The organism is Pseudoalteromonas sp. PB2-1, from assembly GCF_045040605.1.
Lineage (GTDB): Bacteria > Pseudomonadota > Gammaproteobacteria > Enterobacterales > Alteromonadaceae > Pseudoalteromonas > Pseudoalteromonas arabiensis.
On record NZ_CP090667.1, the window covers coordinates 222672 to 280342 of the forward strand.

General features: G+C 41.4%; 56 protein-coding genes, 1 pseudogene and 1 riboswitch (2 of these 58 cut by a window edge). Of the genes and pseudogenes, 34 read left to right on the forward strand and 23 right to left on the reverse strand.

All coding sequences use genetic code 11. The annotated features are described in order from the left end of the window. A protein-coding gene (acnA, locus tag L0Z67_RS01095; protein ID WP_405128369.1) for an aconitate hydratase AcnA crosses the window boundary here: on the reverse strand, positions 1-1061 show its beginning. 1690 nt of this gene lie to the left of the window's left edge; only the first 1061 of its 2751 coding nucleotides appear in the window; it begins with the start codon at positions 1059-1061; its stop codon lies beyond the left edge, outside the window. A 434-nt stretch (positions 1062-1495) separates the two neighbouring features. Further along, positions 1496-1870 carry an RNA-binding S4 domain-containing protein gene (locus tag L0Z67_RS01100; protein WP_062568215.1) on the reverse strand — a complete coding sequence of 125 codons (375 nt, stop codon included), beginning with the start codon at positions 1868-1870 and terminating at the stop codon, positions 1496-1498. Between the two features lie 235 nt (positions 1871-2105). Here L0Z67_RS01100 and L0Z67_RS01105 point away from each other — a divergent pair, with 235 nt between their 5' ends. Beyond that, positions 2106-2393, forward strand: coding sequence for a hypothetical protein (locus L0Z67_RS01105; protein ID WP_193988145.1), 288 nt, complete (start codon positions 2106-2108; stop codon positions 2391-2393). A 56-nt stretch (positions 2394-2449) separates the two neighbouring features. Further along, entirely contained in the window at positions 2450-3112 is a 663-nt protein-coding gene (locus L0Z67_RS01110; protein ID WP_062568217.1) for a hypothetical protein, read from the forward strand. Here the strand turns inward: L0Z67_RS01110 and L0Z67_RS01115 are convergent. The 5 genes from L0Z67_RS01115 to glnA all read right to left on the reverse strand — a co-directional run bounded on the left by L0Z67_RS01115 (position 3109) and on the right by glnA (position 8215). After that, positions 3109-3567 (reverse strand): cyclic nucleotide-binding domain-containing protein, encoded by a 459-nt coding sequence (locus L0Z67_RS01115; protein WP_062568218.1) that lies wholly within the window; start codon positions 3565-3567, stop codon positions 3109-3111. The genes L0Z67_RS01110 and L0Z67_RS01115 overlap by 4 nt on opposite strands. 27 nt (positions 3568-3594) lie before the next feature. Then, positions 3595-4980, reverse strand: coding sequence for a nitrogen regulation protein NR(I) (gene ntrC, locus L0Z67_RS01120; protein ID WP_062568219.1), 1386 nt, complete (start codon positions 4978-4980; stop codon positions 3595-3597). An 18-nt stretch (positions 4981-4998) separates the two neighbouring features. Further along, complete coding sequence (gene glnL, locus L0Z67_RS01125) at positions 4999-6069, reverse strand: nitrogen regulation protein NR(II) (protein ID WP_405128370.1); 1071 nt, start codon at positions 6067-6069, stop codon at positions 4999-5001. A gap of 80 nt (positions 6070-6149) precedes the next feature. Continuing rightward, positions 6150-6674, reverse strand: coding sequence for a DUF4124 domain-containing protein (locus tag L0Z67_RS01130; RefSeq protein WP_228074387.1), 525 nt, complete (start codon positions 6672-6674; stop codon positions 6150-6152). A 134-nt stretch (positions 6675-6808) separates the two neighbouring features. Then, complete coding sequence (gene glnA / locus L0Z67_RS01135; RefSeq protein WP_062568222.1) at positions 6809-8215, reverse strand: glutamate--ammonia ligase; 1407 nt, start codon at positions 8213-8215, stop codon at positions 6809-6811. Between the two features lie 508 nt (positions 8216-8723). On the opposite strand from glnA, the gene typA reads away from it, so the two are divergent. Together typA and L0Z67_RS01145 are read left to right on the forward strand one after the other, a co-directional pair. Further along, on the forward strand, positions 8724-10547 hold the full coding sequence (typA, locus tag L0Z67_RS01140; RefSeq protein WP_062568223.1) for a translational GTPase TypA: 1824 nt from the start codon (positions 8724-8726) through the stop codon (positions 10545-10547). Positions 10548-10691: 144 nt separating this feature from the next. Then, on the forward strand, positions 10692-10991 hold the full coding sequence (locus tag L0Z67_RS01145) for a hypothetical protein (RefSeq protein WP_062568224.1): 300 nt from the start codon (positions 10692-10694) through the stop codon (positions 10989-10991). 38 nt (positions 10992-11029) lie between these two features. Here the strand turns inward: L0Z67_RS01145 and L0Z67_RS01150 are convergent, their stop codons facing one another. Together L0Z67_RS01150 and L0Z67_RS01155 are read right to left on the reverse strand one after the other, a co-directional pair. Next, positions 11030-12121 (reverse strand): MBL fold metallo-hydrolase, encoded by a 1092-nt coding sequence (locus L0Z67_RS01150; protein ID WP_405128371.1) that lies wholly within the window; start codon positions 12119-12121, stop codon positions 11030-11032. A gap of 131 nt (positions 12122-12252) precedes the next feature. Next, a complete protein-coding gene (locus L0Z67_RS01155) occupies positions 12253-12909 on the reverse strand; it encodes a DUF2959 domain-containing protein (protein ID WP_062568226.1) in 657 nt (218 codons plus the stop codon). 86 nt (positions 12910-12995) lie between these two features. On the opposite strand from L0Z67_RS01155, the gene L0Z67_RS01160 reads away from it, so the two are divergent. The 3 genes from L0Z67_RS01160 to dtd are packed head-to-tail and all read left to right on the forward strand — an operon-like array spanning position 12996 to position 15272. Next, the gene (locus tag L0Z67_RS01160; protein ID WP_062568227.1) at positions 12996-13868 is read left to right on the forward strand and encodes a virulence factor BrkB family protein; all 873 of its coding nucleotides are present in this window, start codon (positions 12996-12998) and stop codon (positions 13866-13868) included. 25 nt (positions 13869-13893) lie between these two features. Beyond that, complete coding sequence (locus tag L0Z67_RS01165; protein WP_193988151.1) at positions 13894-14847, forward strand: alpha/beta fold hydrolase; 954 nt, start codon at positions 13894-13896, stop codon at positions 14845-14847. Beyond that, entirely contained in the window at positions 14835-15272 is a 438-nt protein-coding gene (dtd, locus tag L0Z67_RS01170) for a D-aminoacyl-tRNA deacylase (protein ID WP_062568229.1), read from the forward strand. Before L0Z67_RS01165 ends, dtd begins: the two co-directional genes overlap by 13 nt. Here the strand turns inward: dtd and L0Z67_RS01175 are convergent, their stop codons facing one another. Further along, positions 15273-15962: a spermidine synthase gene (locus L0Z67_RS01175; RefSeq protein WP_062568230.1), complete on the reverse strand. Its 690-nt coding sequence runs from the start codon at positions 15960-15962 to the stop codon at positions 15273-15275. Positions 15963-16187: 225 nt separating this feature from the next. Between L0Z67_RS01175 and L0Z67_RS01180 the strand changes: the two genes are divergently transcribed. Both L0Z67_RS01180 and L0Z67_RS01185 read left to right on the forward strand, forming a co-directional pair. Next, complete coding sequence (locus L0Z67_RS01180) at positions 16188-17087, forward strand: YiiD C-terminal domain-containing protein (RefSeq protein ID WP_405128372.1); 900 nt, start codon at positions 16188-16190, stop codon at positions 17085-17087. Between the two features lie 81 nt (positions 17088-17168). Continuing rightward, entirely contained in the window at positions 17169-18278 is a 1110-nt protein-coding gene (locus L0Z67_RS01185; RefSeq protein WP_405128373.1) for a hypothetical protein, read from the forward strand. A 134-nt stretch (positions 18279-18412) separates the two neighbouring features. Here L0Z67_RS01185 and L0Z67_RS01190 read toward each other — a convergent pair whose 3' ends face one another. From L0Z67_RS01190 to dapA, 5 genes are all read right to left on the reverse strand, one after another. Further along, positions 18413-19450 (reverse strand): phospholipase A, encoded by a 1038-nt coding sequence (locus L0Z67_RS01190; RefSeq protein ID WP_193988153.1) that lies wholly within the window; start codon positions 19448-19450, stop codon positions 18413-18415. 176 nt (positions 19451-19626) lie between these two features. Beyond that, positions 19627-20745 carry a succinylglutamate desuccinylase/aspartoacylase family protein gene (locus L0Z67_RS01195; protein WP_405128374.1) on the reverse strand — a complete coding sequence of 373 codons (1119 nt, stop codon included), beginning with the start codon at positions 20743-20745 and terminating at the stop codon, positions 19627-19629. A 5-nt stretch (positions 20746-20750) separates the two neighbouring features. Then, complete coding sequence (locus L0Z67_RS01200) at positions 20751-21956, reverse strand: PLP-dependent decarboxylase (protein ID WP_405128375.1); 1206 nt, start codon at positions 21954-21956, stop codon at positions 20751-20753. Next, positions 21956-22696 carry a 2,3,4,5-tetrahydropyridine-2,6-dicarboxylate N-succinyltransferase gene (locus L0Z67_RS01205; protein ID WP_237128086.1) on the reverse strand — a complete coding sequence of 247 codons (741 nt, stop codon included), beginning with the start codon at positions 22694-22696 and terminating at the stop codon, positions 21956-21958. Before L0Z67_RS01205 ends, L0Z67_RS01200 begins: the two co-directional genes overlap by 1 nt. Positions 22697-22710: 14 nt before the next feature. Next, positions 22711-23595: a 4-hydroxy-tetrahydrodipicolinate synthase gene (gene dapA, locus L0Z67_RS01210; RefSeq protein ID WP_062568237.1), complete on the reverse strand. Its 885-nt coding sequence runs from the start codon at positions 23593-23595 to the stop codon at positions 22711-22713. 137 nt (positions 23596-23732) lie between these two features. Continuing rightward, positions 23733-23929, reverse strand: a riboswitch (Lysine riboswitch). A 182-nt stretch (positions 23930-24111) separates the two neighbouring features. On the opposite strand from dapA, the gene L0Z67_RS01215 reads away from it, so the two are divergent. The 6 genes from L0Z67_RS01215 (at position 24112) to L0Z67_RS01240 (ending at position 32620) form a co-directional block, all read left to right on the forward strand. After that, a complete protein-coding gene (locus L0Z67_RS01215) occupies positions 24112-24807 on the forward strand; it encodes a DNA-3-methyladenine glycosylase I (protein ID WP_237115230.1) in 696 nt (231 codons plus the stop codon). Between the two features lie 8 nt (positions 24808-24815). Further along, entirely contained in the window at positions 24816-26228 is a 1413-nt protein-coding gene (locus tag L0Z67_RS01220; RefSeq protein ID WP_405128376.1) for a protein adenylyltransferase SelO, read from the forward strand. A 382-nt stretch (positions 26229-26610) separates the two neighbouring features. Then, on the forward strand, positions 26611-27660 hold the full coding sequence (locus L0Z67_RS01225; RefSeq protein ID WP_062568263.1) for an OmpA family protein: 1050 nt from the start codon (positions 26611-26613) through the stop codon (positions 27658-27660). 282 nt (positions 27661-27942) lie between these two features. Further along, positions 27943-30540: a bifunctional aconitate hydratase 2/2-methylisocitrate dehydratase gene (gene acnB / locus L0Z67_RS01230; RefSeq protein ID WP_062568240.1), complete on the forward strand. Its 2598-nt coding sequence runs from the start codon at positions 27943-27945 to the stop codon at positions 30538-30540. A gap of 199 nt (positions 30541-30739) precedes the next feature. After that, entirely contained in the window at positions 30740-31372 is a 633-nt protein-coding gene (locus tag L0Z67_RS01235; protein ID WP_405128377.1) for a 2OG-Fe dioxygenase family protein, read from the forward strand. A 9-nt stretch (positions 31373-31381) separates the two neighbouring features. Then, positions 31382-32620, forward strand: a complete 1239-nt coding sequence (locus L0Z67_RS01240; protein WP_405128378.1) for a cysteine desulfurase-like protein — start codon at positions 31382-31384, stop codon at positions 32618-32620. A gap of 54 nt (positions 32621-32674) precedes the next feature. Here L0Z67_RS01240 and L0Z67_RS01245 read toward each other — a convergent pair whose 3' ends face one another. Then, positions 32675-33379 carry a 2OG-Fe(II) oxygenase gene (locus L0Z67_RS01245; RefSeq protein WP_062568242.1) on the reverse strand — a complete coding sequence of 235 codons (705 nt, stop codon included), beginning with the start codon at positions 33377-33379 and terminating at the stop codon, positions 32675-32677. A gap of 36 nt (positions 33380-33415) precedes the next feature. Between L0Z67_RS01245 and L0Z67_RS01250 the strand changes: the two genes are divergently transcribed. The 10 genes from L0Z67_RS01250 to L0Z67_RS01295 all read left to right on the forward strand — a co-directional run bounded on the left by L0Z67_RS01250 (position 33416) and on the right by L0Z67_RS01295 (position 43366). Beyond that, positions 33416-33814 (forward strand): thioesterase family protein, encoded by a 399-nt coding sequence (locus L0Z67_RS01250; protein ID WP_062568243.1) that lies wholly within the window; start codon positions 33416-33418, stop codon positions 33812-33814. A gap of 81 nt (positions 33815-33895) precedes the next feature. Continuing rightward, on the forward strand, positions 33896-34474 hold the full coding sequence (locus L0Z67_RS01255; RefSeq protein ID WP_405128379.1) for an anthranilate synthase component II: 579 nt from the start codon (positions 33896-33898) through the stop codon (positions 34472-34474). A 49-nt stretch (positions 34475-34523) separates the two neighbouring features. Then, entirely contained in the window at positions 34524-35684 is a 1161-nt protein-coding gene (locus L0Z67_RS01260; RefSeq protein ID WP_062568264.1) for an HDOD domain-containing protein, read from the forward strand. A gap of 370 nt (positions 35685-36054) precedes the next feature. Continuing rightward, entirely contained in the window at positions 36055-37260 is a 1206-nt protein-coding gene (locus tag L0Z67_RS01265; protein WP_130151513.1) for an aspartate aminotransferase family protein, read from the forward strand. An 82-nt stretch (positions 37261-37342) separates the two neighbouring features. Beyond that, the gene (gene astA / locus L0Z67_RS01270) at positions 37343-38359 is read left to right on the forward strand and encodes an arginine N-succinyltransferase (protein WP_193988162.1); all 1017 of its coding nucleotides are present in this window, start codon (positions 37343-37345) and stop codon (positions 38357-38359) included. A gap of 18 nt (positions 38360-38377) precedes the next feature. Further along, positions 38378-39847: a succinylglutamate-semialdehyde dehydrogenase gene (gene astD / locus L0Z67_RS01275; protein ID WP_193988163.1), complete on the forward strand. Its 1470-nt coding sequence runs from the start codon at positions 38378-38380 to the stop codon at positions 39845-39847. Between the two features lie 129 nt (positions 39848-39976). Continuing rightward, positions 39977-40324, forward strand: a complete 348-nt coding sequence (locus tag L0Z67_RS01280; RefSeq protein WP_062568248.1) for a DUF3802 family protein — start codon at positions 39977-39979, stop codon at positions 40322-40324. An 87-nt stretch (positions 40325-40411) separates the two neighbouring features. After that, positions 40412-40825, forward strand: coding sequence for an OsmC family protein (locus L0Z67_RS01285; RefSeq protein WP_062568249.1), 414 nt, complete (start codon positions 40412-40414; stop codon positions 40823-40825). 88 nt (positions 40826-40913) lie between these two features. After that, positions 40914-41726 carry an adenosylmethionine decarboxylase gene (gene speD / locus L0Z67_RS01290; protein WP_054552422.1) on the forward strand — a complete coding sequence of 271 codons (813 nt, stop codon included), beginning with the start codon at positions 40914-40916 and terminating at the stop codon, positions 41724-41726. A 131-nt stretch (positions 41727-41857) separates the two neighbouring features. Next, entirely contained in the window at positions 41858-43366 is a 1509-nt protein-coding gene (locus L0Z67_RS01295; protein WP_405128380.1) for an NAD(P)H-hydrate dehydratase, read from the forward strand. An 18-nt stretch (positions 43367-43384) separates the two neighbouring features. Here L0Z67_RS01295 and L0Z67_RS01300 read toward each other — a convergent pair whose 3' ends face one another. Next, the gene (locus tag L0Z67_RS01300) at positions 43385-43834 is read right to left on the reverse strand and encodes a response regulator (protein ID WP_062568251.1); all 450 of its coding nucleotides are present in this window, start codon (positions 43832-43834) and stop codon (positions 43385-43387) included. A 201-nt stretch (positions 43835-44035) separates the two neighbouring features. Between L0Z67_RS01300 and L0Z67_RS01305 the strand changes: the two genes are divergently transcribed. Further along, a complete protein-coding gene (locus L0Z67_RS01305; protein ID WP_193988164.1) occupies positions 44036-44764 on the forward strand; it encodes a LexA family transcriptional regulator in 729 nt (242 codons plus the stop codon). Positions 44765-44774: 10 nt separating this feature from the next. On the opposite strand, the gene L0Z67_RS01310 is transcribed toward L0Z67_RS01305, so the two are convergent. The 3 genes from L0Z67_RS01310 to L0Z67_RS01320 form a co-directional block, all read right to left on the reverse strand. Further along, the gene (locus L0Z67_RS01310; protein ID WP_405128381.1) at positions 44775-47117 is read right to left on the reverse strand and encodes an ATP-binding protein; all 2343 of its coding nucleotides are present in this window, start codon (positions 47115-47117) and stop codon (positions 44775-44777) included. Then, complete coding sequence (locus L0Z67_RS01315) at positions 47114-47746, reverse strand: biliverdin-producing heme oxygenase (RefSeq protein ID WP_405128382.1); 633 nt, start codon at positions 47744-47746, stop codon at positions 47114-47116. The genes L0Z67_RS01310 and L0Z67_RS01315 overlap by 4 nt, the downstream gene beginning before the upstream one ends. Before the next feature lie 269 nt (positions 47747-48015). Next, positions 48016-48240 carry a hypothetical protein gene (locus L0Z67_RS01320; RefSeq protein ID WP_405128383.1) on the reverse strand — a complete coding sequence of 75 codons (225 nt, stop codon included), beginning with the start codon at positions 48238-48240 and terminating at the stop codon, positions 48016-48018. Between the two features lie 523 nt (positions 48241-48763). Between L0Z67_RS01320 and L0Z67_RS01325 the strand changes: the two genes are divergently transcribed. After that, on the forward strand, positions 48764-49039 hold the full coding sequence (locus L0Z67_RS01325) for a YHYH domain-containing protein (protein WP_405128384.1): 276 nt from the start codon (positions 48764-48766) through the stop codon (positions 49037-49039). Between the two features lie 148 nt (positions 49040-49187). On the opposite strand, the gene groL is transcribed toward L0Z67_RS01325, so the two are convergent. From groL to L0Z67_RS01340, 3 genes are all read right to left on the reverse strand, one after another. Next, on the reverse strand, positions 49188-50834 hold the full coding sequence (gene groL / locus L0Z67_RS01330; protein ID WP_341803684.1) for a chaperonin GroEL: 1647 nt from the start codon (positions 50832-50834) through the stop codon (positions 49188-49190). A gap of 51 nt (positions 50835-50885) precedes the next feature. Next, on the reverse strand, positions 50886-51173 hold the full coding sequence (locus tag L0Z67_RS01335) for a co-chaperone GroES (protein ID WP_062568255.1): 288 nt from the start codon (positions 51171-51173) through the stop codon (positions 50886-50888). A 141-nt stretch (positions 51174-51314) separates the two neighbouring features. Continuing rightward, positions 51315-51791, reverse strand: coding sequence for an FxsA family protein (locus L0Z67_RS01340; protein ID WP_062568256.1), 477 nt, complete (start codon positions 51789-51791; stop codon positions 51315-51317). A 159-nt stretch (positions 51792-51950) separates the two neighbouring features. Between L0Z67_RS01340 and cutA the strand changes: the two genes are divergently transcribed. From cutA to L0Z67_RS01375, 7 genes and pseudogenes are all read left to right on the forward strand, one after another. After that, a complete protein-coding gene (gene cutA, locus L0Z67_RS01345) occupies positions 51951-52271 on the forward strand; it encodes a divalent-cation tolerance protein CutA (RefSeq protein WP_405128385.1) in 321 nt (106 codons plus the stop codon). Beyond that, a complete protein-coding gene (locus L0Z67_RS01350) occupies positions 52271-54100 on the forward strand; it encodes a protein-disulfide reductase DsbD (protein WP_405128386.1) in 1830 nt (609 codons plus the stop codon). The genes cutA and L0Z67_RS01350 overlap by 1 nt, the downstream gene beginning before the upstream one ends. A gap of 349 nt (positions 54101-54449) precedes the next feature. Further along, positions 54450-54902 (forward strand): type II 3-dehydroquinate dehydratase, encoded by a 453-nt coding sequence (gene aroQ / locus L0Z67_RS01355; RefSeq protein WP_062568259.1) that lies wholly within the window; start codon positions 54450-54452, stop codon positions 54900-54902. A gap of 31 nt (positions 54903-54933) precedes the next feature. Then, positions 54934-55398 carry an acetyl-CoA carboxylase biotin carboxyl carrier protein gene (gene accB / locus L0Z67_RS01360; protein WP_237128079.1) on the forward strand — a complete coding sequence of 155 codons (465 nt, stop codon included), beginning with the start codon at positions 54934-54936 and terminating at the stop codon, positions 55396-55398. A 23-nt stretch (positions 55399-55421) separates the two neighbouring features. Next, positions 55422-56762 (forward strand): acetyl-CoA carboxylase biotin carboxylase subunit, encoded by a 1341-nt coding sequence (accC, locus tag L0Z67_RS01365; RefSeq protein ID WP_062568261.1) that lies wholly within the window; start codon positions 55422-55424, stop codon positions 56760-56762. Positions 56763-56898: 136 nt separating this feature from the next. Continuing rightward, positions 56899-57368: pseudogene (tsaE, locus tag L0Z67_RS01370) on the forward strand (tRNA (adenosine(37)-N6)-threonylcarbamoyltransferase complex ATPase subunit type 1 TsaE). Between the two features lie 33 nt (positions 57369-57401). Further along, positions 57402-57671: the start of an N-acetylmuramoyl-L-alanine amidase gene (locus L0Z67_RS01375; protein ID WP_062567171.1), read on the forward strand. 1074 nt of this gene lie beyond the right edge of the window; the window shows 270 of its 1344 coding nt (coding positions 1-270); it begins with the start codon at positions 57402-57404; its stop codon lies beyond the right edge, outside the window.

Consider the following 57671-nt stretch of genomic DNA (forward strand, 5'->3'; position numbering starts at 1 on the left):
TAGCGGGCTTCATCACCAGGGTTTCGCCATAAACCTTGATGTTTTGCATAGTCCTCGATGAGTTTAAGTTGTTTGTCATCGCGGTTAGTTAAACGTAGGTAGTTAATGGTTTCATCATCAATTGGGAAAATACCGCAGGTTGCCCCATATTCTGGCGCCATATTAGCGATAGTAGCACGGTCAGCAAGTGGTAAATCAGCAAGTCCATCACCATAAAACTCAACAAATTTACCCACTACGCCGTGTTTACGCAGCATTTCTGTTACGGTTAGCACAAGGTCAGTCGCAGTCGTGCCTTCAGGCAGGCGACCATTAAGCTTAAAGCCGATAACTTGTGGAATGAGTAAGCTGATTGGTTGGCCTAGCATGGCGGCTTCGGCTTCAATACCACCTACGCCCCAACCAAGTACCCCAAGACCATTAATCATGGTTGTGTGTGAATCTGTGCCGACAAGGGTATCTGGGTAAGCCAGTGATTTACCATTTTTTTCATCATTGAACACCACACGGGCTAGGTATTCTAAATTGACTTGGTGAACGATACCCGTTGCTGGTGGCACAACTTTCAAGTTATCAAAAGCAGTTTGTCCCCAGCGTAAGAATTCGTAACGTTCTTTATTGCGTTCGTATTCAAGTTTCGCATTTAAGTCGAATGAGCCATCTTCGCCATAACCATCAACTTGCACTGAATGGTCAATCACAAGTTCAGCGGGTGAAAGAGGATTAATTTTTGCTGGATCGCCGCCGAGTTTCTCCATGGCATCACGCATCGCGGCTAAATCAACAATGGCGGGTACACCTGTGAAGTCTTGCATAACGACACGGGCAGGCGTGAACGCTACTTCTGCTGATGGTTTAGCCTGCGGATCCCAGTTTAATAAAGCTTCAATATCTTGCTTTTTGATATTAACGCCATCTTCATTGCGTAGCAGATTTTCGAGTAAGATTTTTAATGAGAATGGCAAGCGCTTTGCTTTATCGCCTAAGCCTTGTAAAGAGTGAATATGGTATTGTTCACCATTGATTGTAAGCTGTTTTTGGGTATCAAAACTGTTATTCATTATTTGCCCCTGTGGTTTTAACAAGCCGAGCTTGTTTTGTGTTTCCTTTTCGAGATATACACTAGTCTGTTGCAAACTTAATACCAGCTAGTAAATTTATTTTGCTGACGAAAAAGTATGCTACTTAAATAGTGTTGATGCCGACACGATTTATTTCAAGGGCAAGGGGGGATAAATAGTCAGTTAATTAAGGTGACTATTAAAAAAAAGAATGTTTAGCTGAGCCATTCTTCATGTTGACTTTTATGGCTAACAAAAAGCAGTACCAAGCCAATGATAATGACACAAAATGGTATTGCCAGTAATAAGATGCTAGCGAGGCTTGCTGCTTAAGCAAGTAGTTTTAGCCAAGTTGGAGGTGTCAAAACCACCTTTTATTACTGTTATAATCCAACTCAATTAAAGGTGATTTATAGCAACTAAGCAACCTTGAACTAACCAAATGAAATAGGGCGACGGCCTGTTTTTTCGTCCACTTTTGGTTTTTTAGTACGCTTGCGTTTTGTTTTTTTCGGTGCTGTTTCGCTCGTTTCTGATTGTGCTTTTTTCGGTGTTTCTGGTGGGCGAGGATTCGGTGTTGCATCTTCGCTTAATGTTAATTGAAACAACTCACCATCAAAAGCGAGCACATCACCACTGTATAATTTTTTCCGTTTTATTGTACAAATTTCATAGTTTACTCCAACATAACCTTCACCTATTAGTGCTTTTGCCTGGCCTCCGGTTTCGACTAAGTCGAGCACTTTTAGCAAATTACATAACTCTATAGGCTCTTCTTCTAGTTCAATTTCTATGAAATCTTCGTTCATGTTGGTCTCTCATAATTTAATCGTAGCCATTATAAAGCCTAGCACTGGATTGAACCAAGATTAAATTTTTAACTTCTTCAAAGGGTTAAAATTGGCTCGCAAAAAAGAATGATATTTTTCAAAAGCAGTAAAAAAATTGCAGTATTTTCTGGTTACACTGCGCGCGTTTTAAATTGGTGTACTAATTGCTATAAGCAATCTCGTTTCATTTTAAATTCGTTCTGGAGAAGTAGTAATGGGCGTAAGATCAGCACTAAGGAAAGAGTTAATGGGGTTACAGGATTCGTCACTATTAGCCGCAGATGATGTGCGAGCTTTGCTAACAAAAGCAATCAAAGCACAGCCTGATAAATCAGAACAAGGCTTTGCATTAATTTCACGTTTTAATGATAACCACAGCCAGCTTGCCTATGGAGAGGAGAGTAAAGAAAAGTTACTTGAGTATCAGGTTCACCGCTTATTTAAAGATATTCTTTACACTCGACGCAGTGTTGATAAATGGCTAAGTTACCATTTAAATTAGTTGATTAATCAGCTTTCCTTTAATAGACTACACTTGTAATCTATTGGGGGAATAGTATGAACAGGATGTATATTTGGTGTGTGTTGCTATTGTTAGTTGGTTGCCAACAGCCAACTGTTTATGTTTATACAGAAAACTTAGACGCACAGCAGCAAGCTCAGCTCGATTTAGCCTTAAGTGCTCAGCGTTTACCTTATAAATACACGCAACTGAGTGTGCCGCGAGAGTTTGGCGACGCGACTTTGATGTTATCCGAAGATAAAATTTTGACTGAACAGACTGAGATCTTAGCTGGTATCATGCAGCGACTGGGTTATCAGCCTGAGATCAAATACACCACCGCCGCAAATCACTTTTACAATCATGGCAATATTGGCTTTTATTTAAGAGCTAAAAATACCACAACTAGTTTTACTATGCCGACTCGTGTACTCACCACCGGATGTGTTGAAGACAAGTATAATGATCTTGCTGTTACATTTAATAATAAGCAGGCACACTTTACCCTTACAAGCGGTAGAAAAGTCTCCCTTGATTGGGATTACTTATATGGCTACCTAGTTATTTACTATAAAAACTATTCGCAAAGTTACAGCCATTTAACGCCAGAAGTGAGTACCCCATTTGGTATGAAACCATCAGATACCTACCGTTACACAGCACGGGTTAATGAACCAAGCTGGTTGAATTGCTCGTTACAAATTGTGTATATGGATTAGCCGCGTGACTCTAGATAATTACTGAGCTTAATGATGCGTTCACTCATACCTTCGATGATACGATCTTTTATTTTCTCACGGATTACATTTGGTAGTCGAGTAAGCGCTTCTGGTGTGATTGCAAGTACGATAGTATCGATCTTAGCTCGCGCACTAGTACTTCGTTCACGGTTATTGATAAACGCGCCTTCACCAATAAATTCACCAGGCTCTATGCTGCCTAGCTCAACTAAATGGCTTTGCTTAAACACGGTAAGAGAGCCACTTAGTACAATATAAAGGCGTTTGTCATTATCAAATTGTTTAAAAACCGCACGGCCTTGTTGTACTAAATATAAGTGACTAAACGATTCTAATAACACCTGTCGTTCACTGAGAGAAAACTCTCTAAAAAACGACAGTCTGTTAATGATTTCCATTTGTTTAATAAGCGGAATATGCTCGATTAACTTCATTGATTCACTGTGTTCATAGTGTGAAATTTAGCTAATATTGCGCTCTTTTAGCTTGCGGGTCAACGTATTACGCCCCCAACCAATTTTGATGGCTGCTTCTTGTTTGTGGCCTGCACAGTTTGCAAGTGCAGTTTTAATTAAGCGAGTTTCTAATTGTGCTTGAATCGCAGGCCAAATATTCTCTTTGCCTTGTTTAAGTTCAAGATTAAGCCATTGCTGAAATGCATCTAGCCAGTCGCCTTCTTGCTCTGTGGGAGCTGCGGCAATAATTTCGGGAGGTAAATCTTGCTCGCTGATAAGCTCACCCGGTGCCATTACAGTTAACCAACGGCAGGTGTTCTCTAGTTGACGAACATTGCCAGGCCAATTGAATAGGCGTAATTGCTCAGTGGCTTTAGGGCTTAAAATTTTGCTTTCGACTTGCAGCTCTTTAGCACTTTTATGTAAAAAATGTTGTGCGAGGCGCTCAATATCTTCGGTGCGTTCTCGTAGGGCGGGTAGGCGCAAACGCACGACGTTTAAACGGTGGAACAGATCGTCACGAAACTTCCCTTGTTTAACCAAGTCTTCGAGATTTTGGTGAGTTGCGGCGATGATTCGCACATCGACCTTTATGCTTTGATGACCACCAACACGGTAAAACTCACCATCGGCTAACACGCGTAATAAGCGAGTTTGCACATCAAGCGGCATATCACCAATTTCGTCTAAAAATAATGTGCCGCCATTTGCCTGTTCAAAGCGACCTTTACGAATGCTGTCAGCACCTGTGAATGCGCCTTTTTCATGGCCAAATAATTCAGATTCGACTAATTCTTTAGGAATGGCAGCCATATTGAGAGCGATAAACTGGTTTTCTTTGCGTGGACTGTGGTTGTGTAGGGCACTGGCGACAAGCTCTTTACCTGTACCTGATTCGCCATTGATTAACACACTCATACTTGAAGCTGATAATTTACCAATCGCACGAAACACCTCTTGCATAGCAGGGGCTTCACCGATGATATGCGCATTGGTTTGCGGTGCTAATTTACGTTTGGTTTTTTTTGTTGAGTTAGCACGACATGCGCTTTCTACCAATGCTACGGCTTCATCTAAATCAAACGGTTTGGCAAGATACTCAAATGCCCCTTTTTGAAACGCATTAACTGCAGAGTCGAGATCTGAGTGGGCAGTCATGATGATCACAGGTAAGCCAGGATTTTGCTCAGCAATTGTTTCTAGCAATGCCATGCCGTCCATACCTGGCATACGCACGTCAGAGACGAGCACTGTGGGCTGGCTAAATTTTAATGCATTAAGTACATCTTGTGCATTTGCATAGCTTTGGGTGTCAAATCCTGCTCTTGCCAGCGCTTTTTCTAATACAAAGCGTATTGAGGCATCATCATCAACTAACCAGACTGTTTTCATGATTACTCCAAAAAACCATTAATCCGTAAAAGGCAAATAGATATTAAATTCTGTATGGCCAGGCCAACTGTCACAGTCTATGTGTCCGTCATGCTGGTCAACCAAGGTTTGCGCTATGGATAAACCAAGCCCTGAACCATTTTCTTTATTGGTGATCATGGGATAGAACAAAGTTTCTTTTAGATTCTTATCTATACCTGGACCATTATCCGAAATTTGGATCAGCAAGGTTTTTTTCGGCGCTTTACCAGGACGTCTATGCTGGTGGTTAATACGGGTTTTTATTCTGATTTCACCACCATCAACGAGAGCCTGTTGGGCATTACGAATAATGTTCAACACCACCTGTTGAATTTTACTTTGATCTATATACACATTAGGTATGCTCGGATCATAGTCTTTTACTAAGATGATATTCGCACTATTATCCAGCATGCTTAGCTTGATTACTGACTCAAGTGCTTGGTGAATATTGCCATAGGATTTGTGGGGCAACTGATTCGGGCCAAGCAAGCGGTCGACTAGCTCTCGCAATCTGTCTGCTTGCTCAATAATAAGCTCTGCACATTGATCTCGTTCTTGCTGATCAACCTCATACTGCAATAATTGCGCCGCTCCGCGAATTCCACCTAACGGATTTTTAATTTCGTGCGCCAAACCACGTATTAAATTACGCGCAGCTTGATATTGATGCATTTGATTAGAGGCTTGATCGTGACGAATTTCATCGTCCATTTGGCGGCATTCAAATAAAATGTAGTTTTCATTTTTGCTGCTGAGCCGTCGCGTACTGATTGTTAATTTAGCATGGCGAGAATCGATGAACACCACGTCAGCTCTATGCTGATGGCAATCAACACCATCGAACAGTGAGTACTGGGCGATGCGTTTTAAATCAATTGAGTGATAGTTAAATAGATTATCGAATGGTTGGTTGATAATACGTTTAGGACCTAAACCTAAAAGCTCACTTGCACTGTCATTTGCATAAACCAGTTTGAAGTTTCGGTCGAGCAAGATAACGGCAGTACTTAAATTTTTCCAGATACTGTCGAGTATTTCTGAGTCGAAGGGAGTATTACTGAGCATGTTTGCACCATTTTAGTGCGTTGCGATTGAGCATAGCTTAGCACAGCCATTCTGCATTGTGAGGTATCTATTTTAAAAAGTTAATTGCTGTTTAATACAGATGCTCGATGCATAAAAAAGGTGCTTACTGGGCTAACCGAAACGAGTTTATTATTCTCATTAAAAAGCTTAGCTTGCAGTGTGTGTTCGCCTCGATTGACTTCTCTAAGTGCAAAGGTTGTACTGCTACTGGCAACACCTAAAGGAGTGCCATCAACAAGGAGTTGTACCTTAAAGCCTGTTGCAAAGCGTGGACTAATACGAGTCGTTACATAAACGGAACCAGTATTCTCTCTAACGGTGGCTTCATTTTCAGGTGAGGCTATTGTCACTTTAAAATTAACCGGTGTAACGTTCGGGCTGCTATCTAGAATGCTCGTATCGGTCGCTGGCATAGTGAGATTTTGCGTATTTAGCTTTACTTCAGTTGCGCCTGGACGTGGTGTATCAGAAAAGACTAAAACACCATTTCTATCCTTCCACGAATACACTTTCTTCTGAGCGGTACCATGGCTAAAAGTACTAACAAAAATTAGTACTGCTAACAATAAAGTTATGCTTTTCACTCTGCAACCCTGCATTTCTTAATCTATTTAAAACTGTAGAGGAGAATACGTCGAATTACCATTAAAAAAGCCCGCAAAGCGGGCTTGAGAACACACATTTATTATCTGATATAGATAATTCTGCTACAGCGTAATTACACGCTGTAGTACATTTCAAACTCAACTGGGTGAGTTGTCATGTTAAGCTTTTCAACTTCTTTGTTCTTCAGTGAGATGTATGCATCGATTAGATCGTCAGTGAATACACCACCTTGGGTCAAGAACTCACGGTCAGCGTCTAAAGAAGCAAGTGCTTCGCTTAGTGAAGAGGCAACTTGTGGGATCTCAGCAGCTTCTTCAGCTGGTAAGTCGTATAAATCTTTATCCATAGCATCGCCAGGGTGGATCTTGTTTTTGATACCGTCAAGGCCAGCCATAAGCATTGCTGAGAATGCTAGGTATGGGTTAGCTGTTGGATCTGGGAAACGTACCTCGATACGACGTGCTTTTGCAGACGGTACCACAGGGATACGGATTGAAGCAGAGCGGTTACGTGCAGAGTATGCAAGCATTACTGGTGCTTCAAAGCCTGGTACTAGACGTTTGTACGAGTTAGTTGACGCGTTAGCGAATGCGTTGATTGCTTTAGCGTGCTTGATGATACCACCGATGTAGTAAAGTGCTTCTTCAGAAAGACCCGCGTACTTGTCACCAGCGAAGATGTTTACGCCATCTTTACCTAAAGATTGGTGACAGTGCATACCAGAACCGTTATCACCTACAAGAGGCTTAGGCATGAAGGTTGCTGTCTTACCATAAAGGTGAGCCATGTTATGGATAACATATTTCATCTCTTGGATTTCGTCTGCTTTTAATACCATGGTATTGAAGCGTGTTGCGATTTCGTTTTGACCCGCAGTTGCAACTTCATGGTGATGAGCTTCTACAACTTGGCCTAGTTCTTCAAGAACTAAACATGTAGCTGAACGCCAGTCGTGTGATGAATCAATAGGTGAACATGGGAAGTAACCACCTTTAACGCCTGGACGATGGCCTTTGTTGCCACCTTCGTAGTCTTTATCTGAGTTCCATGCAGCTTCGATATCATCAATTTTGTACATAGAACCTGACATGTCTGATTTGTATTTTACATCATCAAATAGGAAGAACTCTGGCTCTGGGCCGAATAAAACAGTATCAGCGATACCTGTTGAACGCATGTATTCTTCAGCGCGTTTTGCAACAGAACGTGGATCACGCTCGTAACCTTGAAGTGTTGAAGGCTCAACAACGTCACAACGTACGATTAAAGTAGCTTCTTCAGAAAATGGGTCCATTTTAGCAGACTCAGGTACAGGCATTAGTACCATGTCTGATTCATTGATGCCTTTCCAGCCAGCAATTGAAGAACCGTCAAACATTTTGCCGTCTTCAAAGAACTCTTCATCAATTTGGTGATGAGGAATAGAAACATGCTGTTCTTTACCTTTGGTGTCAGTAAAGCGTAAATCAATGAACTTAACGTCATTTTCTTTGATAAAATCTAAAACCGATTGTGACATGTGTCCTCCAATTGTTGGGTTTTATTTTTGCTGCATTATTGCTTTTGTTTTATATAAGCTGATTTCATGCCATATTTTTAACATGTTGTTTAGGCTTATAAAAAAAAATAGAATAGGGTTTTGTTAAAACTATTTGCACAACTTTGGTGCGTAAAAGTTTCATTGTGGTGCATTGCTTTTTCACAATGCCAAATGCACAGAAATTGAGCATACCTAATAAATGAACTCTGAGCTTGATTTACTCTGAAAATATGGCTCATAACTCAGAATTTCGCCAATTCTTACTGTTTGAAATGAACAAAGTTCATAAATTTGTCATTTATAAAACAGATACTTAGAAAAAGCTTGAAGAAAGTTTATAAATTTACATTGGATAAACTTTCATCCATGCCATTATTAAGGGATAATATGCGCCCTTTTAAATCCTATGCTGGGACATCTGGTGAAAACTCAGATGAGTGCGTAGATCTTGCAGGATCAATGAGATTCAATTTCTCTGAGAAAAAATATGAGCATCGAAAAGTTAAGAAATATAGCGATTATCGCCCACGTTGACCACGGTAAAACAACTTTGGTTGATAAACTGCTTGAGCAATCAGGCACATTAGAAACGCGCGGCGGTAACGAAGAGCGCGTAATGGACTCAAACGACATTGAGAAAGAGCGTGGTATTACCATTTTAGCTAAAAATACAGCTATCTCTTGGAATGACTACCATATCAATATCGTAGATACCCCAGGACACGCCGACTTCGGTGGTGAAGTAGAACGCGTACTTTCGATGGCTGACTCAGTATTACTACTTGTTGATGCTCAAGAAGGTCCAATGCCACAAACGCGTTTCGTAACGCAAAAAGCATTCGCACAAGGTTTAACGCCGATTGTTGTTATCAACAAAATCGACAAACCAGGTGCACGTCCTGACTGGGTTATGGACCAAGTTTTCGATTTATTCGATAACCTAGGTGCAACTGATGAACAGTTAGACTTTAAAGTAATCTATGCATCAGCTATCAACGGCTGGGCAACAATGGATTTAGACACGCCATCTGACAACATGGAACCTATGTTCCAGATGATCGTTGACGAAGTATCTCCACCGGATGCCGATCCTGAAGGTGCTCTTCAAATGCAAATTTCTCAGCTTGACTACAACTCATACATCGGTGTTATCGGTGTAGGTCGTATCAAGCGTGGTACTGTTCGTCCTAACCAACAAGTAACGATTGTGAGTGCAGACGGTACTAAGCGTAACGGTAAAGTTGGCCAAGTAATGAGTTACTTAGGTCTTGAGCGTCACGAAGCAGAATCTGCGGGCGCAGGCGACATCATTGCAATTACAGGTCTTGGTGAGTTAAAAATCTCAGACACTATCTGTGATGTAAATACCGTTGAAGCATTACCACCACTAAGCGTTGATGAGCCGACAGTAACAATGACGTTCTCTGTAAACACATCACCATTTGCTGGTAAAGAAGGTAAATTCGTCACTTCACGTAATATCCTTGAGCGTTTACAAGCTGAGCTTGTACACAACGTAGCACTACGTGTTGAAGAAACTGATAACCCAGATAGCTTCCGTGTTTCTGGTCGTGGTGAGTTACACTTAGGTATCTTAATCGAGAACATGCGTCGTGAAGGTTACGAGCTTGCTGTATCTCGTCCACAAGTAATCCTTCGTGAAGTTGATGGTCAAAAAGAAGAGCCATACGAAACACTTACAATCGACTGTCAAGAAGAGCACCAAGGTTCTATCATGGAGCAAATTGGTCTTCGTAAGGGTGAACTAACAGACATGTCTCCAGATGGTAAAGGCCGTGTACGTATGGACTTTATGATCCCAAGTCGTGGCTTAATTGGTTTCCAAACTGAATTTATGACATTAACCTCTGGTTCTGGTCTTCTTTACCATACATTCGATCACTACGGTCCACATAAAGGCGGTACTATTGGTGCGCGTAAGAATGGTGTAATGATTGCGAACGCAACGGGTAAAGCACTTACTAATGCATTATTTAACTTACAAGACCGTGGTAAGCTATTCATCGGTCACGGTGTTGAAGTTTACGAAGGTATGGTTATTGGTATTCATAGCCGTGACAACGACCTAACAGTAAATGCACTTAAAGGTAAGCAACTTACTAACGTTCGTGCATCAGGTACTGATGAAGCGCAAACATTAACGCCACCACTAAACTACACGCTTGAGCAAGCGATTGAGTTCATCGATGATGACGAGTTAGTGGAAGTAACACCTGAGAGCATTCGTATTCGTAAACGTCACTTAACTGAAAGTGACCGTAAACGTGCGAGCCGTCAAGCTAAAGACTAATAACGTCTTTTAGTTTTAAAAAATATAAAAACCGTCGTATTGAAAAATACGGCGGTTTTTTTAGGCCTTTAAAATAAAGAGCTTCTAGTGACAACTCTTAACTTGTAAAATAAGACTGCCTACAAAAACAAAGGAATCGATTTAATGGACAAGGATCAAGTGGACGCGCAAATTGCTTTTTCTCAGATGCAGCGTAATGAATCCATCAATGAGAAAATAGATGCGCTCAGACCTAAGTGGTGGTCTATTATCAGTAAGTATGCAAGTTTTATTTTCACGCTTTTAGTTGTGCAATACTTCTTTCCTGAAACGATTGACCAGCCTGTTTTCTACTTTATTTTACTAATGATTTTTAATGTAAGTATTGCCCAATACTATGCAGATAAACAATTACATAAACGATTAGACTTACTTCATAGTTTAATAAAAGAGACGAAAGTCTAACCGTTTTGGTGTGTTAGATTGATAGGGGCAAGGTTTTACTACAGTGACACTTGCTCACCTTCATTCAGTATATATACGGGTACTTGGCTGCTCATGTCTTTTTGCATATGCAGTAATCGTAGCAATGCAGAGTGACTAGAATGGTCGCCCATTTGCCAGCTTGCGTTACCATACCCCCATGGGATCATCACTTTACAGCTTAGCTCCTCAGCTGCATTTAACGCATCTTCAGGTGTTGTGTGTACATAGCGGTACCATTTGCCGCTTTCTTGGTGGTAATAGGACGCTATCGGCATCAAACACACATCAATTTCGCCGTATTTTTGTTTAATATCCCGAAAATGTTTTGAGTAACCGGTATCGCCAGCAAAAAATAAGGTTTTTCCGTTTTGTTCGAGTAACCAACCATTCCATAAATCTTTATTGTGATCTTCATAAATGAAAGACACTAAGATACGGCTGCTAAAGTGGTGAGCTGGCACGGCATGAATCGTTAAATCATTAATTTTGGTACTTGCGTACCACGCCATCTCTGAGATAGTAAAACCACCGGTAGGGAAGTTATCTGCAAATCCTAAAGGTACTAAATAGCGTGGACCATTGCCAATTTCTTCTATATCCGCTTTGTTAAAATGATCATAATGGATGTGTGAGTACATCACCGCATGTAGGCCATCAAGCTCTGTTTGCGTTGGCCAAGCCCCAGGTTTGCGATAGATACCGCCTGCGAGTTTGAAGGCCAAGTCTACAGGTGAATCAAACTGATCCTTAACGGGGTCAAACAGCAACTGCTCACCACTGGGTGATTGAATATAAAAGCCTGCATGACCTAACCAGCGAACTGTAAAGCCTGAATCGACTTTAGGTACTATTTGTTCGCCTTGATAGTGGCATTGTGAGTTGCTGTCGTTGCATACAAGCAGCTCAGACGTTTCATAGCAATTGTCGGTGCAGGTTGTTGGGTACTCTTTTTCACCGGGGTAAAGGTTATGGTAACGACCAGCCTGCTCTCCTTCGGTTTTTAACGGGGTAATCGTACCTTCGCCAGCAATAACATTAACAGTGTTAGAGTGGCTACAAGCTGCTAAAAGTGCAGCGGCGATAAGTGTAGGAAGTGTTTTTAAATGCATAACATGCTTACTTTTTATTCTTTGCCACGAGTTTAGCAAAATAAGATTTAAGATAAATCATTAAAAAGTAACAAGAGGTTACATAAAAAAGCCTACGTTTAAGTAGGCTTAGTGAAATTTGCGCAAGATGATTAGCTTGCTTTATTCATTTGCTCAATGAATTTATTTGAGTCTTCAATCGACTTATTCATATCATCCATTAAAATTTTGATGTCGCGTTTTAGATTCGTAAACTCGCCTTTGATAGCTGTTACAGCTTGTGCATTAAGGTTGTGTTTTAGATACAGCACGTTATCGTGAAGCGATGTTAATACAGGCTCCATTTTACTCTCAGCACTGCGCATTGAGCGTAACAGTTGGTCAAATTGGCGCTTGGTTGCATTAAGCTTTTTGCTGCTTTCACGCTTTAGAGAAGCGCTTTTATATTGCTCAAGCTCATCGCTCCATTCATCGAATAGCGCTTCGGCTACATCTTCAACTTTGTTGATGTTGGTGGTTACTTGATTCGCAGCTGCAAGGCTTGATTCATAATCATCATTGAGTTGGTTGTAGGCATCTTGTAGTTCGCCACCATCAAAGTTGATTAATGTGGTCAGCCTCTCTAATGCTGATTGAAATTCTTCTTGTGACTCTTGTTGAGACTCTTTAGTTTCTTCAACACGGTCAACTAAAATATCGCGCTTATGGACACCTACAGACTCCATGGCTGAATAATAAGCTGACTGACAGCCTGATAATGCCATGGTAACTGCAAATAGTGGTGCGCTTAAAAGTGTCAGTTTTTTCATTGAGTTCCCTTTTTGGATGCCTGTCATTTCAAATTATGTGGCGGATTGCTATGATTATCAAAACATTTTAGCAGAAAGTTGATTCTATGGATGAGAAGCTCAGTCGTTTTAAGCTGCAAATAAGTATTTTCCTAAAGCAGCAACCTAGTTGGTGGATGCAGTATTTGACGCGATGTATCGATGATCAAATTACGGTTAATGCTGGCTATTTGGCGTATGTGACCTTGCTATCGATTGTACCACTTGTTGCCGTGGGCGTGGCGATATTTTCTGCATTTCCTGGGTTTGAGAGTACCTTAGTGACAATCGAAAACTTTCTATTTACTAACTTAGTTCCCACATCGACTGATGTTATTAAAGAGCATATCAGTTCTTTTGCTGGTAACGCAAATAAGATGACGGCAGTCGGGGTCGGCTTTTTAGCGGCTGTGTCGTTGTTATTGATTAGAAATGTCGATGCTACCCTCAATCGTATTTGGCGAATCAAGAAAAAACGGCCGATGATGATTTCTTTTGCCGTGTATTGGATGGTTTTAAGCTTAGGACCTGTGTTATTGGGGGCAAGTATTGGCGTGACCTCTTATATTGTGTCGTTAGTGTCTTTTGCAGATCAAGGGATCCCCGGTTTTAGTGGATTCTTATTAAAGCTTTTACCTTACGTTATTTCCATGGTGGGCTTTATTATGCTCTATACTTTAGTACCTAACACACGAGTTCCATTTAAGGCGGCAATACCAGGGGCTTTATTTGCAGCCATGTTGTTCGAGCTGACGAAAAAAGGTTTTGCACTGTATATCAGTCATTTCCCATCCTATGAGGTTATTTATGGGGCCCTGGCGACCATTCCTATTTTGTTTGTATGGGTATATTTGTCGTGGATTGTTGTTTTACTCGGTGCAGAGTTTACCGTTTGTATCAGCCCGGAAAAAATTGAAGACACCCCTGATATAGATATTTAAACCAACTGCACCTAAGGAGAGCAAGGTGCAGTTTCATCCACAATACGTAGCTAACCGCGACTATCATCTGAGTGTAGGGGATGGTCATCAAATTCATGTTCAGGAGTTCGGAGAGCCCTGTGGCATCGCTGTCGTTGTCTGTCATGGGGGGCCTGGTTCTGGACTATGCCCTGAAAATTGTCGGTTTTTCGATCTTCAGCGTTATCGTGTAATTATGTTTAGTCAGCGTGGATGCGGTCACTCTACACCCCACGGAACGCAAGCGAACACGACCCAAGATTTGATCTCTGATCTTGAATTTTTACGCATCCAGCTTGGCGTTAAAAAGTGGCTTGTTAGTGGTGAGTCTTGGGGGGCAACATTGGCTTTGCTCTATGCGATTAGTCATCCTGAATCCGTTGCAGGGCTGCTTCTACGTGCTAGTTTCTTAGCCTGTGAAAGTGATTTTGCATGGTTGTATTCACAACAAGGGGCTGGCGCTCAATTTTACCCAGAAAGCTATAGAGAATTTGCAGGAGAACTGCACGATTGGTCGCAGCTATTAGATTTTTATCAATGCCAGCTTAGTAGTGAAGACCAAATAAATGCTAATAAGTATGCAAAAAGATGGTGTCATTGGGAGCAGGTTTTATGTCATGCTGAGCCATGTACAAGCTGGTGTATATCTGAACCCCACTCAGCACTGAATCAAGCACGCTTAATGGTTCACTACTTTCGTCATCGTTGCTTTATTGAGGATCACTATATTACGAAACACAGTAATATATTGGCGCATATCCCTACTTGGTTTATTCATGGTCGAGCTGATTTGGTGTGTCGTTACAGTGCGGTGCAGCAATTAGCAGAGCGGCTCAATGCGCAATTGTTGATATTAGATGGCATTGGGCACAGCAGTGATAATCAGGTATATTTGGCGGCAATGCGACGTGCCGCAGATTTAATGTATATCAAGTTATCGAGGGAGCAATGCAAGGCTTAATTCAAAGAGTTACACAAGCGAAAGTAGAAGTGGCAGGCGAAGTAGTGGGTGAAATTTCACAAGGTATTTTGCTGCTATTAGGTGTGGAAAAACAAGATACTGAGCAAAGCGCTCAGAAGCTTTTACATAAAGTTAGTAATTACCGCATTTTTACCGATGAACAAGGAAAGATGAACTTAAGTTTGAATGATATCAAGGGGGAGCTTTTAGTGGTTTCGCAGTTTACGCTAGCGGCTGACACTAAAAAGGGCATGCGTCCAAGCTTTTCAAGTGCGGGCACACCAGCGCAGGCAAATGAGTTATATGAGTATTTTATCGCTCAAGCAAAAGAGGCCGGTTTACGTGTAGCGACTGGGCAATTTGCAGCTGACATGCAAGTGAGCCTGTGCAACGATGGCCCTGTAACGTTTAACCTATCAGTATGATTACTTTGTGATCATGACGATATGATTGACGTAGTTAGGAATTTTTTCAATACTTGGGCGTTTACCAAATTCAGTGATGAGTAAGTGCTCAAGTTGTTTTAGCTGTGATGGATGGTTTGACAGAAAATTTATGAATAGTAAGCCATCTTTTGCCATTGCTGCACGTAACTTGGCATAAAATTGATGTTTAAATAAAAATAATGGTGCATCTACTTCACTGAATAAATCTAAAATAATCCAATCATACTCATGGCCTTGCTCTAACACCTGCTGAGCATCGAAGCAGCGTAAATTATTATCATGATGACCACCAAAATAACGTTTGTAGCAGTGAATAATATCGGGGTTTTTATCAACAGAAGTTAAGTGGCTTTGCGGGTAGGTATGCTGTAAATAATTTCGGATAGCACCTCCACCTAACCCCAGCTCGAGTATTTTGTTGGGTTCCTCCAACTCTTGCCAAAGCCTTGCAAGGTACTGTAAATGAGGGAAAAGTAATCGTGCTGGGCGACGCTTTTCGACTACAGATTGTAATGTTTCATTAATTAGCAGCCAGCGAAACTGATTCATTTGTCTTACTTGAATAGACTCCCTGCCTTGCTTATGCCAATAAATAAGCTGCCCGAGCCTGTGGCAATCTTCAATGAAACACTGTTTTATCGCGCCACTGGGTTCAAAAAAATGTTCCATATTTCGGGCCTTTAAGTTTTTGTGTATAAAGTATGACAATTACTTCAGCATAGACCAGCCTAGCTAAAGTGCCAATTGTGCAGTAGTTTTTACAGCGAAGAATAATAATTTTGGCTAGGTCACCAAAGTATTATTCCAACTTGATGGAAGATAGCGTATCGTAATTTGCATTCGTTAGGCCACGAAAAAACAACATGAGATGGCTGAATTATCACAGGAGTATTTATGTTTAAAGTGACCACCCCACAAAGCAGCGAAGATTGGCAAGCGTATTATTCATTGCGTTGGCAGGTTTTAAGAGCGCCATGGGGCGAGCCGCGCGGTTCTGAACAGGATGATCTAGAGCAAGACGCAGAGCACCGCTTTATCAAAAATAATGATGGTGAAGTATTAGGTGTGGCACGTCTTCACTTTAATAATCATCAGCAAGCGCAAGTACGTTACATGGCGGTAGCCGAAGGTAACCGCAATCAGCATATTGGTAGCCGTTTATTACATGAATTAGAAAAAATCGCATGGACTCAAGATGCAGATGAACTCGTGTTGTTTGCTCGTGAGCGAGCTCTTGATTTCTATAAGCGTCATGGCTATGAATTAAAGGAAAAAGCACATTTAGCTTATGATGACGTACAGCACTGGAAAATGGTTAAACAAAAGCCCTCTGAACCAGGCTGGTTCCGTCACCCCAATTGGACACAGGTGCTACAAAATACATGGCGTGAATCAATTCCAATTAGTGATGCGATGGGTATTAAAGTTGAAAGTTATACTGATTGGCAGTTTACTACCCGTGCTGATTTAGATGCGAACTTAAACCTTCACAACACCATGTTTGCTGGCTCTATTTATAGTTTAGCCACATTAACAGGGTGGGGAGCAACTTACCTTGCACTGAAAGAAGCAGGCCTTGAAGGGAATATCGTGTTAGCTGATGCCAACATTAAATACTTAAAACCGCTTAATACCGACCCACGAGGTTGTGTTGATGTGAAAACTTGTAAAGGTAACCTTAGCGAACTGCAAACAAAAGGCAAAACCAGTTACGTAGTGCCTGTTACTATATTTGATGGCAACGACGTTGTTGCAGAATTTGAAGGGGTGTTTGTTGTGGTTATGTTGCATTAGTTGATTTTATGTTGATCTCTTGAATTTCTTAGCTATAGTTTAAGTTCCGATTATGGATACATCGAGCTAGGGATTGATATTATGTATAAATTTATTATCTGCTTAGTTTTGCTAAGCGTGTCAGGGAAAACATTTAGTCAGGATTTTAAGGCTAGGATCTGTAAAGACTGTACTTATTCAGAAGCTAAAGAAATTGCGAAAAAGTTAAAGCCAAAACTTGTATGCCAGCAAGTTGGTAGAAATCCTAATCCTGTATTTGGAAATGAAGAGCAATGCTATTCAACGACAAATAAAGTATTAGTGGTTAACCAAGCTACCCGTGAAATATTCGGTTTTTATAATGAGCATAGTAATCAAGGTACACCGCGTTACAATATGTCAAATACACTTAGAGATATGAGTAGCTATCCTACAGCAGTTGATACTTTGATTAATGACGTACTAGATACATATGCTCAGCTAGATGAGATCGCAGCGCAAGTTACAGCTGACTTTAATCAAGGGACGATGCCAAGTAGTACAGAAAAGTTAAAATTCAATACATACAGTACTGCCAACACAACAAATGCGACTTGTGACAATGCGCCTGAGGCTAAAGCTATGAATGCGATGCTTGACGGACGAAATATGGCGAATGTTCAAAACCGTGCACAAGAATACGCAAGGCAAAAACAATTAGATACTCGCTCATTTCATAAGACACGCTTCACCGGAGTTAATTTTGGGGTCAGTGCAGGGGGCGTTTCTGTGGGTGGGACGTGGGAGTATATCCCTGCAAATAGAACTGTCATTCAAAATTTTACACTAAATACTGACGTGCCAGTAAACTATCCGCGAAATCAAGTTGGCTATGAGTTAAGTTTAAACAGTGCAGGCTCTATCTCGATTGACATTAATCCCGATGAGACTAAATTTGATGGTATATCTTTAACAGTCTTGAAAAGGGTTAATTTCTCTGTTTCACAAATTTCAAACTGCTTAGCTGAGTTGTTTGACAAAAAATTTCCAAAGTCAATAAGTAGCCCTGGAGGTGGTGCCATAGGTACTCCTGCAGGATCAGGAAGTGCACCTTTAGGTTGGGGAAATATACCAGTTGTAAGAGGTGGTGGTAGATTAGGTACTTCTGGAGGTGGAGGCACGTGTACCCATCACTATTATGACCATCATGGCAACCCAATCGCGAGCATCTAGGGGGCATGCCCTTAACTTTAAGCTTAACTTATAGTTAACTAAGCTAAAATGTAAAAGCACTAAACGTAGAATTGTTCAGTGCTTTTTGTTTCTCACTTAAAATCAACTAAATTAATACAAACTAAAAATGAAACTTAAAGTAAGTCAGTTAACAGAATACCCACGCCGAAGCGTTCAATATCGGCGTTGTAATCAATCAAACTCTCACCATAACCATTAAAGTACTGTGCATAACCACGTAACCTGCCCCAAAGAGGGAAAGACCAATCGAGTTGAATTGCCCCGCGATTATCTGAGTTTAGATTATTGCGTGTCATAAAGCTGAATTCATGTTCGTTATAACGGTAAGCGCCAGAAAACTCAAAGTAACCCATGTATTTATAGATATCAGGGTTGTCATCACCACTGGCTTCTAGTTCATCGTCTTTTTTATCTTCTGGGATGCGGTACCAAGGCTTGAAACCAAACACGAACCCCTCTTTTTCCCATAAAAAGTTGGCATAAATACGGTTCCATGAACGTGAGTTTGGTTGGCTGCGGCCATTTGATTGATGTGATGCACCAATCGCAATTGCCATTTCATCTCCCCACAAGACATTTTCTTCATCAAGGTAGTTTATCCAGAAAACTTCTGGCTCATAGTTAGTTTCACGAAATGGTGACGAAATATCTTTGTTGTAAAACTGCCAAAACGACTGCATCGTAAACGCAAAATACACACCTTGGTCTTTATCTGAGAAGCCCTCAAAGACAGGTACCTTAATTGATAGCTGATATTTTACTTCTAGGTTATCGAGAGGCTCACCATTTGTTTCTTCTGCCAGATCCTTCAAACCGTCAAAAGGGCGAGTATTTGGGTGCGATACGTAAGACAGTGGCAAGATATAGTTACGTTTATGCGGCGTGATTACATTGCGGTTCTTTTTACTTACTTCCTCGCGTGCTTTTCGTTTATCAAGTGCAGTAAGCTTTTTACTTTCATCTAAGTCTGAGCATTTTTTGCGAAGTTCTTCGAGTGTTTGTTTACCGTCACCGCCAATCGCTTCATTTAAAATACATTGTTTTACTAATTCGAGCGCGTCATCTTGTTCATTGGTTTTTGTTTCTTCAGTCTGCGCCATAACAGGTACAGAAAGTAAACTAGCGACAGCTAGCCACATGCGCCATCCCATTGCGATTTCCTTATTGAATAGAGGTGAAGTTGAGATAAGTATAACGATTTTTACATAAGTAACCGTGAACTTGTACTGAATTGTTAAATTTTTAGGTAAATAGAGCCCCAAGCGAAACTTGGGGCTCTGCTGTTACGGCCTAAGCCGTGACTCTCACGCAATGAGAAGAGGTGAGCTTATAGCTCAAATACGTTGGTAAAAAACTTATATAATTCGGTGCCTTGATTCACGCTTGCTGACGCGAAGTGTAAAATGGCAATTGCATCTTTATCAAAACTGAGTGTTTGCAATGGTTGTTCTGATAGATAACGCTCCATTCGTAGAATATGGGCGATAGGTTCACCCGCTTTAATATGGCCACCCAGCGGGGCAAGGTATTCGACCATGCCGCCCATGGGGGCGTAGTAAGCAATATAATCTTCAAGCATACTGGCATAGCGTGTCATCACTTTTGGTTGATATGCTGCATCAACCAATACCTCTTTGTGGTTGAGGTAACTTAAAATGCTATTTGCGTCTTCAAGTGCTGCACTTAAATCGATTTTTTCTTGGCTACCTAACTCAACAGTGAATGCTTCGACTTGAACAGCAAATTTACGGCCTTGTTTGGCAAGTTCTTCAGAAAGTGACCACCAAGGACAGAAACTCGCTTCATCCATCGCGCCATCAAAATCATTCGGGATCAATAACACATGCTCAATGTTGAAATAGCGGGCGCTGCCTTTAGCGTATTCAGGGCAGTATAAGTGCTGACTTGAGATAGGCCCAGTGTGAAGGTCTAAAACAATATCAGCCTGATGGGCGAGCTTTTGCAAGTTAAGGGCAATACGTTTACCGGTTGTTAGGCTGTAATCTGGGCCCGTTAATTGGCTGTCAATGTCAGTAACGAGTGCCCGTTTAAACGCTGCTTTAAGGGTCGCATCATCACTGTCTTTGTGCTGTTCAGCAATTTGTGATGGTAACGCTTTGTTAAAGCGATACATACGGTTCCAGTTGGTGCCCGTAATTGGATCGAAGCGACCTAAGGTAAACTCACCTGATTTTTGGTTGCAACCAATAGGGTTGGCATAAGGCACTAGGGTAATATCGCCACGCAGTTTGAGTGATTTTAGCTGCTCAAGCAATTGATAAATTACTGCATTACCTTGTACTTCAGCGCCGTGCATATTGGCTTGTACATACACGTTTGGTCCTGAGCCATCGCCTTTTAAGCGATACACAGGGATTGTCAGTGGTAGGCCGTTGGCAATCTCGCCAACCACAATATTCTCTTGGCTGATTAATTCTTTACTCATGGCAATTACCTTAAATAATAGCTGGCATTTTCAGCGCTACGGATGCACTCAATATTGCCTTGTTCAAGGATATATTCAGCCGCTAATTCGTGGCATAAAAAGTACGGCATACTTTCGGTAAAGCCGTATGCACCACATTGGCTGAATACCAACCAGTCTTGTTCATTTAAATCGCTTGCTAATTGGTGTTCACCCAAGCAATCAAGGGCGGTGCAAAGTGGGCCGTATAAAGTCATTGCCTTAGGTTCAGCTGTCGATTTACGCAATAACGCCGCAGGAAAATTTTGGCTTGTCACTGCAGGGCGAAGTAAATGGTTAATACCGCCTGATAAAATCACCTGCTGTTGATTGTAATTCTCTTTGCGCTCAACGACTGGGGTTGCGTAATGACCACATTCGCCCACCGCATAGCGGCCAAGTTCCATCCAAAGCTCTTTGACACCAGCATCAGCTTTAATGCTCGCGAGGGTCTCGATAAGTGCAGACCAATCAAGTCGGTTAGCATCTTGGGTATAAGGGATGCCTAAGCCCCCGCCTAAATCGAGAATATTAAGATTAATACTTAGTGAGTTAGCCAGCTGTTGTAATGGCGAAATCATCGTGCGCCATAACTCTGCGAGCTTATTAGTGCTCAGCATATTGCCCCATTGGAAAATATGCAGACCGTCAAAGCTAAGAGCTGGGTAATCACTGACCGTGAGAGCTTGCCACTCATCACAGCCCAAACCAAAAGGAGTGAGGCTGTCGCCGCCAAGCGGGTTCTTTTCGCTGTCTGGCCAACGCAGTTGTACACGCAATAGAATTTGCAACTGACAATTTGCTTTCATTGCTTGTTCGTTTAACCAGCGCACTTGGTTAATGCTCTCGGCCACAAAGGTACGTACGCCGCGAGCAATAAAATGTGAAATTTGTGCAGGGCTCTTTGCAGGCCCTGTGTTGAGCACGCGCTCGCTATCGATGCCCTGAGCAAGTACTTGCTCAAGTTCACCTTTGCTTGCAACATCAAAGTTAAACCCTGCGCTGTCTAAACATTGAATAATGCGAGACAGTGGGTTGGCCTTAACGGCATACCAAAGTTTCACATCGGTTTGCGCAGTCAGTTGATTTAAATGTGCAGTTAATTTATCTAAATCATAGATAAAAAATGGCGTATCAAGATGCGTTGAAACGTGTGCAACCGCTTGCTTGATGGGCGTGCTCAAAAAGCTCATTAACGTAAAACCTCTTCTAACAATAATGATGCATCGCTTTGTTCGTCACGGTATTTCACTATCAGTGCACAAGACATGCTTAGACCTTGCTCGCGAGCCCACGCATTTGAAGCAGGGCGAGAGCCTGGGATCACAATCGCGTTTTCTGGGATCGCTTCACCTTTATCTAGCTGGCGCTCATTCACACAATCGTAGACGGGAATAGTTGCAGATAAGCGCACACCCGGTGCAAGCACAGCACCTTTTTTCACAACCACACCTTCAACAATAACGCAGCCTGCGCCGATGAATGCATCATCTTCAATCACCACTGGGCTGGCACCAATTGGCTCAAGTACGCCACCTAACTGTACTGCTGCACTTAGGTGGACATTTTTACCTACTTGTGCGCATGAGCCCACTAGTGCGTGGCTGTCGACCATCGTGCCTTCATCGATAAAAGCACCAATATTTACATACGCTGGTGGCATGATAATCGTGCCTTTGGCAACGTGTGCGCCACGACGAACACTGCTACCACCTGGTACCATACGCACGCCTGCATCGGCTGCAAAGCCTTGTGGTGCTAAGTTGTGCTTATCAACAAAACCACCTGGGAACTCGGTATTCGTGCCATTTTTGAAAGCTTCTAAAATGCCTTGCTTAACGTCAACATTGGCGTGCCAGTTGCCGTTCTCGTCTTGTGTTGCTGCGCGAACTGCGCCTGATTCTAAGTTGTTTAATAATTCTAACCAGCTCATGATAAAACCTGTTTTTAGTTCCAAGATAAAATTGTGTTGTTTGCGTGGGTGATGCCGTCTGTTTGCTCAAGCTCTAAATGCGTAAGCGGCGGACGTAAATGCGGGGTATTTATTTTACCTTGCAGGTGCATCAGTACTTTTACGGGGATTGGGTTTGCCACAGCGAATAAACTTTGGATTGCTTGCGACCAATCGGTGAATAGATTTGGGTATTGACCACTTAAACTGCGTTTAACAAACTCATGGGTTTGACTCGGCCAAGCATTCGCGGCAACCGACACTAAACCTTTTGCACCAGCTTGAGCAAAATATGGCATAAGTGCATCATCGCCACTGAAAATGGCCAGTGTTGGCGATGCCGTTCTAAAACCTTCAAATTTACTAATGTCGCCACTGGCTTCTTTTAAAGCCCACAGGTTTTTGTGCTCAGCAAGGTTTTTGATCACCTGCGGTGCAATCTCAACTGCGCTTCTTCCAGGTACGTTATACAACATACAAGGGTGATGACTTGCGTTAAGTAGGCTTTCAAACCAATGTGTTTGGCCAACAACCCCAGGTTTTGCATACAGAGGTGAGCCCAATAGATAGCCATGAATAGGGAGTTGATTGCAGTATTCAACCCAAGCAATTTGTTGTTTAAGGTTCATGCCGCCTACAGCAACCATGAGGGGGACACTCGGTGCTAATTGGCAAACATGCTCAACAATGGCTTGCTGCTCTTTAAGTGAAAGCGCCAGTCCTTCACCAGTACTGCCAAGTAATAAAATGCCGTTATTTGCATCTTGCTGCTCAGCCACCAGTTGTTCAAGGGCCGTGTAATCGACCTCGCCAGATTCAGAAAATGGCGTGACAAGCGCTGTCCATAATGGATAGTCGTTTAAATCAAAATTGTTGATCATCTCTCACGAACTTATAAGGTATTCGAAGAGTTTATGCGGGAACATTTGAATGGAGCCGCATGTCGTCATTCGAACAAGGTATAATTCGAAGAGCGAATGGGCTTAAAATAATAAAGACGCGACGGCCTTATTATACTAAGACCAGAAGCTCTCCACCAAACTAATCAATAGCACTTTGCTATTGTTGGTGACAGTCGCTGGGATTCAGCCCAGTCGCCCGAAATAAGCACCTCACAAACGGTGTTACTTCTCGGCGTTAATTCCCCTCACGTATGATCAACAGAGTCTGTGCTCTTCCCATACGCTACCTGAATAACGCACCTCTTCCAGCCCTTTATGCTCGCTTTAAAGGTTAAAGCCAACATAGTTAAATAGGGTATATTCGGCGATTAAAGCATTTTAGCCATCTAGGTGTCAAGGCGAAGGGTTTGTTTTTAGTGACCGATTTTGCAACATGGTTACGTATAAGCGTGTTTTTACGTACACTTAGCGTTAACCAAATAAATTGGAAAAATGATGGAAAAATTTAACGATATTTATCAACGAGCCGTATCTCGAAAGGGCAGCGAAGACATGCTGCAGACACTGTTATCAAACCCGCTCGATGATACTGATATTGCCAAAATGCATGACGATTTATGGTTAGAAGAGTTCACACGTAAAGTTTTTCAAAGTGGCTTTTATTGGTCTGTTATCAATAACAAGTGGGCAGGTTTTCGCGACGTGTTTTGGGATTTCAGCGTAGAAAAATTGTTGATGATGCCACCGGATATGCTTGAGCAAAAAGCCAGTGACGAGCGCATAGTTCGTAATTTTAAAAAAGTACAAACGATCCCAGAAAACGCATACATGATCCACGAAGTTGCTGAGAAACATGGCAGCTTCAGCCAGTTTATTGCGGATTGGCCAACTGACAATATTATTGGCTTGTGGGCCTATCTTAAAAAACATGGTGCGCGTTTAGGAGGGAATACTGGCCCTTACGCTTTGCGAGCGCTTGGTAAAGATACCTTTTTACTTTCTCGCGATGTAGAAACCTACTTGCGTGCTCACGAGTTGATAGACGGGGGCTTACAAACTAAAAAATCGTTACAAGCAGCGCAAGATTTTTTCAATGAACTACAACAGCAAAGTGGCTATAGCCTGCAAGCACTTAGTCAGCTTGTGGCCTATGGGGTTGGTGATAACCGCGTAGGTGTAGCCACACGTTAAGGACAGCTATGAAACTGCAAACTCGATACACAGATATTAGTGAACTGCTTGCCATTAAAGATATGCCGAGCGCCGTTGCTGAGCCGCAATTACTGCTATTCAATGATAGGCTGGCTGATAACTTTTTAATTAAACATGACAGCGAACTTTTAGCTAAATTGCTATCTGGTTCAACGATAGATAGCGCCGTTGCTCCGGTTGCACTTGGTTACTCAGGTCATCAGTTTGGTCATTTTTCACCGCGTCTTGGTGATGGCAGAGCGCATTTGCTTGGTGCGATTGAGGATCAAGGAGGCACATTGTGGGATATGCAATTAAAAGGGGCGGGAGCAACTATATTCTCGCGCGGTGGTGATGGTCGCTGTGCCATTGGCCCTGCAGTACGTGAGTACATTATGAGTGAGGCGCTTCATGCGCTAGGTATCGCGACTACACGCTGTTTAGCTGTGGTGACTACTGGTGAAACGGTATATCGCAATCCTCCTCGACCTGGTGCAGTCGTCACTCGCTTAGCTAAAAGCCATATACGTGTAGGTTCATTTCAATACTTAGCAACACAGGGTGATATAGAAGGGTTAGAAAAGCTTGTCGATTACGCTATCAGTTGTCATTTTCCTGAAATTAATAGCACGGGTGAAAAGCGCTATATTGACTTTTTAACAGCTGTACAAGACAAACAAATTGAGTTGATAGTAAGTTGGATGCGTGTCGGTTTTATACACGGAGTTATGAATACTGATAATACCTTGATAAGTGGTGAAACCATTGATTATGGTCCTTGCGCTATGATGAACAACTTTGATTTTGATACTGTGTTCAGCTCAATTGATCACCAAGGGCGCTATGCATTTGGTAATCAGCCGACGATTGCTAATTGGAATTGTGCACGCCTAGCTGAAAGTCTATTGCTCTTATTTAAAGATGAAAAACAAGCGCTTATAGACCTTTCGGCGGTTATAAATAGTTTTTCAACTCGGTTCAATGATGCCTTTAATTTGATGTGGCAACAAAAGCTGGGCTTAGAAAGCATGGAAGAAGATGAGCATATACTTGTTTCTGAATTGTTGACGTTAATGAAGCAACATAAATTGGATTATACCAACACATTTAATCTTTTGACTGAGTCATTACAGTCTCAGGTAACCATACCTGCCAATATAAAAGAATGGTATAAAAAATGGTTTTTAAGAACATCTACTCAAAGTTATAAAACGATGCGTGCTGTTAATCCTGCAGTCATTCCACGCAACCATAATATCGAAATGATTATAGGTGAATATGAGGGCTCTGGAAAAAGCGCTTCATTGGAAGCATTTTTGAAAGTGATATCAAATCCTTATATTTATAAAGCTGAAAATACACATTGGTACGCGCCTCCTAAGGAAGGTGATGCGAATTATCAAACTTTTTGTGGAACTTAAAAAATTCCAGAAAAGGCTGATTGTTAGCGACTGTGCCTAAGTGTAATATTTAACATCTACGCTAAAAAATATGACAGAACGCTCTTTATATTTAAGTTAACGCGCCCTGTTATTAGGTTTATTTTTTCTAGTTAATTTATAGTAATTATTTATTAACAATAATAACGCATTGTTAATTTGAATGACGATTTAACTATAGTATTAGGTAAGTTTTATATTATCACCTATAGTTTCTAATGACCTGAATCAAACTATGATTTGAGTTAGTAGTATAACCTGCTACCTATTAAGTATAGGTTAACAAAACGAAGAGTATTCTGCTTATAAAATGGGCTGGGATGACTTAGCTGAAAATTTTAATTGTGAAAATGGGAAGGAAACAATGAAATTAAAATCACTTACAATGGCGATCGCATTAGCTGCAACTAGTGCATCAACATTTGCTGCAGAAAAAGAAGGTTTTTATATCGGTGTATTCGGTGACTACTACGATGCATCTTGGATTGCAACAGATTACTCACCTAACGTGAGAACTGGTTATGCAACGGGCTTCGGTGCTGAGATTGGTTACCGATTCTCAGATTACTGGAGTGCTCGTTTAGAGTACGCTGATGGAAATATTGATACTGAACACCTAATCACGGGTGATAAGTACGACATGGACATGGATAGATACGGCATTGACATGCTGCACCATTTTTCTGGTGGTCCATTCTACGGTGTATTAGGTCTGAAAGAAATTGATGTGTACGAGAAAAGTACATTTGCAAATATTGGTTTAGGTTACCAGCACTTTGTAACTGAAGGTCTATCAGTTAACTTTGAAACATCTTACTACCGAGGTTTAGAGTTCAGTGAGTCAGACTTAAACGCTAAGTTTGGTGTAAGCTACTTATTCGGTCAATCAAGCGAGCCAGCGGCGCCTGTTGAGCCAGCTCCAGTTGTTGTTCAAGAGCCAACAGATTCAGATTCTGATAATGATGGTGTACTTGATGCTGATGACCAATGTGCAAACACGCCGATGACAGATGCTGTAGATGCAACGGGTTGTACTTTATATGAAGAGAAGCCAGTAACAATTAGCCTACTAGTTAGCTTTGCTCATGACTCTGCAGCCGTTCCACAACGCTACTTTGATGACATTGCTGAAGTTGCTACCTTCATGAAAGAAAACACAGACGCAACGGTTGTTTTAGAAGGCCATGCTTCAGCAGTAGGTGATGCTGAGTACAATATGACTCTATCTAAGAAGCGTGCGGATGATGTTGCTGATGAATTAATCAAAGACGGCATCTCTGAAGATCGTATTTCAACTGTAGGCTATGGTGAAGAGCGTTTGAAGAATGAAGCAAACACTTTAGAAGCTCACGCTGAAAACCGTCGTGTTGAAGCACAATTAACATCAACTCAACGTGTAAAAGTTATGCGTTAATAGTGAGTTGTAAGTTTTGATAAACCCAGCCAAGTGGCTGGGTTTTTTTATGCCCAAAATAAGAATGATTCTTACTTAATAAATATTCATCTGAATAGCTTTTTTTTTAACTACTATTCATGCTATTTATAGTGAATATAAAGTGCCTAACCGCAGCATGGATTTTCATCTATACTTAAAAGCTTTATAATCAATCGTCAGAATACTATAAGTACTGGGTTATATATTTGGTATTTAGTTTAATACTACCGAGTACTTTCACGTCACCAAGAGGGCAATATTGTGCTACAAGAATATCGTAAACACGTAGAAGAACGTGCCGCGTTAGGTATCGTACCAGCGCCATTAGATGCTCAGCAAACGGCTGATCTTATTGAACTAATTAAAAATCCACCAGCAGGCGAAGAAGAGTTTATTGTTGATCTTCTTGTTAACCGCGTACCACCTGGTGTTGATGATGCTGCTTATATCAAAGCAGGTTTCTTAGCTGCAGTTGCAAAAGGTGAAGCGAGCTCTCCACTGGTATCAAAAGAAAAAGCTGCTGAGCTACTTGGTACTATGTTAGGTGGTTACAACATTGCACCTATGATTGATCTTTTAGATGACGCAGCGTTAGCACCAATTGTTGTTAAAGGTTTATCTAACACATTATTAATGTTCGATGCTTTCTACGATGTAGAAGAAAAAGCGAAAGCAGGTAACGAGTTTGCTAAGCAAGTAATCGAGTCTTGGGCAAATGCAGAGTGGTTTGTAAACAAGCCTGCAGTTGCTGAAAAAATCTCAGTTACGGTATTCAAAGTAACTGGCGAAACAAATACGGATGACCTTTCTCCAGCACCTGATGCATGGTCACGTCCAGATATTCCACTACATGCTTTGGCAATGCTGAAGAATGAACGTGATGGCATCAATCCTGACAAACCAGGTGAAGTGGGGCCAATCTCACAGCTAGAAGAGCTTAAAACGAAAGGTTTACCTCTTGCATATGTTGGTGATGTAGTTGGTACGGGTTCTTCTCGTAAATCTGCAACTAACTCTGTACTTTGGTTCATGGGTGATGATATTCCTCACGTACCTAACAAACGCGTTGGTGGTGTATGTTTAGGCGGTAAAATCGCCCCTATCTTCTTCAACACAATGGAAGACTCTGGTGCGTTACCAATTGAGCTACCTGTTGATGAGCTAAACATGGGTGACCAAATCGATATCTTCCCATACGAAGGTGTTGTTAAGCGTCACGGTACTGATGAAGTAATCTCTACTTTCTCTTTAAAATCAGACGTAATTCTTGATGAAGTGCGTGCTGGTGGTCGTATTCCACTAATCATCGGTCGTGGTTTAACGGATAAAGCGCGTGCATCACTAGGTATGGAAGCTGAAGATATCTTCCGCAAACCTGCTCTTGTAACTGATTCTGGTAAAGGCTTCACATTAGCTCAGAAGATGGTTGGTAAAGCATGTAACATGCCTGGCGTACGTCCAGGTCAATACTGTGAGCCGAAAATGACCACTGTTGGTTCGCAAGATACAACAGGTCCTATGACCCGTGACGAACTTAAAGACCTTGCTTGTTTAGGTTTCTCTGCAGATTTAACAATGCAGTCTTTCTGTCATACATCAGCTTATCCTAAACCAATCGACGTAAACACTCACCACACACTTCCTGATTTCATCATGAACCGTGGCGGTGTGTCACTACGTCCAGGTGACGGTGTAATCCACTCATGGTTAAACCGTATGTTATTACCAGATACAGTAGGTACGGGTGGTGACTCGCATACTCGTTTCCCTCTTGGTATTTCATTCCCAGCGGGTTCTGGTGCAGTCGCATTCGCAGCGGCAACAGGTGTAATGCCTCTTGATATGCCTGAGTCAATCTTAGTACGTTTCAAAGGCGAAATGCAGCCAGGTATCACATTACGTGACCTCGTTCATGCTATCCCTTACTACGGTATCAAAGAAGGTCTTCTAACCGTTGAGAAGAAAGGTAAAATCAACGAATTCTCTGGTCGTGTACTAGAAATTGAAGGTGTTGAGCACCTAACTGTTGAGCAAGCTTTCGAACTTTCTGATGCGTCAGCTGAGCGTTCAGCGGCAGGTTGTACAGTTAAGCTTTCTAAAGAGTCTATTGCTGAATACCTAGAGTCAAACATCGTAATGCTTAAGTGGATGATCTCTGAAGGTTACGGTGATGTTCGTACTATTGAGCGTCGTATCACAGCAATGCAAGAGTGGTTAGCTAACCCTGAACTTATGGAAGCGGATGCAGATGCAGAGTACAAACATGTACTTGAAATCGACCTTGCAGACATTAAAGAGCCTATTCTTTGTGCTCCAAATGATCCTGATGATGCACGCCTTCTTTCAGACGTTACTGGCGAGAAAATCGATGAAGTATTTATCGGTTCTTGTATGACTAACATCGGTCACTTCCGTGCTGCAGGTAAACTACTCGATGGTTTCAGTGGTCGAATCCCAACTCAACTTTGGGTTGCACCACCAACGAAGATGGATAAAGACCAGCTTACTGACGAAGGTTACTACGGTATCTTTGGCCGTGTAGGTGCACGTATCGAAACGCCAGGATGTTCACTCTGTATGGGTAACCAAGCACGTGTTGCTGATAAAGCAACGGTTGTGTCTACCTCTACGCGTAACTTCCCTAACCGTCTAGGTACTGGCGCAAACGTATTCTTAGCATCAGCAGAGCTTGCAGCAGTAGCGGCAATCTTAGGTAAACTTCCTACACCTGCTGAGTACCAAGAGTACGCAGCTAAGATCAATGCAACGGCAGCTGATACTTACCGTTACTTAAACTTCCACCGTATGCCTCAGTATACGAAAAAGGCAGATGAAGTAATCATTCAGCAAGCTGTTTAATAAGTAAATAGTGTATTTTTACTTTAAAGCCCGCATTTTTGCGGGCTTTTTATATTTTAGATTAAATTTTCATTATTTTGACTTTATCGATCTTAAAATTGATCAATAACTGCATAGAGTTTACATAATAACGCAATATTTTCCCTTCAATTGCATTAAAATCCTCGCCAATATTCTCAACATTTAAGGCGAGATCTTTATGACTACATTAAACAACCAGAACCTCTTACAACTTCGCTTTGTAAGCCAAGCACATATTGACGCAGTAAAGCCTTCTTTTGCTAACCTTCCTGCTAATCCATACGCAGATGGTGAATTTCGTAAGCGTCGTTATTCAGTAATTAAAGTTGTTGATGGCGAACTAAAACTACAACCAACAAAAGCATTCGTACAAGACGACTCTATCAATACCTTTCAAGGTAATGTTGAGCGTACCTATGAAAATCTAGAAGATAGCTTATTAGCCACTGATGGCATGAAGCAAATCGTTAATCAGTTCCGCGATATGACCGGTATTAGCGATGACCGCGATATTGAAATCCATCAATTTAGAATGCTTGCGATCGACAGCGACACACCTGCTGCCCCTGAAGGTGTTCACCAAGATGGTTTTGATCACGTGTGTGTATGTGGTGTATCACACGAAAACCTAGAAGGTGGTGAGCTACTTGTGTATGAACACCAGCAAGCAGAGCCATGTTTCAAAATGGAAATTAAAGACGGCATGTTCGCGCTTATTAATGACCGTGAAGTATGGCACAACGCAACGCCAATGAATAAATTAGACGCAAGCAAAGAAGCTTACCTTGATTGCTTCGTACTAACTGCGTAAGGGGATAGCATGAACTTAACGCAATTACGTCGCCAATTTCCTGCACTTATGCAACAAGTTGCAGGTCAGTCGCCGATTTTCCTTGATGGCCCAGGTGGCTCTCAAGTGCCACAGTCAGTTTTAAGTGCCATGACTGCTTATTTGGGTTACTACAACTCAAACTTAGGCGGTGCATTTTTCTCAAGTGATAAAACGGTTGAGTTAATGGCAAACGCTCGTCAAGCTGCAGCCGATTTACTAAATGCGCCATCTAAAGAGCAAATCGTGTTTGGTGCAAACATGACAAGCTTAACGTTTAGCTTTAGCCGTGCAATTTCGCGTGATTGGACTGAAAATGATGAAATTATTGTCACCAATGCTGATCACTTCTCAAACGTTTCATCGTGGCAGCAAGCTGCTAAAGATAAAGGTGCGACAGTAAAAACGGCGCTTATCAACGAAGCTGATTGCAGCTTAGACATGGCCCACTTTGAAAGCCTTTTATCAAGCAAAACAAAGCTTGTAGCAGTGACGTATGCATCAAACACCACAGGTTCAATTAATGACATTAAACGCATCGTTGAGCTTGCACATGCTGTTGGTGCGCTCGTTTATGTTGATGCCGTTCACTATGCACCTCATGAGCTGGTAGACGTACAAGCACTTGATTGCGACTTCTTAGCCTGCTCTGCATACAAGTTCTTTGGTCCTCACCTTGGTATTGTATATGGCAAACGTGAGCACCTTGAAGGTTTCACACCATACAAAGTTGAACCTGCAAAAGATATTGCGCCAGGTCGCTGGGAAACCGGTACACAAAGCTTCGAAGCCCTGGCTGGCCTTATTGCTGCGGTTGACTACATTGCTGCAATTAGTGAGCTTGATGACAGTCATGCACGCCGAGAAAAACTCGCGGCCGCTTTTGCTATCACTAAACAACACGAAATGTCACTCAGTAAGCATTTCTTAACTCGCTTAGCAGATTACCCACGTATTAAGTTATTTGGTATTAATGATTTGGCGCGTTTAGAAGAGCGTACACCGACCTTTGCTCTAACGTTTGAAGGTATCGAGCCGCGTATCGTGTCTGAATTTTTAGGCAAACAGCATATCTGTGTGTGGGATGGTAATTTCTATGCACAAGGTTTATGTAAGCAGCTAGGTGTATTAGATACCGGCGGTGTAGTACGTATTGGTTGTATGCATTACAACACTATTGAAGAACTCGATCAGGTTTTCGATTTATTTGATCAGTTATTAAAGATGTAAACACGTTACTAGTTAGCTATCAGAATGTCGTTTCTGATAGCTAATATAACAAGTTTACGACTGCGGCTGTCCATAAATTTGTTCTGCGCGGTTAAATAAAATCCACGACGTTAAAATATATTTATCATTTGAAATGGGCTTGTTGCCACGGTGAGTATGCGTGAAGTAACCTGGCGCTATTACCATAGAACCTTGTTTTGGTGATATTTTACGTTGTTGATAGTAAAACTCTGTTTCTCCGCCTTCTTCGACATCATTTAAGTAAAACATAAATAACAGCACACGATGCAAGGCTTCGTTATGGCCAATTTGTGGGTATACCTCACTATGCCAATACGGGTAGCCACCTTTATTAATGTCGTACTTTTGTGCCTGAATAGGACCCATTCTAAAAATTTGCTGGACTAATAGTGGCAGTTGAGGTTTACCGACTTCTTCATAGTTATCGTGTGTTAAATCAACTGGTTTTCCTGTTTTCGGATGATACACTTTCAACCCAAAGGCACCAATCATCATGAAAATGTGCTCTTCAATGTATTTAAAGACGTAACCAGCAGTGACTTGCTGAATGTGTTTTAATTGTTCAGCATATTCTGGGTGATTACTCAGATATAAGTCATGACTATCTTTCTTTGCTAAATCGATACCGCCAGAGGTCATGCCCTGCTTTAAATGCGCGCTTTGTTCAAATAGCGTGATAAAGTTGTCGCAAAATTCTTTACTAAGGGCGTTTTCGTATACACGAATAAAGTCCGTCATGAGCTACCTTTTATTTATATTTTTTATAGGGTTACTATGTTTACAGAAAAAATCTCGCCTCGTTTTAGCGAAACGGATGTTCTAGGGCACATCAACAATACCGTACTCCCCGTATGGTTTGAAGCAGCGCGTGTTCCTATTTTTAAATTTTTTACACCTGATTTAAACCCTCACGACTGGAAATTGATTATTGCTAAGGTTGAAGTCAGTTTTGTTGGTGAGCTTTTTTACGGCCATGAGGTTGAAATAAAGACAAGCGTGGAGCATATCGGTTCAAGTTCATTTGTGGTGAGGCAAGAAGCTTGGCAGCAGGGCACATGTTGCGCAGTCGGTAAAACAGTGTTGGTGCGCTATGATTTTAATAATAAATGCTCACAAAAGCTTGATGAAGATGAAAAAACGGCACTTGCAGCACATTTATTCGCTTCAGAATAGGGCATTTATGCCGACATTCTTTAGTGCTTGAGGTAATATACGCGCTCATTATTTTGAGTCCGTATTTCTGGGTTACACGCAATGCTGTTAATGATTGATAATTATGATTCGTTTACCTATAACTTAGTGCAGTATTTTCAGCGCTTAGATCAAGATGTATTGGTAAAACGAAATGATGAAATCAGTATTGCTGAAATCAAGCAGCTCAAGCCTGAGCACATTGTGCTTTCACCAGGACCTTGCTCTCCCAACGAAGCTGGTATTTCACTTGAGGTTGTTGAACAATTAAGAGGCCAGTTTCCAATTTTGGGAATTTGTCTTGGTCATCAATCTATTGCACAAGCTCTAGGAGCAAAGATTATTCGGGCCAAGCAGGTGATGCATGGTAAAACATCCGTTATTCAGCATACCAACCAAGGTGTTTTTACTGGGCTTGAAAACCCGCTTCGTGTGTGTCGTTACCACTCTTTGGTTGTTGATAAGCAAACATTACCAAATGAATTGACGGTTACCGCATGGACTGAAGTAAACCATGATTTAGACGAGATTATGGGCTTAATGCATCGTAACTTAGCGCTTGAAGGGGTTCAGTTTCACCCCGAGGCAATTTTGACAGAGCAGGGGCTTGAACTACTTGCTAACTTTTTAACTCGCTTCTAATCTTAAGTTTATTGAATTAACAATTATGAACGAAAAAACGCCTGTGCAAATAACTGAACAAGATCGCCAACAAAGGATTGCAATGATGCTCGACGAGCGCGCGCATGATTTATTGCTTGGCCATAGTTTTGCACAACGTCAAATTGGTTATATTCATACACTTGAAATTGACTATGGTGAAAAAATCGAGCAACGCACTTTACTAGAGGTGGAAGTTGCCGCCCATAAGAAGCGCCAAAAATCCAGTACGGCTCATCATAAATACCGCGCACAAGCGAGTAAACAATTACATCAAGTTATCGAAACGGCAATGAACAAGCAGCTTGAGGATATTGATTCTGTTATCCATGAAACAATTGGCATACAGGATGCTGTTCCAGCAATTATTGATATCCTCGCTGTAAAGTCGGCTTCTGTAGGGCGAATTGAGCCTTTGGTACAAGACTTATCATGGTTAGGACGAGAGTTGGTCGCGCTTGTTAATTTGCCTTTTTATCGTAAGCAACGCAGTAAAAATACATCAGTTAAGGTCGATAACCCGTTATTAGCACTACGTTATATTGGGCTGGATAACTTAAAGTTTGTTGTTCCTACGTTTGCTGTACGTCATTGGATGCCTCATAGCACTGAACCATTTCCATTGTTAAAGCGTCGTTTACGCGACAACTCGATGGCGTGTGCGATTGCAGCGCAAGAGATTGCAAAGTTGAATGATGTAAATGAAGAACACGCATTTACCCTTGGCATGCTAATGGATGTAGGCAAGATTGCCTTGGTAAGGTTGTACTTGCGTACATTCGAACGTGTGTGGCAACGTAAAGTGACTATGGCACGTGAAGAGCAGAATAAGGATCTTCATACCGCTTTGCTTGAACTTAAACCTGACCCATTATTTTTAAGTTCTTTATTGAGTAAGTTATCAATGACGATTACTGCTAAGGTGATTGAGCAAATGGCTTTTCGTTACCTGCCTTTCAAAGCGGTCATGGAGCAACTTATCTCGTCACATCCGATTAGCGATGAAAGCTTACCTTTAACTCGTGTTATTTTAAAAGCACGATGTTATGCACAATTTTTGAGCTTGAACGAACATCAATTAGTTGAAAAAGACGAAATCCAGTCTTGGTTTACGTATTTTGGTTTTACTCAAACAGAGCTCAAACATCTGGCTAAATGCAATTTTGAGAATTTCAATATCAAAATCAATTAAAAAAATTAACATTTTTTTTGCGACTATTCATTCATAGTTGAGCTCAATTCATCAACAATGTTTTGCTAATCTATATAAGCTTGCCCTCCTAGTATCGCGCCTTATTCTTGTAATTTACTTATAAAATCACTTTCAAATACTTATTCACTATCTATGAAAAAATATCTCAAGCCCTTTATTTTCAAGGGCTGCATGAAAGTTTTCTAAGAGACAGATGGAAAATTTTCTGAAATAATGGATGAATGAAAATTGAACCAAAGAGTAATTTTGGTGATTTTGCGCTAAGCTCAATCGGCTCATTAAAAGGGCTTGTTTTTTACTTGCTAGTGCCAGCTTACTCTGTGTGTGCTTACAATTATGAGGATATAAAATGACAGTCAATCGCGAATTATTTGATCAAGTAATGGTTCCAAACTACGCACCATCAAGTGTTATTCCTGTTCGAGGCGAAGGCTCTCGCGTGTGGGACCAAGAAGGTCGTGAGTTTATCGACTTTGCAGGTGGTATTGCTGTTAACTGTCTTGGCCACTGTCACCCAGCTCTAGTAAATGCATTAAAAGAGCAAGGCGAGAAAATTTGGCATCTATCAAATGTAATGACCAATGAGCCTGCACTGCGTCTTGCTAAAAAACTGACTGACGCTACGTTTGCAGAAAAAGTGTATTTTGCTAACTCGGGTGCAGAAGCAAATGAAGCGGCGCTTAAATTAGCACGTCGTTTTGCCCTTGATAACTATGGTGAGCAAAAGTCACAAATTATCTCATTCAACAAAGGTTTCCACGGCCGTACATTCTTCACAGTAACGGTAGGCGGTCAAGCCGCATACTCTGATGGTTTTGGTCCAAAGCCGGGTGACATTGTTCACTGTGATTACAACGATTTAGCAGCATTTGAAGCGCTTATCTCAGACAAAACGTGCGCGGTAATGATGGAGCCTCTGCAAGGTGAAGGCGGTATTATTTCGCCAACTGCGGAGTTTGTTGAAGGTGTACGTGCGCTGTGTACGAAACACAATGCATTATTAATTTTTGATGAAGTACAAACGGGTGTTGGCCGTACGGGTGAGCTATACGCGTACCAAGGTCTTAATGTAACACCAGATATCTTAACGACTGCAAAAGCGTTAGGTGGTGGTTTCCCAATCGGTGCGATGATCACGACAACTGATATCGCTAAACACTTAAAAGTAGGTACGCATGGTTCTACTTATGGCGGTAACCCACTTGCGTGTGCAGTAGCAGAAGCAGCGTTTGATACAGTAAACACACCAGAAGTACTTAATGGCGTTAAAGAAAAGTCAGCATTATTCCGTGAGCTACTAACGAATATTAACGACAAGTACAATGTATTCACTGAAATTCGTGGCGAAGGCCTTTTAATTGGTGCTGTTGTTACTGAGCAATTTAAAGGTCGTGCAAAAGAATTCCTAGTTGCAGGCACAGAAGAAGGCGTTATGTCTTTAGTTGCTGGTGCAGATGTTGTTCGTTTCACACCGTCACTTGTTATTCCAGAAGCTGATATCCGCGAAGGTATGGCTCGTTTCGAAAAAGCAGTGGCTAAAGTCGTAAACGGCTAATTATCCAACTGTCATTTCAGGGCAAGTATTTGCTTGCCCACATTTCTTATTTACCGTTATTTATAAGGGAGCAAGCGGACTCATGATGATCCTTCGCCCAATCCAGCAAAACGACTTTTCAGCATTAGTAAAAATTGCTGATGAATCAGGCCATGGCTTTACGTCTTTGCCTAATAATGAAGAGTTGTTACAAAAGAAAATTGATCACTCTGTAAGCTCGTTTGCTAAAGCTGCATCGCAACCAGGTGATGAAGGTTACTTGTTTGTTCTTGAAGATAGCGAAACCGGTGAAGTGGTTGGTACCTCAGGTATCGAAGCAGCGGTTGGCTTGGATGATGCGTTTTATCACTATCATTTAAGCAAGGCAATTCATTCATCGCGCACACTTAATGTTTACAAAGCGGTTGATATTCTTACGTTATGTAATGACTACACGGGTGCGACAGAGCTTTGTACTTTGTTTTTAAAAGATGGTTACCGTAAAAATAATAACGGTAAGCTGCTTTCAAAAGCGCGTTTTATGTTTATTAATCAACATAAGCAACGTTTTGCAGAAACTGTTATTGCAGAGATGCGCGGTGTTTCAGACGAAAATGGTGAAAGCCCATTCTGGCAATGGTTAGAAGAGCACTTTTTTTCAATGGATTTTCCGACTGCCGATTACTTAACAGGTATTGGTCAGAAAGTCTTTATTGCTGAGTTAATGCCTAAATATCCAATTTACGTCAACTTACTTAGCAAAGACGCACAAGCAGTTATTGGACAAGTGCACGACAACACACGTCCAGCCATTGAACTGCTTAAAAGTGAAGGGTTTACCTTTAATGGTTATGTGGATATTTTTGATGCCGGTCCGACAGTGGAAGCAAAAGTAGATAATATCGCTACCATTCGTAATGCTAAAACACTTAGCGTGGAAATTGGTGAATGCCAAGGTGAAACTACCGCACTGATAGCAAACGATAAACTTGTCGATTTTAGAGCGACTGTAGCGCAAGTTAATTTGCCATGTGATGCAGATACAATCACATTATCAGCAGAACTTGCAAAAGCACTACACCTTAATGTGGGTGACAGTGTATCAGTTGCCGCACTTTAGAATTTAGGAGAGACAGTCATGACGCATGCAGCGCAATTTATTAATGGTCAATGGCAAGCAGGCCTTGGTCATGCATTTCAATCTGTAAACCCTGCAAACAACGACGTTATTTGGCAAGCAAACACAGCAACTGCCGAACAAGTAGACAGCGCAGTTAGTGCTGCGCGTGAAGCATTCTACAGCTGGGCTGACAAATCATTTGCAGCGCGTTTAGCGATTGTAAAAACATTCGCAGAAACACTTAAAGAGCACAGCGAAGAATTAGCGGTTGCTATCGCACAAGAAACCGGTAAACCACTTTGGGAAACACGCACTGAAGCAGGTGCTATGGTGGGTAAAATCGCTATCTCTGAAAAAGCATTTTTAGAGCGTACAGGTGATGTTGAAAACCCAATGCCACAGGGCCGTGCGATGATCCGCCACAAGCCTCATGGTGTTGTAGCAGTGTTTGGCCCTTATAATTTCCCAGGTCACTTACCAAATGGGCATATTGTGCCAGCGCTTTTAGCGGGTAATACCGTGGTATTTAAACCCTCTGAGCTAACACCAGCAGTTGCTGAGTTAACCTTAAAGTTATGGCAAAAGGCGGGTCTTCCTGCGGGCGTAATTAACCTTGTGCAAGGTGAAGTTGAAACCGGTAAAGCACTTGCGTCTCATAAAGGTATCGATGGCTTATTCTTTACGGGCTCTTCACGCACAGGTCACATTTTACATGAACAGTTTGCAGGTCAACCTGGTAAAATCTTAGCGTTAGAGATGGGCGGTAACAACCCGCTAATCGTTACTGATGTTGCAGATACAAAAGCAGCTATTCACGATATTATTCAATCAGCGTTTATCTCTACAGGTCAGCGTTGTACGTGTGCGCGTAAGCTGTTTTTACCAACAGGTGAGCAGGGTGATGCAATCCTTGCAGGTCTTATTAAGGCGACTAAAGCGATTAAAGTGGGTGACTACGACGCTGAAGACCAACCTTTCATGGGCTCGATGATTTCAGCAGCGGCTGCTGCCGGTATGGCTGCTGCGCAACAACAACTTGTTGAGCTTGGCGCTGAGGTGCTAGTTGAGCTAACGCACAAAGAAAATACCGGCTTTGTAACACCGGGTATCTTAGAGTGTACAAATGTAGCTAACTTCCCAGATGAAGAACACTTTGGACCACTACTTAAAGTATTCCGTTTCACTGATTTTGATGCTGCTATTGATAAAGCGAATGACACAAGCTTTGGCTTATCTGCGGGCTTATTAAGCGACAGCGCAGCAGATTACGACCACTTCTTACGTCGTATTCGTGCTGGTATTGTGAACTGGAACCGACCAATCACGGGCGCATCAAGTGCTGCACCATTTGGTGGTATTGGCGCGTCGGGTAATCATAGAGCGAGTGCCTACTATGCGGCCGATTATTGTGCTTATCCAGTTGCTTCGGTTGAGCTAGAAAAAGTAGCGATGCCGGCTACCTTAAGCCCAGGTCTAAAAATTGATTAATCGGTACTTATAATTGAAAAAAGCAGCCTAGGCTGCTTTTTTTGTATTAGCTTTATAGCAAAGGTAGCAATTAAAAGCGCTTTCTGCTTAAATCAATAGAGTTATAAATTTTATTAGGTGTACAGTGGTATGGTTTTAGATAGGCAAGGATACGATGATCTCGTCATGTATCTCACTCAAAATTTAGCGCTATTTGAGAAGCCTGGTCAAATAAAACCAGGAGCTCCTACCGTTTTAGAGTTAATTGAAGATGTTATTGCTGAGAATGTGATGCTTCTTTGTGAACAACATACAGAGCTAAACACCGAACAGCGAAGTCAAATAGTTCGTGAAGTTGACGGTATTGTGTATGACTTACAAGAAGTACTCAGTAGTGTAACTAATCAACCCGTCACTGTTGAGCAGCATGCGTTTATTGATGAGTTTGCAGGCCTTGTGAAAAACTTGTTCGACAATGCCGTAATAGAGAGCGCATAACCTTTCAAAGCCTAATATCGTTTTTCGATTGCATATCAGTGTGACTTGCTTACAATCAAACAAAAATAATTGTAAGAGATAAAACATATGCAAGCGAATGTAAAATGGGTAGAAGGTGATACGTTTATCGGCCTTTCAAATTCAGGCCACAATGTAGTTTTTGATGCGGGTAGTGACAGTGCTGCACCAAGTCCAATGGAAATGGTGCTAATGTCAGCGGGTTGTTGCTCATCTGTTGATGTAGTAAGCATCCTTAAAAAAGCCAAACAGTCGTTTAGTGATGTACACGTAAAGTTAACTGCTGAGCGTGCTGAGTCAGCCCCTCGCGTGTTTACTAAGATTAATCTACACTTTGTGGTTACTGGCGATAATGTCTCTGAAAAACACCTCGCTCGTGCTGTTCAACTGTCTGCTGAAAAGTATTGTTCGGTAGCCTTAATGCTTGATAAAACAGTAGAAATCACTCACAGCCATGAAGTTGTGCAAGAACAGGTAAAATAACGCTTTTTCCGAGCAGAAAATTCGTATAAAATCCGCGAACTTTTATTTCTGCTGGTGCAGGTTTCACTCGTTTTAAGGTTGGTTTAGCATGAATAAACCCTTCGATAAAATTAAGCTTCATGGCTTTAATAACTTAACTAAGAGCTTAAGCTTTAGTATTTACGATATTTGTTACGCAAAGACGGAACAACAACGTAAAGAATACATTGAATATATCGACGAACAGTACAGTGCTGATCGCCTTACCGATATTTTAGGTGAAGTTGTGGATATTATTGGTGCAAACATTTTGAATGTTTCTCGCCAAGATTATGATCCGCAAGGTGCCAGTGTAACAATTTTGATTTCTGAAGAGCCAATTGAGCAACAAACAACGTATGACGTTGATGAAGCGCCTGGGCCTCTTCCTGAAACGGTTGTAGCACACTTAGATAAGAGCCACATCTGTGTTCATACATACCCAGAAGCTCACCCTGATGACGGTATTTGTACGTTCCGTGCCGATATCGAAGTATCAACCTGTGGCATTATTTCGCCATTAAAAGCGTTAAACTTCTTAATCCACAGCCTAGAGTCTGATGTTGTAACAATTGACTACCGTGTACGTGGTTTTACCCGTGACGTAGATGGCGTTAAGCACTATATCGATCACGCGATTAACTCAATTCAGAACTACATGACTGAAGATACAAAAGAAGCGTACCAAATGATGGACGTAAACGTGTATCAAGAGAACTTGTTCCACACCAAGATGATGTTAAAAGAAACTGACTTGAATACTTATTTATTCGGGGTTTCTACAGCCGATCTTTCTGAAGAAGAAGAAGAAGTTATCTATTCTAAATTAACCCGTGAGATGCAAGAAATCTTCTACGGTCGTAATTTACCTGATACAGAGTAAGTGACAGGAAGAATTAAAAACGGCGTATAAGCTAGCTTATACGCCGTTTTTTTATGCTTCAAATAGAGCACTGAATTGACTGCGCTTTTAAGGACTTATATGCTGATAAAAAGCCTCTGTTAAGGACAACTATGACAGTTAATCTCTCTCATTCTGTATTTCTTGCAGAGCAAGTCCGCAAAAATGAAGGGCTTGCTGCTACAACAAGCGCAGTAACACTTTATGAATTGATGGAACGCGCAGGAAAGGCCGTTTTTGACCATACGTGTGCTTATTTTCCTAATGCTAGCAGGTACGTGGTATTAGTCGGTGTGGGTAATAACGCCGGTGATGGCTATGTGGTTGCCCGATTAGCAAAACAAGCGGGTAAGCAGGTGACAGTGATCGCCGCTTTGCCTGACAAGCCATTAAAAGGCGATGCACTCACTGCTCAACAAGCGTGGTTTGATGCTGGTGGTGCAATTACGAAGAGTTTAAGCGCATTCGATCAAGCCAATGTCATCGTTGATGGTTTACTTGGTACGGGTATTCAAAACGAAGTTCGCACGCCGTTTAGCCAACTTATTCAATTAGCGAATAGTAGCCGTGCCCCAATAATTGCGATAGACCTGCCCTCAGGTATTCATGCTGATACTGGCTCAGTATTAGGTGTTGCGATTAAGGCACTTGTTACTGTTACCTTTGTTGGGATTAAGCAAGGTCTTGTTACGGGGCAAGGAAGAGCACAAGCTGGCATGTGTGAATTTACCGACTTAGGTATTGGTGAGGCCTTTTTAAAGCTTACAGAGCCAACGGCAGCGCTTATTAGCTATCAAACAGTTGATGCATTGCCTGCCAGAGATAACAACAGTCATAAAACAAGTCATGGCAAATTACTATGTGTCGGTGGCAATACGGGCACTGCAGGAGCAATTCGTTTAACAGCAGAAGCAGCTCTGCGTACTGGTGCGGGTATGGTTAAAGTGTTCACGCATTCAGAATCTGTGCTTAGCGTGAGTATTGGCAGGCCAGAGCTGATGGTGAGTGCAGCAAACTTAACCGCTGCACTTGAGTGGGCAAGTTGTATAGCAATAGGCCCAGGGCTTGGTTTGGATACTTGGTCAGAAGAGGTCTTTGAAACGGTTATGCAGTATTGTTTTACGCATAACAAGCCTTTGGTAATTGATGCAGATGCACTTACATTGTTGGCTCAGCACGCCCCTTCATTTCCAATTGTCAATTCGGTGATCACCCCACATCCTGGTGAAGCCGCCCGTTTGCTTAACTGTAAAGCAAGTGATGTTGAAGCAAATCGCTTTGCTGCGGTAAGTGAGCTTGCACATAGCTACACAACAACCTGTGTTCTAAAAGGAGCAGGAACCTTAATGGCTAACAAAAACCAAGTATGGGTGTGTACAGATGGTAACCCTGCACTTGCTGTTGGTGGCAGTGGTGATGTTCTGACCGGCATTATTGCTGGGCTGCTTGCACAGGGGATTAATACAACGCAAGCGGCCACTTTAGGTGTTACCTTGCACGCAAAAGCGGGTGATATTTTAGCAAAGGCTGAAGGAGAGCGTGGGATGTTACCCAGTGACTTATTTAGCGTTGTAAGGCAGTTGATTAAGGAATTGGCGAGTAACGATGATTTTAACTGCTAAGCCGAAAAAACTTTCGGCTCAGTCTAACACAATCCTAGCTTGAACAAGCCAATATTGAGTTAACATTTTCATTGATTCAACTAAATCAAAATAACTGGATGGCTTGGTCATGAAAGCATTCGTACCTAAGCTGTAACATTGCTTAATATCAATTTCTGAGTCAGAGGTTGTAAAAATAATAATCGGAATATGACGATAACGCTCCGATTTTTTTAGCTCAACTAATGCTTCTTTTCCGCCCTTTCTTGGCATGTTTAAATCTAATAAAATAAGACTTGGTAAAATTTTATTTTTATCAAGTGACTCAAGTAATTGCATGCCGTCATCGACAAATTGAATTTTATTTTCGTCGACATTGTTTTCAACAAGGGCATCACGGATGAGCTCTTGATCATCAAGATCATCATCAGCAACTAAAATATAGCTCACAGAGCGTAATTTTTTAGTAAATAATTTGTCGTTAAACATTGGCAACCCCTGAATTTATAGAATGTGGCTTATCTGTATTATGTAGCTACTTTTTCATAAAAAACAACAAATTAAATAATTAGTTACTCGAGTAGTATATACTTTAGCTAAGCAAGTGTTATATTAACTTGCTTATACCTATAATACAAACATAAGTTTATTAATAACGCGATGATATTAAATAACACTAGTACAAATAGAGTGACAGCTCTACGCGAAAAATTGAACCTTTCTCAACAAGAGTTTGCGGATAAAATAGGCATAACTCAAGGTGCTTTATCGCAATTAGAATCTGGCAAGTCGACCTTATCTCTCAGTACGATTACTAAAATCAGCCAAGTGTTTAATGTTGACTGCAATTGGCTTATTTTGGGAATAGAGGGGTATGATGATTCACATTTTCAGAGCTATCAAAAAGTCTTAGGGACTTCATTCATTCCACTTGTAAAGGAAGAGGCTCATGCTGGTTATATAGATCAATGCAATGATGAAGGTTACATCAAAACCTTAGATGTCTATAAAATTCCAGGATTTGAAAATGGTAACTATCGACTCTTTGAAGTAGAAGGCGACAGCATGTTACCCACTATTCGGCCGAGAGAAACGGTTATCACTGAGCAAGTTAAAGACATTACACAGTTAGAAAACGGTTCTGTTTGCGTTGTTGTCACTAAGGATGGCATTATTGCTAAGCGCCTGTTCCGTCATGACACAAACCCTATCAGTTACTTATTTAAGAGTGATAACCCTGAATACAAAACATACTCTATTCAGGGAGATGATATTTTAGAGATCTGGCATGTTAAGGCAAAGATAAGCTCTATAACTGATCAGGAGTCCTATATTCAGAATCAACGTTTTCAGTCCATTGAAAATGAAATTAGACAACTAAAAGAGCATATTAGTAGAGTTTTACCGCCACAAACGTAGCGGTAAAATACTAAAGTTGAGTTAACTCTACTTCTTTTAGCGGCAAAGTAACGTAAAATTGCGCGCCTTCATTGATACTCGCTTGTGCTGTAATTGAACCATAATGACGTTCAACTATTTTCTTACAAATTGCTAAGCCTAGGCCTGTTCCTTCGTAGGCATGTTTAGAGTGAACTCGTTCAAAAAGGTTAAATATTCTGTCTTTAAATTCGCTATTGAAGCCAATTCCGTTATCAACAACAGCGATAACAATATGCTCATCTGTTCGCTCAACTAACTTAATTTCTATAATGGGTGGCTGATTTGGGTGGCTAAACTTAAGTGCATTGAGAATTAAGTTTTGAAACAAACGCTGGATTTGTCGTTTGTCGCCATAAATCTCACCAATCTCTTCGATGTGAAACACCGCTGACTTGTCAGCTATAATTAGTTCAAGGTCATCAAGAATATCATCTAAAATATCTTGTGCTGAGAAGCGACGAAAATCTTCACCTTTTCGATTAATCCTAGAAAAGCTCAGTACCCCTTTGATGAGTTTTTGCATTCTTTCAGCAGAGTCCATCATGCGTGAGATATACGACGCGTTTCTTTCTCCAATCTGCTCTTTAGAATTTTGTAGGCGATCGCCGAACATTTGGATTTTACGTAACGGCTCCTGTAAATCATGAGATGCAACAAAAGCAAAACGTTCTAACTCTTTGTTAGACTCCTCCGCTTTTCGAAGTGCGATTTCAAGGTCAAGCTCGGCTTGTTGTCGGGTCAGTATTTCCGCTTTTAAAGCGACGGTTCGCTCATTCACTTTAGTTTCTAACACGTTGTTTAGCTTTTTAAGTCGCTCTGACTTTTCGATTACATGATTAATCAAATGATTGCGAAACTTTAACGCGCAAGAGATTTCGTTGGCTTTCCAAGGAGTGCACTTATTGCGAACATTTTCTTGCCATAAGCGGAACGAGCTGCGAGGCATCAGGCGATGACTACCGTCATCAAGAAACTCAATTATTTTTTCGGGTTTCCCCCCCCAGTTCTTTGTTTCAATGACCTCTTTACGAAACCACATAATAAATAGGTTTTCATTCGTAGAGATGGGCATAGCAAGCACGCCACTTGCCACATTAGCAAACTTATTAAAGTCAGCATGCTCATTAGATAAATGATGATTATGATAAAGTAACTCATCTTCTAGATGGTGTTCTTTTATCCATTCAAACAAATCATTAATATCATCGTTTGCGGGCACATCACCAAAACTTTCAATGTCTTTTTCTAGTCGCCATGCAACGCCATCTGCGTTTAGCATGCTAAGCAGAGCAGGGGCTTGTTTGCGTAAACCATCAATAAAAAAGACCTCTTCAGACATGTGCTCAGCTATTTCTGCACTGATTGAAGTGGCATTGGCCTCTTGAATTGCTTCAACTGATTGTGTTTTCAGTGAGATAATATAAGACAGCATCAAGCCCATATATTGCGCAACTTGGCGTGCTTCAAATGGAACAACATGACTTGAATAATGGTGGCAAGCAATCAGTCCCCATAATTTACCAGCAATAATAATACTGATGGACATTGATGCTTTAACCCCCATGTTGCGCAAATATTGGCAATGGATAGGGGATACACTTCTTATTATACACGTGCTTAAATCTACCGGTTTATCTTGCGGGTAGATAGGGGATACCTCAGCATCTACATCGGCAAGTAACCGAATAGGGTTACGTAAGTATAAAGCACGCGCCTGTTTTGGAATATCTGACTCAGGAAAGTGTTGGTGTAAAAATGAGTTTAACTCATCTTTTTTGGCTTCTGCCACGACCTGACCATTATATTCATGATCAAACTGATAGAGCATCACGCGATCAAAGCCGGTTAAGTTGCGAACCTCTTTTACCGCCGTGTCGTATGATGAGCTTAGCTCTTTTGAATCCGCAATCAAATGAAGTGACTGCTTCATCAAGTAGTTCATAGGGTCGAAACTTGAGTGCTCTTTCTTTTTATTAAACTCAAGTTCAATTAGTAGGTATTCATCGTTACGAGAAATAGCCCCTTTAATCGAAGTGTCGTCCGATTTGCCTTTTATTTCAATGGTAAGGGGGTTAATAGTATGGAAGTCTCGCTCAGCTTTATTTTTCTCGATAATGTCGGCTGTATTTGCTGCAAACACATCACTGATATGTGAGCCTAGTAAGCGCTCTTTTTGTGTGTTTAAAAGTGCTAAAATGTTTTCGCTGAAATAGCATACTTTGAGTGTTTGAGGGTCAACAACAAGCAAGTAGCCATGCGGTTGAATAGAGCCTGGAATATGAATGGGTTCTTTATGGCAATTATCTAATGAGACTTCAAACTTAGTGCTCAATTTATATCTCCAAGTGATTGAGAGATTACGCTAAATGCGGTGTTCGCTCCCAATAAAATATCATCAGCCGAATGTGGATTATGGTTATGATACTGTTTTAGTGCTTGTATATATTGAGCCCACTTTTCACCTCTGAGATCGCCATAACTATAAAAAAAGCGGATCCCTTCAAGCTCATTTATCCAATTGTGCTTTTTAAGCGCTTTAAATATGTGACCCCCACCCATAGTGGCACCCTCCATTACATACATCATTCCGAATGCTTGTGATACGTTATGGATATTATTTAGATCAACGTGCTTGTTTAAATTAGCAGATGAGGCTTTTTGGGATGCCTGTAAATAAGCAATATCTTGATCTAACCAACCAAGCTTACTGCGGCCAATAAGCAGTTGCTGAGTGGCACCATAAGCTGATACAGAGTGCTCCATTATTGAATAGCTATTACGCATCGCGATTAAAATGTTTAAATACGATTGCTGCGTCATATTTTTATCGAACAATACCGCACCGAGTTGTTTTTCTACGCGAGAGTGAAGCGGGTCGGTACTCTTTTTTATAAAAGTATGAATGTTAAGTTGACTGCTATCTCTAATTATTTCGGTGGCGTGTAATACAGCTGAATCCATTATTATCCTGAAGGCTTTTTTAGTGCATGTGTGACGTACTTTGACCAGTATATACTTAGGTACAAGTATGTAAAATAGAAATTTAAGACTTTAGTAGGTGAGTGATAACTAAGCTGTGTTTTTTAAAGCAATGTGCTCAGGGAGAGGTGTTTACATTGGGTAGCAGCAGTGCATTATTGCACCGCCGTCTCCAAAGAACCGTACGAGCGGGTTTCCCTACATACGGCTCAAGTCTTTATAAGTCAGTATCTAAGTACAGACCAGCGACGCTATGCCCCACTTTCTAACTCTCTAAGCCTTATACCTCCTTCTGGGGAAAGTTTGGTATCATGGTAGTCATAAGTGTTCTTTGCCAAAGGCTTACTTATTACAGCCTCAATTAAACCTTGGTTATAAAGATACTGAAATAAATCAAAGTCCAGCTGTGAGTCGCTGGTTACTGGGTTTGTAATTTTACCCTGCTTAATTAAGTTTAAAATTTCAAAAGTAGTCATAAAGACTCTCCTGTGTAAGTTAAAAATAAAAGCATGGTAATCCCAGCCTCCTGCCCCACGCTTGTTCTCTTCCATAATAATAAGCGTAGTACAAAAACTAAAAAGCACAACATATTGGGTTATTAAAGTTAATAAATACCATATATGTAGTGTATATAAATACATAGTGTTTATATGTACAGGTATTAAATATAGTTGCCTATGACAATTAGGGTACAAAAGCACTAAGTTATCCAGCTCACCTGAACCGCTTTTTACTATTTTCACAATAGGGTGGGTATTCTAGTTGGTAATGGTATAGCAGTATCTTTGCTATCTGCGCAAAAGTACCTTCTTTATCTTGATGATATGTTGCTTTCAGTTAGCAAAATGATGAGTTCAATAGAGTCAGTAAAACTTCGTAATCATGAATATAAACTACACAGTTTTCAGTGATTAGAATGCTTAAACGATTTGAGAAAAATATATCATTTGGCATGTACCATTTTAGTAATTATGAACTAGTATTATTTTATTAACTAAAATGGGAGGGGAAGCATCATTGAATAGGTCATGTGTATTATTTGTTATTAGTCTTTTGTTTAGTTCTGCTTTAGATGCTCATTCAGGGAGAACTAACTCATCTGGTTGTCACACTAATCGTTCCAACGGTAGTTATCATTGCCATAATAAAAAAACAACAGCCTCTGATAAACAAACATACTGCCATGTGCTTAATGATGAAAAACGCTGTGGTTACGCATACTCTACTTGCCAGTCCTTGAAAAAGAAATATGGTGGGTATTGTGAAATGTCGTAGTGGTCGAAGTCGAATATATGCTCAAAAGTGAGTTGTTAGGTAATTTCTATAAGCGTTTGGAATCACTAATTTATTTCACTCTTAGCTAAAAAGCAAAAACCCAGCCTAAGCTGGGTTTTTAAGCAAAGTGCTTAGGAAGGGATGTTTATCACATCATACCGCCCATACCACCCATGCCGCCCATGCCGCCCATATCTGGAGCAGCTGGCTCATCTTTCGGGATCTCAGCAACCATTGCTTCAGTTGTGATCATAAGACCCGCGATTGAAGCTGCGTACTGTAGTGCAGAACGCGTTACTTTAGTTGGGTCTAAGATACCCATTTCAATCATGTCGTTGTACTCACCAGATGCTGCATTGTAACCGTAGTTACCTTCACCACCTTTTACAGAGTTAACGACAACTGATGCTTCGTCACCTGCGTTAGTCACGATTTGACGAAGTGGTGCTTCCATCGCACGTAGTGCAACTTTAATACCGTGGCTTTGGTCTTCATTGTCACCAAGTAGTTCAGCAAGTTTGCTTGCTGCACGTACTAATGCAACACCACCACCCGGTACTACACCTTCTTCAACCGCTGCGCGAGTTGCGTGTAGTGCATCTTCAACACGGTCTTTCTTCTCTTTCATTTCGATTTCAGTCGCTGCGCCAACTTTGATTACTGCAACACCGCCAGCTAGTTTAGCCATACGCTCTTGTAGTTTCTCTTTATCGTAGTCAGACGTCGCTTCTTCGATTTGTGCTTTGATTTGTGCAACACGACCATTGATGCCGTCTTCTTCACCTGCACCGTCGATGATCGTTGTGTCATCTTTAGTGATCACAACGCGCTTCGCTGTACCTAGGTCTTCGATTGTTGCTTTTTCAAGCTCTAAACCGATTTCTTCAGAAATGACAGTACCACCGGTTAATACTGCGATGTCTTGCAGCATTGCTTTACGACGGTCGCCAAAACCAGGTGCTTTAACCGCAGACACTTTAACGATACCGCGCATGTTATTTACAACAAGTGTTGCAAGTGCTTCACCTTCAAGGTCTTCAGCAATGATAAGTAGTGGCTTACTTGCTTTAGCAACCGCTTCTAATGTAGGTAGTAGCTCACGAATGTTAGATACTTTTTTGTCTACAAGTAGAATGTAAGGGCTGTCTAGCTCTACCGCACCTTTTTCAGCGTTGTTGATGAAGTAAGGAGACAGGTAACCACGGTCAAACTGCATACCTTCAACTACGTCTAGTTCGTTTTCTAACGACTGACCTTCTTCAACTGTGATAACGCCTGAGTCACGGCCCACTTTTTCCATTGCTTGTGCAATGATGTCACCGATTTCTTTGTCAGAGTTAGCAGAAATAGTACCTACTTGTGCAATTGCTTTCGTGTCTGCACAAGGAACAGAAAGCGCTTTAAGCTCTTCAACTGCTGCAATGACCGCTTTGTCGATACCGCGCTTAAGGTCCATTGGGTTCATACCCGCTGCAACCGCTTTTAAGCCTTCGTTTACGATAGCTTGCGCTAATACTGTCGCAGTTGTTGTACCATCACCTGCAGCGTCATTCGCTTTAGACGCAACTTCTTTAACCATTTGTGCGCCCATATTTTCGAACTTGTCTTCAAGCTCGATCTCTTTAGCTACTGATACACCATCTTTAGTGATGACTGGCGCGCCGAATGATTTGTCTAATACAACGTTACGGCCTTTAGGACCTAAAGTTACTTTTACTGCGTTTGCTAAAATATTTACGCCAGTTAGCATTTTGCCACGTGCGTCACCTGCAAAAAGTACTTCTTTTGCTGCCATGATTAAATTCCTCTTAAATTCTATAAACGGGTTGCTAAACGAAAAGTAGGATTAGCCTACAATGCCTAGAATGTTGTCTTCACGCATGATCAGGTACTCTTGACCTTCGATCTTTTCAGTTTTTTCAACGTATGAGCCGAATAGCACTGTGTCACCAGCTTTTACTTCTAGAGCTCTTACTTCACCGTTGTCTAAAATACGGCCATTACCAACAGCGATTACTTCTCCGCGCGTTGACTTTTCAGCTGCAGAGCCAGTTAATACAATACCGCCAGCAGACTTAGTTTCTTCTTCTAGACGCTTAACGATGACGCGATCATGTAAAGGGCGAATGTTCATTTATTTAGTTCTCCTAACAGTTTCTGAACAGTACAGAAAAAATCGTGTGTTTTGCATGGGAGGTTGAGCCACCCGATGCATTTCATTGCCTTCAATAATGGGGGTGGCTTAAAAAAATCCAAGTATAAAAATTAAAAAATTTTAATCTTTTCTTTCATACTCACCATCAATCGTTGTTGGTTGGTGAGTGGGCTCTTCATGTTGTGGGGTTTTGCTGTGGTATTGAAAGTGAGCAGAGCTGTGATTTGCTTGTGAACTCATACGCACTGTTGCTTGACTCGCAAGGCTTGCAGCAAGCTTGTTACGAATAGCAGGTGTTAGCAATAAAAAGCCAAAAACATCAGTCATAATGCCTGGTGTAACGAGTAAAACACCGGCAATAATCACACATAACCCTGTAAATAACTCTTTTGCTGGCATTTGCCCTTGTGCCATCTGTAATTGAACGTTTTGAATGGCGCCTATACCTTGTTGCTTCACTAATTTCGCGCCAACTAGGGCGGTCACAATCACAAGTGCTATGGTGGCAAAGCCGCCGATCACTTCACTCACTTGGATGAGTAAAGCAATCTCCACGATGGGCACTAAAATAAATAATAAAAACAAAAATCTAAACATAACACTCTCTAAAAATGCCACTCTTACGAGTCAATGAAATATAAATAAGGGTGAACAGGTCTTTTTTCAAGGTGGAACCATGGATCACTGTCGCCGCTACACATTGTATCCGCTATCGGCTACTATGGTGCGACTCAAGTAATCAAATAAAGGTTCCTTATGACAACGCATTTTCGACTTATTTTTACGACCTGCGCAAATGAAGCAGAGGCTCGTCAGTTAGCACAACATTTAGTGGAAGAGAAACTCGCTGCGTGTGTGAACATTTTGCCAACTGTTGAGTCCATTTACATGTGGGAAGGTGAGGTAACGAGTGAAACAGAAAGCAAGTTACTTATTAAAACTAAGTCAGAAAAAATGAATGAGGTGATCCAAACTATCAAGAAGTTGCATAGTTATGAGATACCTGAAATTCAGGTCGTTGATGTTGCTACAGGCAATTTAGCCTATTTTAATTGGATGGATGAGGTACTCAGTTAATGCGATCGTTCTTTTTATTACTCTGTGCGCTATGGCTAATGCCAGCCAGTGCAAGTAATAGCAACTTACTTGGAAACTTATTACAGCAACCCGCTGAGCAAACCTTTTTACCCGTTGATCAAGCATTTGTTTTTGACTTTGATCAGCAAGGCAAAACGTTATTTATTGGTTGGGATATTGCGCCAGATTACTATTTGTATAAAAAGAAAATTGAAATTATCGCAAAAGGCGCTGACATTGAAACGCCTGATCTGGGTGAGGGAGTCATCATCGAAGATGAGTTCTTTGGAAAGACTGAGGTATTTTTTAATTCTCTCAGTATTATCAATAAAGTCAGTAATGTTACTGAGGGAGCGGTTGTAAAAGTACGTTTTCAGGGCTGCGCTGAAGCGGGGCTTTGTTATCCACCAGAAGTGCGTACTATTCCCCTATCTGTGATTGCTGGTGAACAAGTTTCAGACAATGCGTCAACAAGTAACGCCTTAGCTGCATTAGGTGTAAATGCTGAGTCACCGACTGTAAACCAAACGACTATTGATGAGAGCGCCAAGCCAGCTCAAGAGCAATCTTATACTGATAAATTGGCATCACAAGGACTACTTACCAATCTCGTTATTTTCTTTTTAGTGGGGATTGGCCTTGCGTTTACACCTTGTGTATTTCCGATGTTCCCTATTTTGTCTAGCTTGATCGCGGGTCAGCAAAACCTATCAACCAAAAAGGCGTTTTCGTTGTCGTTTGTTTATGTGCAAGGCATGGCCGTCACATACGCTGCATTAGGGTTAGTGGTTGCGTCACTGGGTGGCCAAGTGCAAGGGTATTTACAACACCCGACAGTGCTTATTAGCTTTAGTATTTTATTTGTACTTTTAGCAATGTCGATGTTTGGTTGGTACGAAATTAAGCTGCCAAGTGGCATGATGAATAAGCTCACTCAGGTAAGCAACCAGCAAAAAGGCGGTAATTATGTTGGCGTCTTTATGATGGGGGTTTTATCTGGCTTGATAGCCTCACCGTGTACAACAGCACCGCTATCGGCAGCACTTTTATATGTAGCGCAAAGCGGTGACTACCTAGTGGGTGGTTTAACCTTGTATGTGCTGAGTTTAGGCATGGGCATACCCTTGTTATTGTTAGGTACATCAGGCGGTAAGCTATTACCCAAAGCGGGTGGTTGGATGGAGCAAGTAAAAACCCTGTTTGGTTTTATCATGCTCGTTGTGCCGCTTATTCTGCTAGAGCGTATTGTCGATATTGACATTATTTGGCTGATGGCAGGATTGTTAGCACTTGCAACGGCGTTGTATTTACACCATTGGCAAAGTGGGCAATCACAGGGCAAGTTAAAAACTGCATTATGGTTTGCTGCAACTTTATTAGTCGTTACTGGTGCGAGTTTAACAAAAAATTATTTTTGGCCTAGCCAAGCTTCTGTTGCCGGAGCATCAGCGCAAACACATGGCTTTAAACAAGTTGCTAATTTAACTGAATTGAAAGAAGAGATTGTTCAGGCAAGTAGCGAAGGGCGTTTAGTGATGGTCGACTTATATGCCGACTGGTGTGTCGCGTGTAAAGAGTTTGAACATTACACTTTCCCAGATACAGCTGTACAAAGCCAGTTTGCACATTTTGAACTGATTCAAGTTGATTTAACTGAAAGTGACGCTAAAACCATCGAGCTGATGGAAGAGTACACCGTATTTGGTTTACCAAGTATTTTATTCTTCGACACACAAGGTAATGAGTTAGTTGAGCAACGCGTAACAGGTTTTTTAAATGCCAAAGATTTTGCTGAGCATTTAGCAAAAGTACGAAAAACAGCAAAATAAGCGTAACTTTGCAGCGAAATTTTAAAACGCCACTCATTCGAGTGGCGTTTTCGTTTTTTATACCACTTTCAATTTGCAAATCTAATATATTTGGATTGTTTTTTTGAGAGTAACTAGTTTTGTTTAGACTCAAAGCATTTTCCTAACGAAGTTGTGTGCCTTGTTATACCTGCTCTTCACTTATTTGGGTAGTGATTAGACCAGTATTTTGCTGCTATTTACGTCGAAATATCTATAATAGGTGGTTAACGTGAGAAATAGTTGCTATTTTTCATTTGAGCCCTTAAGTTAAGGAAGGGTTTAGAGTGAATATAGTTAAACTAGTTACTTAAAGGATATATCGCGTATTATGGCTGCAAAATTAAAGCTTTTAGTTATAAATGGGCCTAATTTAAACATGCTTGGCAAGCGAGAGCCTGAAAAGTACGGCACACAGTCTCTTGACGAGATTATGGCTGAACTTAGCAAGGTCGCTGTTGGTCACAATGTTGATTTGGCGCATTTTCAAAGCAATAGTGAAGCCGCGCTCATTGAGCGTATTCACCAAGCTTGGCAAGCGGTTGATGCAATTATTATCAATCCTGCAGCCTATACGCATACCAGCGTCGCATTGCGAGATGCATTATTGAGTATAGACGTTCCCTTTTACGAGGTGCATTTAAGTAATGTACATGCTCGTGAGGCATTTCGTCATCATTCGTATTTTTCGGATGTAGCACAAGGCGTTGTAATTGGATTAGGTGCAATGGGTTATAAAGTAGCGTTGGAAGCTGCTGTTAACCGATTGCAAAACACACAATAATTTTTAAATAAACTAACAGGCGGGTCGTTTAATGGATATTCGCAAGATTAAAAAACTTATCGAACTAGTAGAAGAATCGGGTATTGCTGAATTAGAAATCACTGAAGGTGAAGAGTCAGTACGCATTAACCGTAATAATATGAGTGCAGGTCCTGCAATGCATTATGCACCTCAACAGTTTGCAGCACCTGCGCCAGCAGCGGCACCAGCTCCAGTAGCAGAGGCACCAGCAGCAGAAGCGGCTGCTCCAGCTGCGCCAACGGGTCACCAAGTTAAATCACCTATGGTAGGTTCATTCTACTCAGCAGCTTCTCCTGAAGCAGCACCTTACGTAGAGGTAGGTTCTAAAGTAAATGTTGGCGATACGTTATGTATCGTTGAAGCAATGAAGATGATGAACCAAATCGAATCTGATAAAGCAGGCACAGTAAAAGCTATCTTAGTTGAAAATGGCGAGCCAGTAGAATTCGATCAACCTTTATTCATCATTGAATAATAGCGCAACAAAAGGCCAACTCTATGTTAGATAAAGTAGTCATTGCAAACCGAGGTGAAATTGCACTTCGCGTATTGCGCGCCTGCAAAGAGCTTGGGATCAAAACTGTTGCTGTGCACTCAACGGCAGACCGTGATCTTAAGCACGTGTTACTGGCAGACGAAACAATTTGTATTGGTAAACCAGCTGCGTCTGAAAGTTACCTAGATATTCCACGTATCATTGCTGCGGCAGAAGTAACAGATGCGGTTGCGATTCACCCAGGTTACGGTTTCTTATCTGAAAATGCGGATTTCGCAGATCAGGTTGAACAAAGCGGCTTTGTTTTCATCGGTCCTAAAGGTGACACTATTCGCTTAATGGGCGACAAAGTGTCGGCAATTGAAGCAATGCGTAAAGCAGGCGTGCCTTGTGTACCAGGCTCTGATGGTCCATTAACGGCTGACAGCGAACGTAATATCCAAATAGCTAAGCGTATTGGTTACCCTGTAATCATTAAAGCAGCAGGCGGCGGCGGTGGTCGTGGTATGCGTGTTGTTCGCAGTGAAAAAGAACTAATCGATTCAATTGCTCTTACTCAGCAAGAAGCGAAACAGTTCTTTGGTAATGGCATGGTTTACATGGAGAAATTCCTTGAAAACCCACGTCATATCGAAGTACAAGTACTTGCCGATGGTCAAGGTAATGCGGTTCATTTAGGTGAGCGTGATTGTTCAATGCAGCGTCGTCACCAAAAAGTAGTTGAAGAAGCGCCAGCGCCAGGTATCACTGCTGAAATGCGTAAATTTATCGGCGACCGCTGTACTCGTGCATGTATCGAAATTGGTTATCGCGGTGCAGGTACGTTCGAGTTCTTATATGAAAACGGCGAGTTCTATTTCATTGAAATGAACACACGTATTCAGGTTGAGCACCCAGTAACAGAAATGGTGACTGGTGTTGACCTAATCAAAGAACAACTAAAGATTGCAGCTGGCCAGCCATTGTCATTCACACAAGAAGATGTGGTTATTCGCGGTCATGCAATTGAGTGCCGTATTAATGCAGAAGACCCAGAAACCTTTATTCCATCACCAGGTAAAATCACGCGATTCCACCCTGCAGGCGGTCTAGGTATTCGTTGGGACAGCCATATTTATGCAGATTACACAGTACCTCCTCATTACGATTCAATGATTGGTAAGCTTATTTGTTATGGCGAAAACCGTGATGTAGCAATTGCTCGTTCACGTAATGCGTTAAATGAATTAGTCATTGATGGTATTAAGACGAATACACCACTGCACAAGAAAATTTTAGCAGATGAAAACTTCCAAAATGGTGGAACAAACATTCACTATCTAGAGAAGAAATTAGGTCTGTAAATCGTTTTAAATTGAAAAAGCCGGCAACTTGCCGGTTTTTTTGTGTCTGACTCATGGTTCGCCTGATTCTCGCCTTAAAAAAATATTCTGGTATGATTAATAAAGTAATGTGTTTCAAGTATTTCATGAGGTAATAATGACCAACAGTGTTGGCTTTGCATTGGCAGATGAAGCCGCAACGGTAAATATGGGCAAGCAACTTGCAAAATTAATGGAGCAAGGAGCTGTGATTTATTTACATGGAGACTTAGGTGCCGGTAAAACCACCTTAACGCGTGGTATTGTGCAAGGTTTTGGTCATCAAGGTAAGGTTAAGAGTCCAACTTATACACTGGTTGAACCATACCAGTTAGATAAAGCTGATATTTATCACTTCGATCTATATCGCTTGGGTGACCCTGAAGAGCTTGAGTATATGGGGATCCGTGACTATTTTTCCCCACACGCTATTTGCGTAGTAGAGTGGCCTGAAAAAGGGGGGAGTTTATACCCACGCCAGATCTTGATGTTACATTACGTTATGAAGGTGAAGCACGTGCTATTTTAATAAATAGTTTAACAGAGCGTGGTCATTCGATTGTAGAGAAGTTGAAGAGCACGCAATAATAAACAGATAAAAATAAAGGTGTATGAGCAAAAATGGGTCGTTGTACATTTAAACTATTAACTATCTTAATGTTTTTGGTTGTAAGCCAAGTTGCGTTTGCACAAAATACAATTAATAGCGTACGTGTCTGGCCCTCTCCTGACAGCACTCGTGTGGTCTTTGATTTGAACGAGAAGCCTGATTTTAGTTATTTCATGCTAAAAAACCCAGCCCGTTTAGTGGTTGACTTAAAAAATACCAATAAGCTAGATAGCTTGCCTAATATTCCTAAAAAGCATCAGATAGTTTCAAAACTGCGTTAC

Bases quoted from the DNA above. Each gene is read 5' to 3' on its own strand.
- L0Z67_RS01100 (WP_062568215.1), bottom strand. From the start codon at position 1,870: ATGAACGAAGATTTCATAGAAATTGAACTAGAAGAAGAGCCTATAGAG.
- L0Z67_RS01105 (WP_193988145.1), top strand. From the start codon at position 2,106: ATGGGCGTAAGATCAGCACTAAGGAAAGAGTTAATGGGGTTACAGGAT.
- L0Z67_RS01110 (WP_062568217.1), top strand. From the start codon at position 2,450: ATGAACAGGATGTATATTTGGTGTGTGTTGCTATTGTTAGTTGGTTGC.
- L0Z67_RS01115 (WP_062568218.1), bottom strand. From the start codon at position 3,567: ATGAAGTTAATCGAGCATATTCCGCTTATTAAACAAATGGAAATCATT.
- ntrC (WP_062568219.1), bottom strand. From the start codon at position 4,980: ATGAAAACAGTCTGGTTAGTTGATGATGATGCCTCAATACGCTTTGTA.
- glnL (WP_405128370.1), bottom strand. From the start codon at position 6,069: ATGCTCAGTAATACTCCCTTCGACTCAGAAATACTCGACAGTATCTGG.
- glnA (WP_062568222.1), bottom strand. From the start codon at position 8,215: ATGTCACAATCGGTTTTAGATTTTATCAAAGAAAATGACGTTAAGTTC.
- typA (WP_062568223.1), top strand. From the start codon at position 8,724: ATGAGCATCGAAAAGTTAAGAAATATAGCGATTATCGCCCACGTTGAC.
- L0Z67_RS01145 (WP_062568224.1), top strand. From the start codon at position 10,692: ATGGACAAGGATCAAGTGGACGCGCAAATTGCTTTTTCTCAGATGCAG.
- L0Z67_RS01150 (WP_405128371.1), bottom strand. From the start codon at position 12,121: ATGCATTTAAAAACACTTCCTACACTTATCGCCGCTGCACTTTTAGCA.
- L0Z67_RS01155 (WP_062568226.1), bottom strand. From the start codon at position 12,909: ATGAAAAAACTGACACTTTTAAGCGCACCACTATTTGCAGTTACCATG.
- L0Z67_RS01160 (WP_062568227.1), top strand. From the start codon at position 12,996: ATGGATGAGAAGCTCAGTCGTTTTAAGCTGCAAATAAGTATTTTCCTA.
- dtd (WP_062568229.1), top strand. From the start codon at position 14,835: ATGCAAGGCTTAATTCAAAGAGTTACACAAGCGAAAGTAGAAGTGGCA.
- L0Z67_RS01175 (WP_062568230.1), bottom strand. From the start codon at position 15,962: ATGGAACATTTTTTTGAACCCAGTGGCGCGATAAAACAGTGTTTCATT.
- L0Z67_RS01180 (WP_405128372.1), top strand. From the start codon at position 16,188: ATGTTTAAAGTGACCACCCCACAAAGCAGCGAAGATTGGCAAGCGTAT.
- L0Z67_RS01185 (WP_405128373.1), top strand. From the start codon at position 17,169: ATGTATAAATTTATTATCTGCTTAGTTTTGCTAAGCGTGTCAGGGAAA.
- L0Z67_RS01190 (WP_193988153.1), bottom strand. From the start codon at position 19,450: ATGGGATGGCGCATGTGGCTAGCTGTCGCTAGTTTACTTTCTGTACCT.
- L0Z67_RS01195 (WP_405128374.1), bottom strand. From the start codon at position 20,745: ATGAGTAAAGAATTAATCAGCCAAGAGAATATTGTGGTTGGCGAGATT.
- L0Z67_RS01200 (WP_405128375.1), bottom strand. From the start codon at position 21,956: ATGAGCTTTTTGAGCACGCCCATCAAGCAAGCGGTTGCACACGTTTCA.
- L0Z67_RS01205 (WP_237128086.1), bottom strand. From the start codon at position 22,696: ATGAGCTGGTTAGAATTATTAAACAACTTAGAATCAGGCGCAGTTCGC.
- dapA (WP_062568237.1), bottom strand. From the start codon at position 23,595: ATGATCAACAATTTTGATTTAAACGACTATCCATTATGGACAGCGCTT.
- L0Z67_RS01215 (WP_237115230.1), top strand. From the start codon at position 24,112: ATGGAAAAATTTAACGATATTTATCAACGAGCCGTATCTCGAAAGGGC.
- L0Z67_RS01220 (WP_405128376.1), top strand. From the start codon at position 24,816: ATGAAACTGCAAACTCGATACACAGATATTAGTGAACTGCTTGCCATT.
- L0Z67_RS01225 (WP_062568263.1), top strand. From the start codon at position 26,611: ATGAAATTAAAATCACTTACAATGGCGATCGCATTAGCTGCAACTAGT.
- L0Z67_RS01235 (WP_405128377.1), top strand. From the start codon at position 30,740: ATGACTACATTAAACAACCAGAACCTCTTACAACTTCGCTTTGTAAGC.
- L0Z67_RS01240 (WP_405128378.1), top strand. From the start codon at position 31,382: ATGAACTTAACGCAATTACGTCGCCAATTTCCTGCACTTATGCAACAA.
- L0Z67_RS01245 (WP_062568242.1), bottom strand. From the start codon at position 33,379: ATGACGGACTTTATTCGTGTATACGAAAACGCCCTTAGTAAAGAATTT.
- L0Z67_RS01250 (WP_062568243.1), top strand. From the start codon at position 33,416: ATGTTTACAGAAAAAATCTCGCCTCGTTTTAGCGAAACGGATGTTCTA.
- L0Z67_RS01255 (WP_405128379.1), top strand. From the start codon at position 33,896: ATGCTGTTAATGATTGATAATTATGATTCGTTTACCTATAACTTAGTG.
- L0Z67_RS01265 (WP_130151513.1), top strand. From the start codon at position 36,055: ATGACAGTCAATCGCGAATTATTTGATCAAGTAATGGTTCCAAACTAC.
- astA (WP_193988162.1), top strand. From the start codon at position 37,343: ATGATGATCCTTCGCCCAATCCAGCAAAACGACTTTTCAGCATTAGTA.
- astD (WP_193988163.1), top strand. From the start codon at position 38,378: ATGACGCATGCAGCGCAATTTATTAATGGTCAATGGCAAGCAGGCCTT.
- L0Z67_RS01280 (WP_062568248.1), top strand. From the start codon at position 39,977: ATGGTTTTAGATAGGCAAGGATACGATGATCTCGTCATGTATCTCACT.
- L0Z67_RS01285 (WP_062568249.1), top strand. From the start codon at position 40,412: ATGCAAGCGAATGTAAAATGGGTAGAAGGTGATACGTTTATCGGCCTT.
- speD (WP_054552422.1), top strand. From the start codon at position 40,914: ATGAATAAACCCTTCGATAAAATTAAGCTTCATGGCTTTAATAACTTA.
- L0Z67_RS01295 (WP_405128380.1), top strand. From the start codon at position 41,858: ATGACAGTTAATCTCTCTCATTCTGTATTTCTTGCAGAGCAAGTCCGC.
- L0Z67_RS01300 (WP_062568251.1), bottom strand. From the start codon at position 43,834: ATGTTTAACGACAAATTATTTACTAAAAAATTACGCTCTGTGAGCTAT.
- L0Z67_RS01315 (WP_405128382.1), bottom strand. From the start codon at position 47,746: ATGGATTCAGCTGTATTACACGCCACCGAAATAATTAGAGATAGCAGT.
- L0Z67_RS01320 (WP_405128383.1), bottom strand. From the start codon at position 48,240: ATGACTACTTTTGAAATTTTAAACTTAATTAAGCAGGGTAAAATTACA.
- L0Z67_RS01325 (WP_405128384.1), top strand. From the start codon at position 48,764: ATGGGAGGGGAAGCATCATTGAATAGGTCATGTGTATTATTTGTTATT.
- groL (WP_341803684.1), bottom strand. From the start codon at position 50,834: ATGGCAGCAAAAGAAGTACTTTTTGCAGGTGACGCACGTGGCAAAATG.
- L0Z67_RS01335 (WP_062568255.1), bottom strand. From the start codon at position 51,173: ATGAACATTCGCCCTTTACATGATCGCGTCATCGTTAAGCGTCTAGAA.
- L0Z67_RS01340 (WP_062568256.1), bottom strand. From the start codon at position 51,791: ATGTTTAGATTTTTGTTTTTATTATTTATTTTAGTGCCCATCGTGGAG.
- cutA (WP_405128385.1), top strand. From the start codon at position 51,951: ATGACAACGCATTTTCGACTTATTTTTACGACCTGCGCAAATGAAGCA.
- L0Z67_RS01350 (WP_405128386.1), top strand. From the start codon at position 52,271: ATGCGATCGTTCTTTTTATTACTCTGTGCGCTATGGCTAATGCCAGCC.
- aroQ (WP_062568259.1), top strand. From the start codon at position 54,450: ATGGCTGCAAAATTAAAGCTTTTAGTTATAAATGGGCCTAATTTAAAC.
- accB (WP_237128079.1), top strand. From the start codon at position 54,934: ATGGATATTCGCAAGATTAAAAAACTTATCGAACTAGTAGAAGAATCG.
- accC (WP_062568261.1), top strand. From the start codon at position 55,422: ATGTTAGATAAAGTAGTCATTGCAAACCGAGGTGAAATTGCACTTCGC.